This window comes from Aquincola agrisoli, assembly GCF_036621135.1.
Lineage (GTDB): Bacteria > Pseudomonadota > Gammaproteobacteria > Burkholderiales > Burkholderiaceae_C > Aquincola > Aquincola agrisoli.
In genome coordinates, this window is the sequence record NZ_JAZIBG010000051.1 from 1 (window position 1) to 55,073 (window position 55,073).

Genomic DNA, 55,073 nt, shown 5'->3' on the forward strand with positions numbered 1-55,073 from the left:
ACCGCGCGTTCACGGACCTCGGGGGAATACTTCGAACTTCTCATCTTGGCTCCATCATCTCAAACGAGGGAGCCTCCTGGAAATCCGGGGCGCTTCAGGGTGAGCGCGGGCTGGACTGATAGGCTGATTTGCAAAAGCGCGAACGGCAGCAGAGGGTCGGAAGCTGCCGGCGGCGGATGTCGGCCATCCGGTAGCTCAACTTGGGCGTCAGCTTCCCGGCAGTGAGCTCGCGCGGCCGACCGGCGCTGGGCGACCCTTAACAGCCGTTCGCAGTTCTACTGGCCTGCCCAACGGCCTGGCCTCCGCTCCACGCTCTCGGCTTCCACGAAGCAGCCGTTCGTGATCTCTTGGACCTGGCATCTGCATGTGCGCGCGCCTGGCCTCGGTCTCCCTTGGCCGCGGATCAGACAGCCGCAATCAAGTCACTGCACACCGTTCGACCCCGTTCGATGAGCACGACCCGGTAGACGCCTGCGCGCCCGAGCCTGAACGGCACATCAAAAGCCGTCTGCCCCACCCGTGGCGCGAGCGCGGTGTTCGAGATCTCGACATTGCTCGCCGCGTCGACCACGCTGACCGACGTCCCCTGCATCGGAACTGCCTGGAAGTCGAGCTTCGTCAAAAACTCCTGCCCGACCCGAACGACATCTTCGCTGCGCATCGACACGACCCGTCCAGATCGCCTGCTCGATGGCATCCCAGACTTGATCGTGCCGACAATGTGATCGATGGCCGCGTCGTAGTTCTGAATCGCACCGTGGAGCTGGTTGCAATGCATAACCGACGCAGGCTCATCACCGGTCAAGGGTTGCGCGAACTCGAAACCCGGGACTGTCCCATCACCGAGCGTCGGATTGCCCTGGACAGTCTCCACGGTCAGGAGCTTCTGCCCGTCCCACTGGCCTCGCGCACTGGTCCGATGGGTGCTCGCCTGAATCACATGAATCGGCACGCCCTTCGCGCCGAGCTCGCGTCGCTTCCTTGCCGCGCCATTGCATTCCTCGTGGAATGCGAGCCCGACCTCCTTGACGCGCTTCGGGTCCAGCATGCCCCCGCTCGGCAAGGCAGAGTCCCCGAGCGTCGCAAAACCCGATCCCGTCGCCAGACACGGGTAGGTCGGCATCAGCTGGTAGACACTGTCGAAGGAGGCGACGGTTTCAGTCAGGCCGGCGGTGAGCATGCCGTTGACGATGCGGCTGAGCGCTACGAAAGAGCCTTGGTAGGGTGTCCCGAGCGAGAAGATGCAGCGGAACATAGCGTGGGCGCCTAGCACCTCGGCCGCATATCGCGCCACGAGGCCGCCCATCGAGTGGCAGATGAGCACGACCCGCGCATCTGCGTTACCGGACTTCGCCTGCCAGGCGCTCAGCCACTCTCGGCAGCGGTCCCGCAGCAGTCGCGCCGAGATGCGGTTGTCCCGGCGCCAGTCGTAGGCGAACTCGAAGTAGTTCTCGCCGGGTTTCGCTCCGAGCTCCCGGGTCAGCCCGTCCCTCAGTTCGGTATAGCCATCGAGCTTCCAGAACCCGGGAATCAGCGTCGTGGAGTCGAACAGCTTACCCACAGTGACCGGCGCGGCTGCGTTGCTGTCGCGAAGATGCGCCAAATCCAGATTGCCGGCCTGCAGCAGGGGCGCGAACGCCTGCGGGCTCAGGCCCCAGATAAGCTTGCCATCGCGGTACAGCGTGCTCCCCATGATGCCGGGCACCACGATGAGCAGGTCGGTGAAAGGTTTGGCGGTCTGACCCCATGCAACGCCGGCTGCGCTCAACGCCGAGGCCACAAGCAGACTGCGGCGGCCGCACAACGGTGGTCGGGGATTGAAGTAGCGGGACGAACGCTCGGTCATTCGGTGCTTTCCAAGAGAACGGTTCAGTCCCGACCGAGCCGGGAGGCGGCGCCGGACCGCTCGACTGGCGGGTCCATATCATCGGTGTACCAATTCTGGACCGCCTCGTTGGTCCCCGACACGACGAACGCACCCCAGCGCCGCGGCGCGCGCCAATCGGGCCGGGTAGGGTGCGTGCGGAAGGCGGCCTGCGCCTGAGCTAATGCCTGCGCCGGTGCAGTGCCTCGCCGCACGGCATCGTAGAAGAAGGACATGAAGGCGGCGGTCGCCTCGTCGTCCACGTCCCACAGCGAGGCGACGACGGACTTGGCGCCCGCCTGATGCGCGGCCCATTGCAAACTTGGTGCGGCCAGGCCGATGCGGTCGCTGGCGATCGAGGTGCTGCACATTGACAGGGTGGCGAGCTGTGTGCCGTTCAGGTTGAGCACCGAGAACATCAGTGCGGAGATGCCGCCGCCATGCGCCAGGCCCTGGCCTGGGCGATTCGCGTTCGCCAGGGCGACGCGCGTGCCGGTGATCGCCAGCAGCACCCGCGCCGCGTCCTCGCCACCCGAGGTCAGGCGGTCGGTGACCACATCGCGCAGGGCCTTGGACATCTGCGATTGGCTGTGGGTGCTGAGGTGCAGGATCGCCGGTCGGCGCACGCGCAGCAGTTCCAGCGCCGTCGCCTGCTCGCCGCTGTAGAGCTTCCCGCTGATGCGCTGCGCCACGACGGTCCCCTCCTGGGCCGACCAATGCAGCGGGTCGAGGGGAACCGTCCCCGGCGCCGCAGGCCCGAACGCCGGTGCGGCCAGGACGATCGGCCGGCCGCGGGTCGGCTGGGCGCGGAGCAGGTCTTCGAGCATGGTGGCGGAGGGCAGCAGTCGCACCGGGACGGTGGTCGCTGGGGCCGGCGCGTACTGACTAAGCATCACCGACCACGGCAGGGCGGGCAGGTCGCTCTCCACGCGCAGGTTTAGCAACTCCTGCGCACCCAAGTCCCCCACGGCTTGCTTGAGCAGCATGTCGTAGAGCCTCGCGCCCGCGCTTGATTCGACGAACGGTTGCGATGAGCGGTCCAGCGCCGCCAGCCACTGGCCGGCCAGTCGCTCGATCTCGTCGACGGCGCCCACGCGCCGGACGGATACGACCCGTTGGTCGCGAACGACGATGGCGGCCACTTGGGGGTGTTTCAGGTTCTCGGGGCTGCATTGGCCATCCTGCAGCATCGGGGCGTAGCTCAGCAGGTGCACTAGCGATGTAGGCAGCTCGATCTTGCGGTCAGGGCGGCTCGGGATGGTCCTGCCCAGGGTTGGGCCGTAGACCGAACGGCGCTTCAGACTTCCGCCACGGCTGTCGTTGACCCAGGCACTGTCCAGCAACTGGCTGATGCGTTCGGGGCGGTTGGACATCAGCACCCGCTCAGCTGCGGCAGCGTCGAGCAACGCGAGCTGGCGGTCGGCGTAGCTCCTCGACACCGCGGGACGCGGCAACACGTCCTCGGACCGGTTCTCGAGGTCCTGGAGGGCGGCGTAGTGCAGCGATGCGGCTTCGGGCTTGCCCGCTTCGAAGGCCCGCACGACCCACTCGATCAACATGTCGCGTTCGCCCGACAGGCCGCGTGCCCGGTTCAGGCGATCTTGCCAGGTGTCGCGACGCAGTGCCGTGTCCAGTTGCAGCTTGGTCGTCGCGAGACCTGCATAGTGGTTGAGTGAGTCGTCCGGGTCGGCGGCGCAGAGCCTGTCGTCCAAGGCCACGAGGTCCGTCAGCAGTTGCTGCAGCACGCCGAGTTCGGCCGACGACACGGCGGCGGGTCGGTCGAGCGCGCGCAACACGGCGCGGCTAGCGGCGTTGCCACGAGGCGCGTCTGCGCCGGCGTAGGTCTGCAGAGTCGACACCATGTCGGCCCTAGCTGCCTCCGGCACACGCAGCGTCTTGACCCGTGCAGCCGTCACCGCAGCGATGAGCGCGTGAAGCGGCTGCAGATCTGCTGGCACCTGGAGCATCCGAACGCGCTCGTTCGTCGCCTGCAGGGCCTGCTCTCGCTCCAGGCCGCTCTGGATCCGGCTCATCTGCAGCAGCAAGGCCAGGGTGCGCGGTGGTGGGCTCGGCTGCCAGAATCCCCAGGCCTCCTCGTACCTGGCCAGTGCATCGTCGGTCTTGCCGAGCGCCTCGGCCAGGCTCGCGAGGGTTTCCAGCCACAGGGCCTGGTCGGGCCGAGTCCACTTTGTGCCGATGGGCGGTGGCGTCCATCGCTTGTCGGCGGCGATCTTCTCCGCAGCGCTTGGGTCACCGCCCGCGACCAAAAACTTGATCTGCGCTGCGGCGACACGGGAGCGGTCGTCCGGACCTAGCGGCACGTTCCCACGAGACACTTGGTCGAAGGCGTACGCCACGTGCGCCGGTTGGTAGTACCGATCCGTCGCCCCCAGTTCGTCGAGCCATTTCGAGACGTTCGTGCCGGGTCGGAACGGGGTCGAGGCGGACATCATGGGTTCAGCGACCGGTGCTGCGGGAGCCGACGGGTTGAAGGTCGCGACATCGTCGACCAGCGTGCGCAGAGCGCGTTCTAGGCGTGGGATGTCGCGTTGACGGAAGGGGCGGGTCCACGCGTCGTCGCGGGCCGCAGCCGAAGGCCTCGCCGTCAAGGTCTTCAGCGCATCGATGCTCGCCTGTGCCTCTGCGACTTCCGACGTCGCCAAGTGCAACGCAGCCTGCCGGACCAGCAGCTTGGCGCGCCACGGGGCCATCTCGGCCGAGGTGGCCGTGTAGGTCAGTGCTTCGCGTAGCGTGGTGCGCTGCTCGGGCAGCCGGTCGATGTCGCCGAGGTACTCGATGAGGTCTGCCCATTCGGTGACGAGTTCATCCCTGGTCTCCGCGTCGACCGTGGACTTAGCGGCGCGTGTGGCTTCCTCGAGCGAACGGCGCAACCAGTGAGCTCGCTCTTCGGCCAGCTCCAAGGTGTTGGCTCGGGCGAGCAGGCTGCTCGGGATGCTGATGTGAAGGGGAACGGCAGTGTGGTCCCGCGCTTCAACGGTGGCGATGGTTCGCAAGGCTTGCTCGCCCCAATCACGAGCCAGCTGCGGATCGTCCGCCATCACGTAGCGCGCAAGACGACCGCGCAACTGCGCCAGGTTCGCGGACTCTGCGCCATAGCGGATGTGAGACGCCTCGATGGCTGCGTTGGCGAGCAGGAGTCCTTGCGAACGGAGCCTTCGGTTGAAGGCAACCTTGGTCAAGTCGGACACGACCCAGTGGGCTCGCAGGCCTTGCACGGCGGCCGCACGATCGAGGCGGGTCCCATCGAGTTTGGACGCCGCGTCCAACGCGCCTTCGATGTCGGCTTTGGGAGCCTCGTCGTGGATCGCCCAGACGGCAGCGGACAGTGTGAGGGCATCCTGAACAGGTTCGGTCGTGCCCGTCACCGCCCGGGCATCTCGCAACAAGGCCGCTACCTGTTGTGGGTCCGTGGTGCTCAGTGTCGACCACGCTTGGAGGCGGCACAGCTGCGTGAGGACCCGAGCGTCCGGTGTGGTCAACGTGCGTCCCAGGCGCTGCAAAGCATCGGCGAGCCGCCTGACTTCGGTGGGGTTGTCCTCGCGCGCCTTGTCGATCAGTTTCGTGCAGGCCGATGCCGCTTCGTCCGAGTGGAACGCGCTGGTCCAATCGGCTGCACGCGCGTCGGAGACAGAAAGCGATGCCCCACATGCCAGAGCCGATGAGATCACCATGACTTGTAGGCACAACCGCGTAGCTCGCATGTACTTCGCTCCCGAGTCGACCCGGAAGGTATGTTAGGCCAAGGAGGGCTCCGGCGGGCCGCTTGGAGAGCGGTAGCGCGTCAAGCGAGACGGTGGAGGCAGCCTAACACCGTCCGCCTTACGCCCAGCCCCCGATCGCTCACTTCTGGCCGGGTCGAGCCGACGCCGAGCCTCGGTAGCTCGCCTGGAACCTGTCGTTCGCCTTGGTTTAGGGGCCCGGAAAGAGGTCGCGACCTGTGGGACCGCCCATGGGACCGCCCATGGCCAGGCTCGACCGCCGAGGCGACGCCAACGAGCGGTTCCGATGCGTCAGACAGCGGTCAGTGAAATACCTGGTTGACCGCTCCGTGCAAGTTTGCGGGCGTTCGCCATCGCTCGCCGAGCGGCGCTAGACGACCCTGAGCGGACCCTGGCGCGGCTCAAAAAGGCAGGAAAGTCTTATGAACTCAAAGCACTGCTTCTCACCTTGACGCCTCCTGGAACAGGTGACGGTTGCAGACCTGTCCGCGTCCGCAGGCTTTCCGCGTTCAACTCAGCGCCTGCCGGGCGAGACGCGCTACGGCCAGCTCATTGTTGGCCGCGTCACGCTCCCCGTCCTCCAAGAACCAAGCGGCCGACAGCGCTGCATGGGCCATTACCCACTGGAGCAGGCGATAGCGTTCCAGTCCGGCGGCGTCAACGACAATGTCAACCTGCTTAGCAAAACGCATCGGGTCGATGCAGGTCTTCAGATCGGGGTTGCAAAGCACGTTCACGTAGTCGTAGCAACGCTCGCCCGTCACGCGCTTGGGATCAATTGCCAGCCAGCCGCGTTCGCCGAAATCGAGGATGTTGTTATGGTGGGCATCACCGTGTAGCACCACGTGCTCGCGCTGCGAGCCCAGTAGCGCTTCCGCCACCACCGCGCACTCGGCCATCAAGCCGCCTTCGCGTTGAGCCATTGACGCCAGCGACTTGAAGAAATGCGTTAGCGGCAAGAGTTCACTCGGAGATGGCGATGGCCGATTCGCATGTAGCCTACCGATAGTGCGGCATACGATGCTTGTGGCTGCGTCGTCCTCACCTTCTAGAGCCATGTTCAGCAGGTTTCCCAAGCCGGTAGCACGCTCCATCAGCAGAACGCCTGCAACTTCGTCATAGGCATAAATGCGTGCCGCGCCGTCGCCATCCCACCAGCGCATCACTTGGCCGCCGATCCGCTCGTCGATGTGCCGCGCGATTTTGATCATCGCCGGGCGTCCGTCCGAATGCCCGGAAAGACGGACCGGAAGCAGGTGGCCGGCATGGGTGGCGAAGGGCTCGCCGTCCGGCTGCGCGCTCCAGCGTTCGAGGTAGGCCTCGAATAGGTTAAGGTTGGACATGCAGTTGAGTTGTTGGTTGGTCCAATGTAAGGATCATCGTTGGGCACATCGAATGTCATATTCTGGGCGACAGTACCCGCTGCAATGCGCCTATAGCAGCCCTCCCTGGACGCGGGCCTTATTATTTCGCCATGATGGAAATTTCGCGCGTCTCCAATGAAGACGCCCCAAGTTGGACCACAGCGGACCGAAGCCTTCTCGTTGAGCAAATCGGGAGCCCTCGCTTCGAAGGCAGCAAGCTGACATTGGAAGCAGCGCAAGTGGACCCATTCCTTAAGAGCTACACCCTCGATGCGCCTTCGGAAGCCGAATGCCATGTAGCCTTTTTTCGGGATCAACCTGCTGGTGAACTTCGATGTGGGCCGCATTGGAACGGCTATCTCTACGTACATGACTTGGTCGTCGGGGTTGCCTTCCGCGGTCAAGGAGTTGGCAAGGCGCTTGTTCGGCATGCCACTGAACGCGCCAAGAGCTTGGGGCTTTACGGCGTGACACTGGAGACGCAGAACACGAACATGCCTGCCTGCCGCCTGTACGAGCGCTGCGGCTTCGTGCTGGGCGGGTTCGACCGGCTTCTTTACCAAGCCCTGACGCCAACTTCTACCGAGGCCGCGCTGTTTTGGTACTGGACCCCGGACTAGCAGGTGACGAGGGCATGAACGCCCGCTTCTGGCCGGGTGTGTGAGTTCGCCGACCCATTGCCGAACGTCGGCTTCGCACTGCGAACGGGGCACCGAGCCCCTCGGCCCGGCGACCGAGACCCGCAAGCCCCGGTCATTCCGGCCTGCCAGAGGCAGGCGCTGACCGTCGATGCCGACAGCCTCGCCGAAGATGATGCCATCCAGTCGGCGCGTAGCGCGGTCCCGGCGGCGACTTGACGCTCGAAATCGTCGGTTCAATCGCAGGCACCGGCGGCTAAATTGCTCCCACGGTGAGCGCGTCCTCGTCAGAGCAACAGACCCGCAATGCTCGCCGCCCTTGGAGAGCGTCATGCACACGAAGTCCCTCGCGGTTCTCCCCGCGCATCCGGGATCGGCCCGCGGTCAAGGTGTGCTGCGGCAGGGTGTCGTCGCCTTGTTCGCGGTGCTCACGCTCCTGCCCACGCCGGCGCGCGCAGTCGATGGCTGCCTGGTGTTGCTGTGCCTGGCCGCGCCAAGCTGGCGTGCGATCCCTCAGTGCGTGCCGCCGGTCAAACAACTCTTCCGCGATCTCGCGCGCGGCAAGCCGTTCCCGACATGCAGCATGTCGGGCGCAGGCAACAACGCCAACCACACTTGGTCGAACGCGCCGACGTTCTGCCCGCCGCAGTACACCCGAGTGTTCGACAGCGAGAGCGCGCCGGTATACCAGTGCGACTACAGCGGCGCCATCTCGGTGTCGATCAACGGCGCCGCGTTCTCGCGCACTTGGTGGAGCTTCGGCGGCGACTCGGTGACCGAGTTCAGCCCGGCCGCCAAGACGCAGCTCGGCACCTGGGACACGCGCTTCGACGATGACTACGCCACGTGGCTTGCGTCGCTGCCGCCTCCTGCGCCGGACATGCCCTGAGCGAGGTCGACGTGGACGCCGCTGTCTTCTTCGCGCTCGCGCTGGCCTGCGCGCCGCAGGTCCATCCCGACACCGCCCGCGCTATCGCCAGCGTCGAGAGCGGCTTCAACCCGTACGCCATCGGCGTCGTCGGCGGTCGGCTCGAACGGCAGCCACGCACACGAGCGGAGGCTCTCGCGACCATCGCGGCGTTGCGGCAAGCCGGCTGGAACTACAGCGTCGGCATCGCGCAGATCAACGTCGCCAACTTCGGGCGCCTTGGCCTCACGCCGCGGACTGCCCTCGACCCGTGCACCAGCTTGACGGCACTGCAATCCGTGCTCGGCGAGTGCTACGCGCGGGCTTCATCGACCGGCGCGGCGCAGATCGCTCTGCGTCAGGCCTTGTCCTGCTACTACAGCGGCAATTTCACGACCGGCCTGCGTCACGGCTACGTGCACAAGGTCGTCCGCGCATCGGTTGCCGGTTCCGCTCTCTCCAACCGCAAGGAGCGTCTGTGAAAAGCCTGTCTCGCTTCAACCGCATGAGCGCGCGGGCACGCGGGGTCGCCGCGACGCTCGGAATGGCGCTCTGTGCGTGGGCGCCCCTGCTCACCCACGCCCAGGGCTTCGACAAGATCAACACGACGGTCACCAACGTCAACGCGATCCTGGTAACGATCTCGATCGCGGTGGTGACGATTGCGATCATCTGGGCCGGCTTCAAGATGATCTTCCAGGGTGCCCGCCTGGCCGACGTGGCGAACGTCTTGATCGGCGGCACGCTGGTCGGCGGGGCCGCGGCTTTCGCCAGCTACATCGTCACCTGAGGCACGGCATGACGATGCTCGGCGAAGCCATCTACAAGGGCGCGACCCGTCCGGCTATGAAGCTGGGCATCCCGCTCGTGCCGCTGGTGATTCTGTTCGGCACCGGCATGCTGCTCGTCATGTGGGGCGGCATCTTCCTGAGCTGGTGGGTCGCGTTAGCGGTGCTGCTAGCGGTCTTCCCGGCGCTGGGATGGATGCGCTACGTCACCGCGAAGGACGACCAGCGCTTCCGGCAGATGTTCATCGCGACCAGGCTGCGGCGGCACGACCGCAACCGGCGCTTCTGGAAGGCGCGCAGCTATGCGCCCACCTTGTTCTGTGGAGTCTGCGATGCTTGGCACGTCTAGAGCCTCCAACTCTGCTGCTGCGTCTCCCCGGCCCCGGTCGTCGCCGCGCTACTGGCAGCAAGCGCAGCGCGAGAACCCGCTCGCGCGCTTCGTCCCGTTCTCTTCGCTCGTCAGCCCGTACGACGTGATCACCCGCGGCGGCGATTACCTGCGGGTCTGGCGGCTCGACGGCGTGCCGTTCGAGTGCGCCGACGAGCACCTCATCGCCGAGCGTCACGAGGCGCTTTGCAGCCTACTGCGCAACCTCGCCGGCGGCCAGTGGGCCGTCTGGATGCATCGGCTGCACCGGGTGGTTCACGAGGAACTGGAGCATCCGCGCGAGCCGGGCTTTGCGCGCGACCTCTCGATGGCGTACCAAGCCCGCCCCGGCCGGCACCGGATGATGGCCAACGAGTTGTACCTGACGCTCGTCTACCGGCCAAACGTATCGCGCGTGAGCCGGGCACTGCAGTCGCGGCAGCGCTCGCGGGAGGCGATCGATGCGGCGCAGGCCGACGCGCTGCGCGTCATGGGAGAGCGCTCGGCGCTCGTCGCACGGGTGCTTCGAGGTTTCGGTCCCGAACTGCTGGGCGTGCGCGAGCAAGGCGGACGCCGGTACTCGGAAGTTGCCGAGTTCCTGGGCCATCTGGTCAACGGTTGCAGGCGCCCGATCCCGATGACCGCCGGCCCGCTGTACCGGATCCTCCCCACCGCGCGCCTGTCCTTCGGCGGCGACAAGCTCGAACTGCGGCACGGCGATGGCCGGCGCTACGCCGCTCTCGTCGACATCAAAGAGTACGCCGACGCGGTGCAGCCCGGCATCCTGAACGCGCTGCTGTACGAAGCCAGCGAGTTCATCGAAACGCAGAGTTTCTCGGTTCTGCCGCGGCGTGAGGCAATGCGCGCCCTCGAACTGCAGCGCGACCAGCTGATCGCCGGCGACGACGTGGTGGCGAGCCAGGTCGCCGAGATGGACGTGGCGCTCAACGAGCTCGGCGACGGCCAGTTCTGCATGGGCGAGTACCACTACAGCCTGGTCGTCTTCGGAGACGACGTTTTGGATGCCGGCCGACGTGCTGCGCAGGCCATCGGCGCGATCGGCGAAGCGTCGAGCCTGCAGATGTCGCCGGTGGACCTGGTCGCCGACGCGGCCTGGTTCGCGCAGATGCCGGGCAATTGGCAATGGCGACCGCGGGACGCGAAGCTGTCGTCGCGCGCCTTCGCGGCGCTGGCGGCCGGCCACAACTTTGCCCGCGGCAAGCGCGATGGCAACCCCTGGGGCGAGGCGCTCGCGCTGATGCGCACGCCCTCCGGGCAGCCCTTCTATCTGAACCTGCACGCCAGCCGGGAGGGCGAGGACTCGGCCGACAAGAAGCTGCCGGGTAACACGCTGATCATCGGCTCCACCGGCGTCGGCAAGACGACGCTCGAGATGTTCCTGCTGACGCTGACGCGCAAGTGGGACCCGGCTCCGCGGCTGGTGCTCTTCGACCTGGACCGCGGCTGCGAGATCGCGATGCGCGCGCTGGGCGGGCGCTACCTGGCGCTCGAAGCCGGCAAGCCCACTGGCTGCAACCCGCTGCAGCGCGAGCCGACTCCCGCGCGGCTGCAATTCTGGGAGCAGTTGATCCGGACGTGCATCGAGACACCGGCGCTGCCGTTGATGCCAGCCGACGAGCGGGCCATCGCCGATGCGGTCAGAGCGGTTGCGATGATGCCGACGGCCCTGCGCCGGTTCTCGACGGTGCGGCAGAACCTGCCGAAGGCGGGTGAGAACAGCCTCTACGAGCGGCTCGGCCGCTGGTGCCAGGGCGGCGCGCTCGGGTGGGTGTTCGACATGGCCGACGACCGGCTCGGCGCGCTGGCCCGGGCTTCGGTCATCGGCTTCGACACGACCGAGTTCCTCGACCTGCCCGAGGTGCGTACGCCGGTGATGCTCTACCTGCTGCAGGTGATGGAAGAGGTGGTCAACGGCGAGCGGCTCATTTACGTGATCTCCGAGTTCTGGAAGGCGCTCGACCATCCGATCTTCAGCGACTTTGCCAAGCAGAAGCAGAAGACGATCCGCAAGCAGAACGGCCTGGGCATCTTCGACACGCAGAGCCCATCGGATGTGCTGCGCCACCCGATCGGCCGCACGATGGTCGAGCAGAGCGTGACCAAGATCTTCCTGGCCAACCCTGAGGCGGTGCGCGAGGAGTACGTCGAAGGTTTCGGGCTCAGCGACGCCGAGTACGACATCGTGCGCAGCCTCGGTGCGCAGGGCGGCCGGCGCTTCCTGGTCAAGCAGGGGCATGCCAGCGCAATCTGCGAGTTTGACCTGTCCGGCCTCGACGACTTCGTCACCGTGCTGTCCGCGACGACCGACAACGTAGCGCTGCTCGACGACATCCGCGCACGGCACGGCAACGATCCGCAACAGTGGCTTCCCGTGCTGCTGCGCGAGGTTCAGGATCGAAAGTCCAGGAACTCGAGGAGAGTTGCATGAGGTTCGCGCGCTCAATGGTCGTCGCCGCCGGACTTGTCGTGGTAGCGGGCGCCGCATCGGCGCAAGTCGTCGAGGGCAATGAGGCCGTGCGCGTGATGCCCGATGGCACCAGGAAGGTCGAGACCCCGCCTTCGTCGGCGGCGGCAAGCAAGGCCAAGCCTTGCGCAGCGAACGTCGGATGCCACGCCGGGCCCTGGCACATGGTCGAAGCCGCCGGAGGTCTGCGCGAATGCACGGAACCGTTCGCGCGGCCGACGACGTGTCGCGAATCGACCTACGGGTCGCAGCAGCTGTCGCGGGTGTGGGTTGCGAAGCGCGGCGCGACCTGGCTCTGGTGTCAGTACCCGGACCTCAAGAAGAAGTGCGTCGACATGAACGTACGCCCACCGCTCAACCTTCCGGTCTCGGCCGTTCAGTAGCAAAGGAGATCAGCGGTGTTCACCTGGGTCGGATCGCAGCTTGATGCCGTGCTGAACACCTATGTGCTCGGCGTCGTGTCGGTGCTGATGACTGCGATCGCGCCCATCGCGCTCACCGCGCTGACCCTCTGGGTCGGCTTCTACGGCTGGGCCGTGCTTCGAAACGAAGTTTCGGAGTCCTTGCCCGTGTTCATGTGGAAGGTCTTCAAGATCGGTTTGGTCTTCGCGTTCGCGCTGCAGTCGGGCTTCTACATCAGCAACGTCGCCGACACCGCCAACGCGCTGGCGATGGGCGTGGCATCGACATTCCTGCCGGCGGCGGTCGACCCGAACACGGTGACGACGCCCTACGCGCTGCTGGACAAGTTCAACGACGACGCGAGCACGCAGGTCTCGGACATCATGAAGGAAGCCGGCATGTTCCGGCTCGACCTCGTCCTGGCGGCCGTCGTGTTCTCGATCGGCTCTGTGGTGTTCCTCTGCATCGCGCTCTTCGTCGTCACGCTGTCGAAGCTGCTGTTGACGTTCGTCATCGCCGTCGGCCCGCTGTTCGTCCTGTGCCTCGCCTGGAGGCCCACGGCACGCTTCTTTGACAGCTGGCTATCGATGGTCCTGAACGCCGTGGTCCTGACCTGGTTCGCGTTCTTTGCGCTGGGGCTCAGCACCTTCGTCGGGAACCAGATGTTCGCGGCGATTCAGGCCGGAGGCGGCTTTCTCGGTGCAACGTTCAACGTGCTTGGGGAAGCGACGCGCTACTGCGTGCTGATGTTCCTGATGGCGATCATCTGCTTCCAGGCCCCGAGCCTCGCCGCGGCCCTCACCGGCGGCGCCGTCGTGCAGCAGGGCATCCAGATGATCCAGAACGCGCTGATGGTGTCGGGCCTGCGTTCTGCATCAGCGGCACGCGCCGGAAGCGGAGCGAGCGCAGGCGGCGTCGTCCGCGCCGGGGTAGGCCTGCCCTACGCGGCCGGCCGCGCGACGGCCGCTGCTGCATCGAGCGGCAGCCGCTTCGCCGGAACGATGGCTGCCGGCGCCGGTGCCTTCGCCCGCCAGGGCTACACCGCGGCGCGCACCGCCGCCTACCGCCTTGCCGCGTTGCGCGGCCGGGCCTGATCCACCGCAAGGAGCATGCACATGCGCTTCCGCTTCAAGCTCACCGCCGCGGCCTGCCTCGTCACGGCCGCGCTCGGCACGACTCCGGCGCACGCCGGCGGCATCCCGGTGATCGACGTCGCCAACCTGATGCAGACCATTCAGCAGGTGCTCAACGACATCACCGAGATCCAGAACCAGGTTCAGCAAATCACCCAGCTGCAGGACCAGCTCAACAGCATCAACGGCTTCCGCAACCTCGGCCAGGTCTACAACAACCCGCTGCTGCGCAACTACGTGCCGGCCGAGGCCTACACGATCGTCAACGCCGTCAACACCGGCGGCTATTCGGGCCTGACCAGCACCGCGAGGGCGCTGCGCGACGCGGGCATGGTCTACAACTGCATGGACCTCGCCGGTGCCGAGCGCACGCGCTGCCAGGCCGCGCTGGCCGCCCCGTACCAGACCAAGGGCCTGCTGCAGGACGCGATGAAGTCCGCGGCCGGGCGCCTGGCGCAGATCAACTCGCTGATGGGCCAGATCAACGCCACCGCCGACCAGAAGGCGGTGCAGGAGATCCAGGCCCGCATCGGCGCCGAGAACGCATTGCTTGCCCACGAAGTCTCGCAGGTGCAGATGCTGCAAGGCATGGCCGACAGCGAAGAGCGCATCGCCCGCTCGCGCGACCGTGAGCGCCAGTACCAGATGCTCGGCCGCACCGGCAAGGTCGCCGACTACCTGCCGTAGCGGAGTAGCTTCATGAGTGCCGTCCTGACGGCCGGCGGCAAGCCGGCCGAAGCCGCTGCATTGCCCGATGCGCCGCCCCGCGCGGCCGAGGCTGACGACGAGTTCGCGACGAACCGCTCGTGGGAGCTGGATCGCGCGCTGATGCTCGAACGCTCCGAGCAACGGGCATGGCGCGTCGCGATCGCCGGGATGTTGCTCGGCCTGATCGGCCTCGCGGCTGTCTTCGTGCAGGGCCCGCTGCGGCGCGTCGTCGAGATCCCGATCGTCGTCGACCGAGTCACCGGCGAGGCGACGATCCAGCAACGCCTGTCGGTCGAGACCATCCCGCCGATGGAGGCGCTCGACAAGCACAACCTCGCCACCTTCGTGCGCGCCCGAGAGGGCTACAGCTGGATGTTCCTGCAGCGCGACTTCGACCAGGTGGCGCGCATGGCCGTTCCGGCCGTCTTCGGCGACTACAGCCGCCAGTTCGAGGGCGACGCGGCCTTGCAGAAGAAGCTCGGCGCCGGCGAGGACTGGCGGATCCACGTCGTCAGCGTGCGCCTCGCCGCCACCGGCCGGGCTGGCAACAAGGGCGAAGCTCAGGTCACCTACGACAAGGTCGTGCGCCTGACGGACCGCAACCTGCCCCAAGTGACGACGCGCCACGTGGCGAGCGTGGTCTACGAGTACCAGCCGAAGGTCCTCGCCAAGGAGAAGGACCGCCTCGAGAACCCGTTCGGCTTCGTCGTCGTCGCCTACCGCTCCGATCCCGAAATCAACACCGCGGTGCCGGGAGCGAAGCCGTGAAGTCCGCCGGCCTTCTGCTGATCTGCGCCTGCGCGATACCCGCCGCGGCGCAGGTACCGGCTGCGCCCCCAGCAGCCGACCCGCGCCTGCGAGAGGTCGTCTACGACCCGAGGGCCATCGTCACCGTGCCCGTCAAGCGCGGTGTCGTCACGCTGGTCATGCTCGCCGCCGACGAGGTCATTACCGACGTGGCGGCAGGCCTCGGCGGTGACTGCGCCAAGCCCGAATCGGCCTGGTGCGTCGCGGCCCAGCCGGGCGGCCGCAACCTCTTCGTCAAGCCCAAGAGCACGGCAAGCGCCGCGAACAACCTCGCGGTCGTCACCGACCGACGCACGCATGCGCTGCGCTTCGTCGTGCTGCCGGACGGCGACCCGAGGCAGCCCGTCTACCGGCTTATCGTCAAGGCGCCAGTGACGAAGGCAGTCACGCCGCCACCGAGTGCCGCTGCCGACGCGGAGCTGCTCCGGGCACTGACCACGCTACCGTCCGCGCACGAAGCGCCGAACGTGCAGCAGTTGATCGCCGAGCGCCTCCAGGCCAGAGCGCAGGTGCTGAACACGAACTACTCGATCGCCGAGGGCGAGCATTCCGAAGACATCGTGCCGACGCTGGTCTTCGACGACGGCCGCTTCACCTACCTCCGGTTCCCGGGCAACCGCGAAGTACCTGCGGTGTTTCACGTGCTCGGCGACGGCAGCGAGACGCTCGTCAACGCGCGAATGGAAGACGACCTGCTTGTCGTCGACCGGGTGAGCCGCCGTCTGATGCTGCGTGCCGGCTCAGCCGTCGTCGGGCTGTGGAACGAAGCCTTCGACCTTGACGGCGTGCCGCCAGCGGGAGGGACCACGGTGCCCGGCGTGCAGCGAACGATGAGACAGCCGGCGGTCACCGCTGGGTCGCGCAATGGCGAAGCAAGCGGAGCGAGGCCATGACCAAGCGAGACGATCGGACCGACGAATTCCCGGACGGCGCGGACTCGATCTCGCCGCTCCCCGGTGAAGCTGGCATCCCGAACGTCGCGCAGCGGCAGAACATCTCGATCTCCAAGAAGAGCCTACTGGCAGTAGCGCTCTTGATCCTGTCACTCGTGGTCGTCGCCGCCTTCACGATCCAGCGCTTCGCGTCGAGCGGTAGGAAGCCCGCAGAGGACGCCACGAAGCTGGTCAGCAATCGGCCAGCGGCGACATCGACCGAGTCGCGCCGGCTCGAAGTGCCGATCCCCGCGGCGGCGGCCAGCACGCCCGTGAGCCCACGCATCCCGGCCATCGTGCCGACCGCCGAGGAGCTGGCCGAGCCGATCGGTGTGCGGCGCACAAGTACAGCGGCACCCGCAGGCGGGAACACCAAGGTGGTCCCTCCGGAGGATGCACCCGTGCTGCTGGTCTCCACCCGACCCGGCACGCCCGGCGTGACGAAGTCCACCCCGGCGCCGAGTCGCGAGCCGACGACTTCCGCGCCGGCGGAAGCCGCGGCACCCGACCCGCGCGATCCGATCGCCAGCACCGCGCGCAATCTGCAGGCCTATCAGCACCAGCTACAGGGCCTGATGGATAGCCTGACGCGCACGACGGCCGCGGCGACGGGTCAGGCCACGGGCACCGCCCCGACGGGGGCACTCCTTGGCGGGCAGTCACTCGCGGGCGGACCGTTCACTGCGCAGCCGCCAGTGGCCGGCCTCTTCGGCGGCCAGCTCCAGGGCTCGGCCACGCCGCGCGCTGCCGCGTCGATGCTCGGCAACCGCAGCCTCACGCTGCCCAAGGGCACGGCCTTCACCTGTGCGCTGAAGACGAAGGTGATCAGCGCAGTGTCCGGCCTCGTCGGCTGCCAGGTGCAGCGAAACGTCTACAGCGACGACGGCCGCGTGCTGCTGATCGAGCGCGGCTCACACCTCGACGGCGAGTACCGCATCGCATCGGTCCGACCCGGCACCGTGCGCATCCCCGTGTTGTGGACGCGCATCCGCACGCCGCACGGCGTGACGGTGGACATCGACTCGCCGGGTACTGGCCAGTTCGGCGAGTCTGGGATCGACGGGCACGTCGACAACCGCTGGCCCGAGCGCATCGGCGCGGCGATGCTGCTGTCGCTGATCGACGACTCGGTCAAGTTGATCATCCAGAACCAGGCCAACGAGAGCAACGCCGACACGATCGTGCTGCCCTCGACGACGGCCAACACCAGCAAACTCGCCGAGAAGGTGCTGGAAAGCACCGTCAGCATCCCGCCGCTGATCTACCGCAACCAGGGCGGCATCGTCGGCATCTACGTCGCTCGCGACGTGGACTTCTCGTCGGTGTACGAGCTGCAGGCGGTGCAGCGATGAATGGCCGCTCGATGGAGCACGAGACGAGCGACGCCGATGCTTGGCGCGGCGACGCCACCTCGGTGATCGAGTTCCTGCGCCCCTTGCGCGAGCAGCTCGATGCCGACGGCGTGCTCGAGGTCTGCCTCAACCGGCCGGGCGAACTGCTCGTCGAAACGGTTCGGGGATGGCGCACCGTGGCCGCGCCCGAGATGACGCTGGAGCGCTGCCTGTCGCTCGCGACCGCGGTCGCCACGTACTGTGACCAGCAGGTCAACCAGGAGTGCCCGCTGCTGTCGGCGACGCTGCCAAGTGGCGAGCGCATCCAGTTCGTGATACCGCCGGCGGTGACGCGCGGGACCGTCTCGATCACGGTGCGCAAGCCTTCGCACCTGATCAAGCGGCTCGACGACTTCGAGCGCGACGGGCTGTTCGAGCGCACCGCGACCGTCACGCGCACCGCGTCGAGCGAGCTGCTGCCCTTCGAGCAGGAACTGGTCGCGCTCAAGGAAGCGGGCCGCTACGCCGAGTTCCTGCGCCTCGCGGTGCGCCGGCACCAGACCATCGTCGTCAGCGGCAAGACCGGCTCGGGCAAGACGACCTTCATGAAGGGCCTCGTCGAGGAGGTGCCGAAGCACGAGCGGCTGATCACGATCCAGGACACCGCCGAGCTGACGCTGCCGAACCACCCGAACGTGGTTCACCTCTTCTACAGCAAGGACGCGCAGGGCACGGCCAAGGTCACGGCGAAGTCGCTGCTCGAAGCGTGCCTGCGGATGAAGCCCGACCGCATCTTCCTGGCCGAGGTGCGCGGCGACGAGTGCTTCCACTTCGTCCGGCTCGCGGCCTCCGGCCACCCGGGCAGCATCACCAGCGTGCACGCTGGCAGCTGTGCGCTGTCGTTGGAACAGATGTCGCTGATGATCCGCGAGAGCGGTGGCGGCCACGGCCTGCGCATGAACGAGATCAAGGGGCTGCTCGGCATCGTCATCGACGTGATCGTGCAGTTCGATCGCGACGAGCGCGGGCGCTTCATCTCCGAGCTGTTCTACGAGCCGCGGCGGCAGCGGCTCGGACCTTGGCGTGATTCTGACGACGCGATGGGAGCGGCAGCGTGAGCAATGTCGCCGCGCTCTCGATGGCTTCGTGGCCGTTGCCGCGCAAGGTCGCCGCGGCGGCGTTCGGGGCCTTTTGCTTCGTCGGCCTGGCCTGCGCGGCGGTGTACGTCTCAGCAGTGCTGTTCCTCGTGCTGAATAAGGCCGACCCGAGGCAGGCGCAGTTCGCGAGCATTGCCCGGTACTGGCAGCTCTATGCCGACGACCCCCGCCTGCGAAAGCGCCTGGTCGCGTCGATGGCCGTCAGCGGTGTCGGGCTGCTCATCGTGCTGCCGGCGGCGCTCGTCGCGGCGGCACGGCCCCGGCGCGCGCTGCACGGCGATGCACGCTTCGCGAGCGCGGCCGAGTTCGAGCGTGCCGGGCTCACCCGCCGGACCGGCGCTCCGAGCATCCTGGTCGGCCGCCACGGCAAGCGCTTCCTGTCGCTGCCCGGACAGCTCTCTGTCATGCTCTCAGCACCGACTCGCAGCGGCAAGGGCGTCGGCGTCGTCATCCCGAACCTGCTGAACTGGCCCGACTCGGTGGTGGTGCTCGATATCAAAGGCGAGAACTTCGACGTGACGGCCGGCTACCGGGCCACGCACGGCCAGGCCGTGTATGCCTTCTCGCCGTTCGACGAAGGCGCGCGCAGCCACCGCTGGAATCCGCTCTCGACTGTGCGCACGAGCCCGCTGCACCGAGTCGGCGACCTGCTCGCGATCGGGCAGGTGTTCTTCCCCAACGACGGCGGCAGCACGTCGTCGGAAGCCTTCTTCAACGACCAGGCGCGCAACCTGTTCCTCGGCATCGGGCTGTACCTGCTGGAGACGCCGGCACTGCCGCGCACGATCGGCGAGATGCTGCGCCAGTCCTCCGGCAAGGGCCAGCCGCTGAAAGACCACTTGACGGCAGCGATCCGGCAGCGGCACGAGGACCCATCTTCGTCAATGCCGCCGCTGTCCGAGGAGTGCGTCGATGCGCTGCAGCGCCTGCTGTCGAACTCCGAAAGCACCTTGTCGAGCATCGTCTCAACCTTCAACGCGCCGCTGGTGATCTTTGCGGATGCGGTGGTCGATGCGGCGACGAGCGCCGACGACTTCCGGCTCGAGGACGTACGGCGCCGGCGCATGTCGGTCTATGTGCGCATCCCGCCGAACCGGCTGGCCAACGCCCGGCCGCTGCTGAACCTGTTCTTCTCGCAGCTTGTGAGCCTGAACACGCGCACGCTGCCGACGCAGGACAAGACGCTGTCGATGCAGTGCCTGCTCGTCAATGACGAGTTCGCGGCGATGGGCCGCGTCGGCATCATCAGTTCGGCCGCCGCCTTCCTCGCCGGCTACAACCTGCGCCTGCTCACCGTTGTGCAGGCGATGTCGCAGCTCGACGCCGTCTACGGCGAGAAGGAAGCCCGGACCTTCGCGACCAACCACGGGCTGCAGATCCTGTACGCGCCGCGCGAGCAGCGCGACGCCGACGAGTACAGCGCGATGCTAGGGCACTTCACCGAGCGCGCCACCTCGCGCGGCCGCAGCCGCTCCTTCAGCGGCCACGGGCACACGACGGTCAGCCGCAACGAGTCCGATCAGCGCCGCGCGCTGCTGCTGCCGCAGGAGTTCAAGGAACTCGGTTCGGAGCGGCTCGTGGTCGTGATGGAGAACTGCAAGCCGATCCTCGGCGAGAAGATCCGCTACCACCGAGAGAAGGTCTTCAAGGCCCGACTGCTGCCGCCGCCCGAGGTGCCGGCGATGGACATGGAGCTGCACTTCGCGCGCGTGCAACGGCGCTGGTCGTTGGCGCCGGATGAGATCGGCGACGACGAGAAGCTTCGGATGGAGCAGCTTGCGCTCGATCCGGCGAGGCTGCCGGACTTCGCGTCGGCCTTGACGGAGTTCGACATCCGGTCGAGCGTGAACCGATTCTTCGAGGCGACGCTGGTGTCGGGCGTCGTCGAGCGGGTGCCGGACGCCGAGGCCGGCGGCGCAACTGAGTCCGGCGAGACAGGCGAGCAGGACAGTGGCGCCGTGGACCGCGAGCCGCGGAACCCGAGCCGGCACGACACGACGAGGTGACGCCATGAAGAGAACGACCGCCCTTCTTCCCTGGCTGCCGTGGTTGCTGCTGATGTCCTCCTGCAGCACGCCGCCGAAGCCACCGACCGTCGACGAGTCGCGCAGGCGCCCCGCGAACACCGCGATGGCGGTGGAGCTGCAGTCATGCCGAAGCGACCTCGAGAACACGCGCATCCTCGCGGCCGAGAGCGTGCGCAGCACCGAGGCGAACAGCCAGGCGATGGCGCGCATGGTCGCTCAGCAGCATCTGCTGGCGCGCAGCATCGAAGCCCGGTCGGCACCGCCACGCAACCTGCTCGTGCCGGTGCTCTTCGCGTTCGGCAGCACGCAGGTCCATGTGCCCGAGGGCGACGTAGCGAAGATCGTCGACGAAGCGCGTAGCGCGCCGCTGGTGGTGCTGCGCGGTCGCACCGACGGCATCGTCGAGACGCCGGCGGAGAGTGCCATCGCGCGCCAACGTGCCCTCGCGGTCGAGGCCTGGCTGGTGAGCTCGGGCATCGAGCGCTCGCGCATCCGCACTACGTGGCAGCCGGTGGGCGACCACGCGGCCGACAACGCCGTCGCCAGCGGGCGCGCTCTCAACCGCCGGGTCGAGATCGAGATCTACCGCGCCGCGCCGGTCGTCGCTGCTGCGGGCAGGCTCGATGTGCCGCTCGCACGATCGGCGAGCGAGTGATCGGCGACCCCAACTGAACGGAGATGCAGCCATGGACCAGATCACCCGCTCCCGCTTCTGGACCGGCAAGGGTGGCATCGTCGAGCCCGGCGACCGGGCACAGGTTGCCGTGCAGACCTTCCAGGCGCCGGGCCCGAACGAAGGGCCGCGATTCGAGCTGCGCGATGCGACCACCGATCTGGTCTATCGCTCGAAGAGCTTCGACGACATGGTCGCCAAGGCCGATCACGTCGGCGCGCTTCGCTTCACCGCAATCGACGAACATGGGCAGCGCAGCTTCGTGCACAAGGCCGATGGGTCGTGGCAGCGTCCGGCCTGGCTCGAATCGGTACCCGCTCGCGAGCGAGAGGCCGCCGAGCGGCCGACCAGGTCAGCCGTACCGGAAGGCGCCAAGCGGGACCAAGGCGCCAAGGTCGTGCCGCTGACCCCGGCCCCCAGCGCCGAAGCCGCCGTCGCGCGTATCGACGCCGAGGCCGAACGGGACGCCCTGGTCGCCCGTCTCGAGGCCGCGCTGAACGAGCGCTACTTCATCAAGCGCGCAATGGTGACCGTCCACGATCGCCCGGTCGGCGAGACCGAGTACCGCTTCCGCGGCGACACCTCGCGCGTGGCGTTCACCGAGTCAACGTTCCGGCTCGCCACCGACACGAACAGCCCCTCGGTCGCGCGCTCGATGGTCGACGTCGCCCAGGCGCGCGACTGGAAGGCGCTGCGCGTCTCTGGTCACGAGGAGTTCCGGCGCATGGTGTGGTTCGAGGCGTCGCTGCGCGGCGTCAGGACGATCGGCTACGAGCCGATGCCGAGCGACATGGCGTGGCTGCGCAGTGAGCGCGAAGCGCGGCAGGTCAACCGGATCGAGCCGACGACGGGCGCGGAATCGGCGTCAACCACGGCCAAGACCTCGGCCCGAGGCAGCGGCAGCCGCAAGACCGTGCTCGCGGCCATCGAAGCCGTGCTCGTCGCCCAGAAGGTGTCGGAGAAGCGGTGCGAGGCGATCATGGCCGCGGCTGCCGAGAACCTCGCGAAACGCCTCGCGGCCGGCGAGGTGCACAAGGTCAAGGTGTACGACAAGGCGGCGCCGCAGCAGCAGCCGCTCGTGAAGGCACTGCGGCCGGGGCCGGAGCAGCAGCGGGCTCGCGAGCGCACGGCGCCCGTGCGTTGAGGCGGAGAGCAAGGAAGTCGCCGACCGATGGGCACCTACCTCTTCGGCGACCGTCGCTTGGACAGCGAAGACGAGGGCTTTGCCGAAGCACTTGCGACCGCGCACGCCGACCGACTGCGGCCGAAGTGCCTGTGCCTCGTGCGAGGCATCGAGATGTACGTGGCCCGGCTGGGTGAGGGTTTCATCGTCAAGCGCATGCCCTTCACGGGCAGCGAACACGCGCCCGACTGCCCCTCCTACGAGCCGCCGCCGGAGGCATCGGGTCTGGGCCAGGTGCTCGGAACGGCGATCAAGGAAGACCCGGCGACGGGGGAGACGGCGCTGCGGCTCGGGTTCTCGATGTCGAAGCTCGGCGGGCGGACGACGATGCCGGCGCCCGGCAGCCCGTCGGACAGCGTGGCTTCGGACGGCAGCAAGCTGTCGTTGCGCGGGCTGCTGCACTACCTCTGGGACCAGGCCGAGCTGACGCGCTGGCAGCCGGGTTTTGCGGGCAAGCGCAACTGGTCAACGGTGCGCAGGCACCTGCTGCTCGCGGCGGAGAACAAGGTCGCGCGGGGCGAAGCACTGCGCAGCCGGCTCTACATCCCCGAGCCGTTCTCGGTCGAGCAGCGCGACGCGCTCAACGCGCGCCGCGTCGCGCAGTGGAGCCACGCCGTCGCCGCACCAGGTAAGCCGCAGCACCTGATGCTGCTGATCGGCGAGGTGAAGGAGATCGTGCCGGCGCGCTACGGCTACAAAGCAGTCATCAAGCACGTGCCCGACCAGGCGTTCGCGCTCGACGAGCAACTTTACCGCCGCCTCGGACGGCGCTTCGACCCGGAGCTGGCGTTGTGGGCGTCGGCCGACAGCGTGCACATGGTCGTGATCGCGATGTTCGGTGTGAGCGAGGCCGGTATTCCGACGATCGGCGAGATGTCGCTCATGCCGGTGACGCTGCAGTGGCTGCCGATCGAGGACTCGTTCGAACGCCAGCTCGTCGAGCGGCTCGTCGCGGAGGGGCGGGCCTTCATCAAGGGGCTTCGCTACAACCTGCACCGCGACCAGTGCGTCGCGACCACTACGCTGACGGATGCGGGCGGCGCCGGGCCGCTGATGTTCATCGTGCCGCCGGGGATGGTGGACGACGCCACCGGCGACGGCATCCCCGGTGCCGGCCCTCGCGGCGAGACGCCCGTGTGGCGCTGGCGGCCAGCCTTGGAAGCCATGCCGCGGCTTCCTCCGGCAGCGTGGAAGCGGCAAGCCCCTGCGCCTCCGTCCTCGTCACCTACCGGCATTCAGGTTGAAACCGACACAGAGCCGACTTAGATTCGAGGCATCAAGACCATGCTGACTGCCGACATGGAAGCGGATGCCGGTTTCCAGGCCTTCGCGGACGAGCTGCGCAGCCCGGGTCAGCCGGTGATCGCGCCCGAGCGGTTTGCTGCCGCCATGCACCTGCGCCAGCAGGATCTGGCGCAACTGGCTCGCGTGCATCGAACGACCGTCGCGGAAGCGCCGACGAATGCCAAGCTGCAGGCCTTCATGCGCGACACGCTGCGGGTGCTGTCGGCGGCGATGGGCGTTGCCGGGGATCGTGACCGAGCGATCTACTGGTACCGCAACACGCCCATCCCCAAGTTCCAGCACCGGACCGCGGAGCACCTGGTCTCGACCGGCAAGACCGACGCCGTCGTCTCCTACCTGCTGTCGATCGAGTCCGGCTCGGCCGCATGATCCTCACGTCGATCGGACCGGACACGCCGTTCCATCGCGCGTTCACGCCGTGCTGGGCGCATGCGCCGGAGAGCGGTGCCGGGGCGGTACTGGCTTGCGGTCCACTCAATTGACGGGGTTTCGCGGCAGCACAGCCGGGTCGCGCAGGTCGTGGACTTCGCTCAGGTGTCGACAGCGGCCCTGTACCGAGTCCTCGCCATCTGCCCACCTCAGGCTGCCGGGAACCGCACTCGCCACACTGCCAGCATCGCCTCGCACAGTACAGAAAGCGACGGTCCTTCTACTCCGGTGCTACTCACTGTCTGTAGATTCATAGACATCATGCCCTGACACTGGTACGCGATTCGCCCTCAAGCATCGCGTGCCAAGTGAATGAGAAGAACAAGAGCGCTCCGCAAGCCTAGCTCCCCCCTCACGGCCATCCTGGCCGCCAACATCCGCGCCTTCCGCGAAGAGAAGAGTCTTTCGCAGGAAGAGTTCGCCGACATCTGCGGTCTGCACCGCACCTACGTTGGGTCGGTCGAGCGCGGCGAGCGCAATGTCACTCTCAGCACGTTGGAGGTGTTCGCCTCCGTCATGGGCGTCTTAGTTCCCCAGCTACTCACAGGGAAGACGCCCGAGAAATGACTACAGGCCCACTAGGCGGCGGCAAGCTCCCCGGTAAGACCCTCTACGCCGGCCGCCGCCGTGCGATGACGAGGACATCCGGCTTCAAGGTACACAAGGACACTACGGGCGGCGAGTTTCGCCGGCACCTTGAGAAAAGAATCCCGCTGCAGCCAGGCGAGGCGGTGACCGTCACCTTCTCGATAGCCGGACATGCCAAAGGCGACCTAATCGGGTACGGCGTCTGGTTCTGGCGCACCGCAGCGGTTACCTACACCCTGCAGGGCGGCTCGGACAAAAGAACGCTCACGGAGTACGGCGACGCATCGTGGAACAAGGCCGGCAGCATGTGGCCTGCGCCGGACACCTCGCCGGTAGAGGTCACCCTCACGCTTACAGCCAAGGCTAAGGGGGCAGTGGCCCTCTATGCGCCCATGTGCGGCCGGGTGCAGCACAAGTACTTGGACGACGCCCGCCCCGAGCTGATGCGCAACATGTACCAGTTCGCCCCGGAGGCGCTATTCATCAGCGAAGACGGGGCCGGAGAGGTGGTAATCGAGGCGGCCGAGGACGCTTCGAGCACCGACCTGCCTGTGATTCTGAAGTCCTGCAATCGTTGCGGGCGCTTTCTGCCCGTCAACGTACCGGTAGAGCGTGACCAGCTCAGTTTCAGTAACCACTGCGTCGCCGACCATCGTCGGCCTTGCAAGCACGCGACCTTCGGACGGCTCCGCAACGTCGAAGATGCCAAGGAAGTTCTCCAGCTCGACTACGGCTATCAGCTCGAATGCCGGTTCTGCAAGAAGTTCGAGGTCAACGCCGCGCACAATCCGCAGCGCACCTCGGCGCAGATGAAGGAAGACGGCGCGCGCCGTCGAGCGTTTGAGCTGTTGCTCGCCGAGCTGTACGGCGGCACGCCTCAACTCCGCTACCGGCACGAGAAGGGCACCGAGCTAGCCGATGATGTGTGGAAGCGCTTCGGCTGTGCCTGCTTCAACTGTGGTGCAAAGCTGCCGACACCCCGCGACATGCACCTAGACCACACGAGGCCGCTCGCGCTGCTGTGGCCTTTGGACGGCACGGCGACAGTCCTTTGCGGGTCATGCAACAGCGAGAAGCGCGACCGCGCGCCATCGGACTTCTACACACCGGCCAAGCTCGCAGCGCTGGCGAAGATCACCGGCATCCCGCCCGATGACCTCGCCAAGACCCACCCGAACGAGGAGGCGCTCGCCCTCCTGCTGCGTCGCCTCGATTGGTTCTTCGGCGAGTTTCTGCTCCGCGAGGAGATGACGAAAGAGCGGGACGGCAAGATAGCCGGCGAGCTGGTCGTCAAAGCGCTGCAGAAGGTGCTCGCGCGCAGCGGACAGCACAAGGGCATGAACCTGCAGGCGGAGTACGACCGCCGCCGCACACAGAAACGCTAGTTCGCTACAAGCACCAGGTAGGTATGGCCGTGTACGGTGCCCTTGTCGCGGATGCCGTGTGACTCGCAGTGCTCGACGCCTTCGGTGAACACGTCGGCAACCGAAAACCACGGCGCGACCCGCTTGCTCAGCTCAGCGCCCATGTCGCACTTGGCGCTGTTGCCGAGGTGCAGAACCAAGAGCCCACCGGCACGCAGGCGCTCCCGAGCGGCAGCGTAGAACGAGTGATAAACGTCGAGGTTTTGCTTCTGCCTGGTCTCCAGGAACTCGCTCGCTCGTGTGTCGAAGTCCCCCCGCTCCCATCCGACGAACCAGAACCGCATCCAGTTGGTCATGTAGAACCGCGTTGAGTCGAAGAACGGCGGCGACGTGATGATGACGTCGGCCGTTGGGATCGATGCCGGCCAAGTGACCGTGCAGTCACCTTGAGCCGAGCCGCCCCACTCACGGGCATCGTTCGTCAGCTCCTCGTGAAGCCGCGCGAGCTTGTCCCGGAGCCGTGGCATCAACTCCCGGTGCTCGAAGTTGCCAGTGGGCTTGAAGGGCGTCACGGGATGGCTTCGCCGGCTCAACGCGTAGGGCCTGTTCCCGTGCAGCAGATGCAACGTGCAGGAGAACAGCACAGCCCACTCCGGCCCGCTATCCCAGCGGGACAAGAAGAACGACCTGGCCGCGATGACCTCCTGCAAGGTCTCGGGGTGGAAGTAGTCAGGAATGGCGCTGTTGAAGCGCACCTCGGCGGCTTGCTCGACCTCGCTGGTCTTCAGCCGATATTTCTTGATGGAGGCTTCAAGCTCACGCAGCAGCTCCTCCATCTTGACCGGCGAGGTCTTTGCGACCTTTGCCAGCGTCAGCACATGCCCCAGGCGCGAGATGTCGATTCCATAGCCACGCCGCCCCATCCGGCATGCCTCAAGGGGGATGGTGCCCGCCCCGGAGAACGGGTCGAGCACAACATCACCGGGGGCCGAGAAGCACTTGACCAGGTGGTGTGCCAGAGCGGGCTTCATCTTGCCCTGATAGGAACACATCGAGTGCGCGGGGCCGCCCCACTCTCGCTTTGAGTAGGGCATGAGCTGATGCGGGAGGGTCTTCTTGAAGACCTCCCAGTCTGTCCGCCACTCAGGCCTCAGCTTCGTTTTCGGGGCGACCTCTTGCGTCGCCTTCGTTGCACTCTCAGGCTTGCCCGTGCGCAGCTTCTTGGGTCGCTCGAACACCAACAGTTGCTGCCGCACAGCTTCGCCACCCTTCGAGATGCGCTTCCTGAGGTGGACGCGCTCCACCGTCTTGTATCCCATGCTTTCGGCGACCTCTACGAGAAGGTCGTCTGTAGGCACATGGACGCGGTTGTAGATGCTGTCACCGATGTCGATGCAGAGTCGTCCACCCGGCCGCAGGCACTCCCCGAGGGAGGAAAACACCGCTGCCATGTCGTGGAAGTAGCCGCCGACCATCTTCGCGATGCGAGAGTCGTAGGCGTTCGCCTCGATAGCGCGCACAACGCGCTCAACGCCAAGCGTCACTGGCTCCCAGCGAGTTTGAGCATGCACGTCGTTGATGCCGGACGTGATGACACGATCCCGCAGGCGGCGAAGGTCGGCGTTCTCGCCCAGGTGGCGCAGATACCAGAGTTCTAGCCGCGCGTTGCGGATGTAGTTCGTCCCGTTGAGGTAGGGCGGGCTAGTAATCACACCGTCCCAGCCGTCGCCGAGGTGCTCATGCAGTGCCCCGGCCGTCGCACATGCGAAGCGGGCTTCGGCCTTCAGCGGCTCACTCTGTTCCAGGTCTTCGGCCTGAGCGATGAGCCGGCTAGAAGTCTGCTCGACCGGGTGCGGCAGTCCTGCCGCAAGCTCTTTGGGCGTCCGATAGCGGAGGTCGCCAGCGCGCTTGAGCCTGGATGATGGGATGAGGCTAGACAGCACCGCCACGGCGAAGCAGTCGCCGAGCAGGCGGTCTTTTGCTATCAGCTCGTCGTTTACGGTGCGGAGACGCAGCACGGCATCTAGCGCCGGCTCATCGAAGAAAACGCTCGCCCCGAACGTCGTCGCATAAGAGGCTCGCAGACCTTCGTCAGTTACCGATGCCGCCACGCGCTGCGGCAACTTAACCGCAAGTGCTGTGAGGCTCCGAGCCAGAGCTTTGCGCGCCGGCTCCTCCAGCCGAAGGACAGCGAGCTTGGTCTGAGCGATGAAGACCATCGCAGGGTTAGCCTCGGAAAAGGCGCACTCGATGCCCGACTGGCCCAGCACTATCGGGGTCGTGCCAGAGCCGGCGAAAGGCTCAATGATCCGCTGCGCGTCGCGCAGGTACTCATGGCGCACGCGCTCCACAAAGCGGGGCGAGTAGCCCTCCAGGTACGGGAACCACGAGTGCAGCGGAGCTTCGCTGCTGTCTCGGAAGGTTGCGTCTAGCGGTTCTAGGTCGAGCTCGACCCCATCGCGCACGTTTCCGGATGCCTCTGTGAACATCCTGAGCTGCTTCGCGCTGCTCCGGCCGGTGACCTTCTTCCGGCTGACCGGCTTACGGAGGGCGACTTGCTCGCCAGAGATTCCAAGGTCGTCAAAGAGCTCTGGGGTCTCGAAAGCATGGCTCATGTGCGCTGGCCCTCGAACAGCGGCCACTGCTCCGCGATGTACTTCTCGGCCGCATCTCGAATGACCCAGGCAACTGAGACCTTCTTCTGCTTCGCGATGTCTTGCAGCGTCGAGTAAATCTCGGGCGGCAAGCTCGCCGATGCCCGTGTCGGGCGTGGCTTCCCCGTGGGCTTCCGTCCTCGCTTGGCAACCATCGAGCGCCGTCCTCGTCGAATAACTTGCACCACTTTACATCACCTCGCATCACGACGTACTTCGTTCCCTTGTGGCGACCGAATCGGGCTGGACCGCTCGAGCCGAATGGCAGGGTCGAGGCGGTCACAGCGGGTCGGCTACTAACCCCGCCCTGCCACTGTACGTTCATCCAGCATTTTGCGCCATGGCTACCGCACGGGGCCTGTCTGCGTTGGCACCTTCGTGCCAGCGATTGGGCGTGCGGGTTCAGGCACGGCCCTATGCGAAGCCCCACCTGCGAATGCCTCGATCGCGCGCGCCAATTGTCTGTCTACCTCACGGCCTGTGGCGGCAAACGCGGCAGCGAGCCGCCGCCAGGCGGATCGGGCTGCATCCCGGCTGGCCTGCGTAACAGCGCCCTGCCTAGCGACCTGCCGAGGCTTTAGCAGTCGCCCATCGTCGCTCGCCTTCACTTGCCAAAGCGCCGGGTAGTACCGCGACGCACACCGCGTCGCCTGCCGCGTCGCTTCCGCCTCGATGCCTCGCTCGCGCAGCTTTGCGGCAAAGGTCTCTCGCCAACGCTGCAGGTCGGTCTTGCGCGGGTTCAGGCGGCGGCCATGCTTCGACTCGGCGCGCACGCTGATGTGCACGTGCGGGTTGGCCTGGTGGTCGTGCAGCACCATCACGTACTTGTGGTCAGCCAGCTCGGCCTTGGCGAACTCGCGTGCCGCCCACTCCACGCTCGCCGGGTCGGTGCCCCTGGGCATCGACAGCATGATGTTGAAGGCCTCGCGCCGGCTGCTCGTGTCTTCGATCAGGCTGCCGCCGTAGCGCCAATCGTCGGCCAGTTCGCGCAGCGCGTCCTTGCCGCGCATCGTCTGGCCACGTTCATCCTCGATCTCGAGCCGGCCGTTCTTGCTGATGTAGCGGAAGTGCGCGGCGATGGCCTTCATGCCGCGCCCGCCGCCCGTCACCTTAACCATTACCTGCGGCGCGCGACGTATGACCGTCGCTTCTATCCGCTTGCGTATTGCCGCCGCACGTTGCCGCGCTGCCAGCGCGCTCAGCTTCGGTTGCGGCTGACCCTTGACGATGCGGTTGCCGGGATAGAAGAGCCGGTCGCCCCAGGTGATCAGGACGCCGTCGATGTCTTGAGGCTGGGACATGGCCTTTCCTTCGCTTCACGCGGCCGTCGGGCGGCGCCGAGCATCGACCGCACTGCCCTTGTGCGACGGCCGCAGCTCGGCCAGCGTGCCGGCCGCCAACGCCAGGTGGCTGCGCACGTCGTCGCCGATCGTGTCGAGCGCGCGGCGGTACTCCATCGCAGCTTGCACGTCGCCGTGACGGAGCAACTGCGACAGGCGGTGCAGGTTCCGGCTCAAGGTCGAAAGCTCGGCACACGACGCGATCAGCGCGGCGATGCGGTCCGGACGACTCGATGAGCCATCGCCCGCCAGCGCGGGAATGCCTGCCACCAGGCCGGAGAGGAACGCGCCGCGCGAGAGGCCGGCGCTGCGCGCGGCGGCGGCCAGTTGCTCCGCTTCGGTGCGTGTCATGCGGATCGACAGCTTCACGGTCGAGCCGGCGAAGGCCGTCAGTTGAGGCTCGCCGGCGGGCTCGCGAGACGCATCGAGGCGCTCCAGCTCGAGTTCCACCGCGCGTCGAACCAGCGCGGAAACGCTGACCCGTTCGGCCCGCGCGCACGCCACCAGCGCGGCCTTGAGGCCGCGCATGTCCGCCGTGACGAACTCGTGAGTTGGAGTGTCCATGAGCCGAGTAGTGCGATGCGAAACGAGGCTTGGCGCAGTTCACAACTCGGCGGCACGCCGCCTATCCTGCACTCACCTTGAGTTCAGCTTAGGCCTCGATCGAGGTCGCAAGACCGACGATTTCGAGGCCCAAGTCGTCGAAGCCGAGGCCTGACACGGCGAGGCAGATGACGAAGAGGCGACGCAAAGCCGCCGCCACGTGACGCAAAGCCGTCGAAGAAGCGTCGAAGAGCCGACGCGGACGAAGTCGCGGCCGGCCGCCTCGACGCACGATGTCGCTCGGGTGACGCGAAGCCGTCGGCCAGGCGACGCTGCATGACGCAGAGCCGTCGTGCAGGCGCCGGACAGCCGACGATTCAGAAGCCGAAGTCGTCGCGCGCTTGCGTCGCGCAGTGGCCTAGATTGAACGCCTCGGCATCTCGAGGACAGCATGCAGCTCCAGCCCAGGCGCGAACGCGGACGCAGCGACCGAAAGGCGGCCGCGTACGCATCGGAGATCCTGCGCCTGCGCCGCGAGGGCTACACGTTCGAGGCAATCCGCGAGGCACTGATCGACATCGGCATCGAGCTCAGCGAGGCCACGCTACGGCGCGAGGTGCGAAGGCAGCCGCAGGCGGCAGACCCTGGGGGCTCGACCGTGTCGCCGGCATCGCGCGTCACCGTGCTCACCACAGCGCCACCATCAGGGACGCGGGCGGCGGCGCCAGCTGCGCCCGCCGGAACCAGCGGTCGCGAGATCGCCGAAGCCTTCTTCAACGCCAACCCCAGCAACCCGCTGCTCAGAGCAAAGGACCACCCATGAAGCTCGCCGTGATCAACTTCTCCGGCAACGTGGGCAAGACCACGGTGGTGCGCCATCTGCTCGCGCCGCGCATCCCGGGCTGCGAGGTCGTGTCGGTGGAGAGTATCAACGCGGACGAGGGGCAGCCGGTGACGATCCGCGGCCGGCAGTTCGCCCAGCTACAGGAGTTCCTGCAGAGCGTCGATGACGTGGTGGTGGATGTCGGCGCGAGCAACGTCGAAGACCTGCTCAGGCTGATGCGGCGCTACCGCGACAGCCAGGAAGACTTCGACGCGTTCGTGGTACCCACCGTGCCGGCGCGCAAGCAGCAGCAGGACACGGCGGCCACGCTGGCCGAACTCGCACGCATCGGCGTGCCCGCCGCTCGCCTGCGGCTGGTGTTCAACCAGGTCGAGGACGATCAACCCATCGAGCAGGCCTTCGAGACGCTGCTGGCGTACTGCGCGGCGTCGGGCGCGGTGCAGCCGCGGATCGAGGCCCGCATGAACTACAACGAGGTCTACGCACGGGTTCGCAGCACAAGCCAGTCGCTGGCCGAGCTGGCCGCCGACGCGACGGACTACAAGGCCGGGATCGCCAAGGCCGCGTCGGCTGCGGACAAGCTGGCGCTGGCCCAGCAGCTGGCAACGCGGCGTCTGGCCCGCGGCGTCGTTCCGGAGCTCGACGCCTGCTTCGCGGCGCTGGACTTGCCGGCGTGCCTGGTGCGGCATGCCGAGCCGGCGTTGCAGTCACCATGACCGAGCCGGGCACGGCGCGCGAGGCGCTGATCGTCGAAGCGATCGGCGATGTCGCGAAGCTGCTCGACCGCGTGGAGGCCGTGGCCGCCGCGATGCAGGACGCCGGCGGTGCATTCCAGCAGGCGCGCCTCGACCTGAGCGAGCAGGTTACCGACTTCGAGCGCCGGATGAAGGCGACGACCGAATTCGCGAAGACCGAGGTCGTCAAGCACCTCGCCGCACGCACCGAGGACGTGGCGCGACGGTCCATCGACCAGCAGAGCCGGGCGATGGCCGACGCGGTGCGGCTGGCGTTCGGTATCGAGGTCGGTGCCGCGATGCAGCGGTTGCAGGCGACGTTTCAGCCGCTGCTCGAACGCGGGCGCCGGCGCCGGGACACTTGGCTGACGCATGCTGCGGCCGCAGGCGCAGCGGCGGCGGCGACCTGGGTCCTGGCCGTGTACGTCGTGCCGTGCTCGTTGGGGTAGCGGGACGCGCGAGCCGGCCGAAGCGAAAGCGCAGGCCGGCGAGCGCGTCAGCTGTCCGACGGCCAGTGCAAGCCCCAGCGCCGGATGACGGCCTGCACGCGCCGGTCCCCATCGGGGACGAGCGTGTGCAGGTCGGCGCGGCCCCAGCGCAGCGCGTCGAGGGATTGCAGCATGTCGTCGCTGATCGCGACATCGACGGCGCGCAGTTCGAAGACGTCGAGCGGAAACGCCTGGCCGTTGTAGGTTGCGGCAAGGAAGCGCGCGACACGGCCGATCTGCCCGGAGTCGCGCTCTTCGGCCAGGTGCAGCAGGCGCGCGAAGGCCTGCGCGCCGGCGGCCGTGGCCGCGCGCGAACGGGTCTGGTACTCGTCGAGCGCGGCTTCGATCTCTTCGTGCGGTGTCATGGCGCGGCTCCGGGAGTCGAATCCCGCCTGATGGTCGGGCCTGCTGCGGGCGGAAGCGGCGACGACTTCGGGCTCGAAGTCGTCGCCGTGCCTCACGTCATCACGACGCGGCCTTGATCTGCCGCATCTCCTCGGCCAGCATCCACAGGGCGCGGTTCAGGCTCACGCCGCGGTCGATGCTGCCGACCGGGCGCGTCTGCAGTCGGCGGCCCTGCGCACTGCGGCCCGGCTGTCCTCCAAGCATCACGTTGGCCTGCACGCGCTGGAACGTGGTCCAAAGATCATGGCCGGTGTCCTCGATGCGGCGCGCTTCATTGAGCTGGTCGGCTGTGATCGGTGCCGGGCGGTGCCCGCCGGCCTCTTCGACAGGCCGCTCGCCGAAGCGCAGCGCCAGAGCAGCGGTCGCGAAGGCAATCTCTTCGCGCGGCTCCAACGGCAGCGCCTTCATCGCCTCGGCGTGCTCTTCGACTACTTCGAACTCGTCGAGCACGCGGAATGCGCCTTCGATCACCTCGCCCTGGATGTTGCCCTTGTGGGGGATGCGGATGTCCTCCACGATATCGCCGACGACGAGGCCGTTGCAGCAGACGAATCTCAGCATCCCGGCGAGCATCTGGTAGCTGCTCGCGCCGTCATGGCTGTTGATCAGGATGATCTCGTTCGCCTCGGGCTTGGTCTGCACCTGGCCCGCGTGGCGCATGCGGATCATGTGCTTGGTATAGGCGGCCTTGCCTTCGATCCGGCTCGCACCCTGGGCGACCATGAAGGGCTCGAAGCCCTCCTTGCGCAGGCCGCGCAGGACCTCGATGGTCGGGATGTAGGTGTAGCGCTCCGAGCGGCTCGCGTGCTTGCTCTCGGCGAAGACCGACGGCGCCGTGGCGCGCATCTGGTCCTCCGACAGCGGGACATCGGCACGCAAGACGTGGGTGTTGCGCGCGAAGCGCGTGGCAAGGGTTGGCGTTGAGTACATGATGGTTCCTTCAATCGTCGGAATGGATGAAGGACGAAGCCGAGCGGATCCCGGCTCGCCCGCCTCGGTCAGAACGGAATCGGGTCGCCGCGCTCGTCGAGCTCGGCTGCGGCACTCGCCCTGCGACCCTTCGTGCTCCTGGGTGCCCTGTCGGGCGCCGGCTTGACCTGCGTCGCGTGCTGTTCTTGGTCCGGCCCGGGCCGCGCGCGCAGCGCATCGCCCTCGGCCTTGGTGTCGAGGTAGTCGACCTCCTCGGCGGTGAAGGCCATCGAGTAGACGGTCAGGCCATCCTTTTCGTAGTTGTTGTTCTGCACGCGGCCTGTCAGGTTGACGTGGCTGCCCTTGGCCAGGTACTGCGCCGCGTTCTCCGCCTGTTTGCCCCATAGGGTCCACAGGATCACGGTCGCCTCCTCGCCGCGGTTGTCGCCCGAACCGCGCCGGGTGTTGCTGATCGCGGTCAGCGTCGCCTTGCTGACGGGGCCGTCGCGCCCGGCCACAGAAACCAGCCGCACCGCCGAAGCCAGGTGTGCATTGCGTTGCTCGACTCGAACGAAAGCCATGATGAACTCCTTGTCGAATGACCAGCCGCCTCCCGTCACGGGTTGCTGAAAACTGATCCTTCGCTCGGACTCCTCGCTCCCGCCTTGGGGCGGGCGGGGGGTGGGGTGGCTGTTCAGGCGGTCGCCAACACGAGAAACGGTGAGCCGGTTACCCGGCCCACCGCATTGAAGATCCCCCAGCAAGTCCCCCTCGCTGCGGACGGGGGCGCTGTCTGGGGGATCGCGGTGGGCTCAACCGGCTCGTCCGGCAGCGACCGCGCACCGAGAGGGCCCGAGCTGAAGCAGCAGGCGTGACAGCTCCGCTGGCGCGACGGCTGCCGCGTGCGGCCCGCCCATGTTCACGAGGGTCGGCGGCTCTGCGACCGACGTGCCACCAAGCGCAGCGACTGGCGCGGCGGTCGAGCCGGCTCGAGCACGCCTCGCATTCAGGCGGCCCGGCTTCGGGCGTGGCGGGCGGCCGGGGCGACGATCCGGCACGTGCGCAGCAAACGAAGCGAAGCGCAACGCAGTGCAGCGCAGCGCCGTTCGCGAGCAGCGGGCCGGTTCGTCGAGCGGGCCCGTCGGTCGCGTACCCGCGACGGACATCACGGCCCGCGATCGCCGGCTACGGGAAGGGCCGCCTTCGTGATGACGCCGGCGCAGCCGGCCTAATCGTGTTGCGAAAGGGATGGAAGCCCGGCGGGTTCGAGACGCTGCGCCTTTGGCAGCGGTTCGATGTGAAGCACGACAGCCCGGCGCGCGCAGCGGGTTCGCCCGGGTCTACTGGCGCAGAGTATCTGATGACGGGCGCAGCGTTGTTGATGTCTGAACGGTCCAGTGACTCAGCCGCGTAGTGTGAGGATCGCGCTTCGCAGCATCGCAGGGACCTCCTCGGGCCTATCGATCAGCTGGCCGGTACCGGCCAGTGGACTAAACCGATCTCGCGGTAGGTACGAGTGGCGAGGCCGCGCCGGTTCGCCGCGCCGCCAGATCTGCGAAGTTGGGAGACGAGGCAATCCGCCTCGCCTCCCGGACGGAGCAGCACTATGGAGACGAACCCCTCAGCGGTCCACCGGCTGCGTCAACGCATGCTCGACGACATGCGCATGCGCAAGTTTGCGGCTTGACGGCCATTCCCAGCGACGCGCTGCTGCAGGTGCTGGGCGGTGTCTACCAAGGCCACCACGTCGATGTCGAGCCTGCCGTGCCGGTGCTGCGCGCGGCGCTACAGGCGCCGGAGGAGGGCTACTTCTCCCAACGGCTGGACGTCCAGGTGTTCCCGCTGGCGCGCGCCGACAACGGCAGCGGGCTGCTGGCGGTGAGCTTCAGCTATGACGTGCCCTGTGCGCAGGCCATGCGCAGCCTTGGCGCGAAGTACCACCCGAAGGCGCGGGCCTGGCAGGTCAACCGCCCTCGCTCGGCCGTCGACCAGTTACTCCAGGTGCTGTGGGCCGTCGCAGGCGTGGACCCTGACTATGTCTTCGTGCATGAGAAGCCTGTACTGCTCGAAGACCTGGCCGAGGGCGGCCGCTCGGCTTCGCCGCTGATCGTGCCCGCAGCGTCGCCTGACCGATCGGAAGGCGGTGCCGGCGACACAGAACAAGGCGGTGGCTTCATCACGGCCGAGTTGGACGACGCCCAGCAGTTCGAGATTGACGAGGGCGCGCTGGCCAGCCTGGCTGTCAGCGAAGACCTGCGCGACTACCAAGTGCAAGGCGTGCGTCACCTGGCGGGCCAGTCGGGTGCCTGCCTCGGCGATGACATGGGGCTGGGCAAGACGCGGCAGTGCGTCGTGGCGGCACGGCTGATCGCGGGACAGGGCAGGGTGCTCGTGTTGTGCCCGGCCAGCCTGCGCATCAACTGGATGCGCGAGATCCAGGCGGTGTTTCCCCACTGCGGCGGTGGGACTGGTGGGCGAAACGCCGCATGAAGGCCTGATCCACTGCGATTGGGTGGTGGCGAACTACGAGCGGCTCGGAGGCCTGGTGCGTGATTCCGCGCTGGCGTTCGCCGCGCTGTTCATCGACGAGGCCCACTACCTGAACGAGCACCAGGCCGGCCGGACCCGTAACGTCTTTGTGATGGCCACGCGGATCCCGCGGCGCTTTGTGGTGACCGGCACGCCGCTGCTGAATCGCGAAGTGGAACTGCACACGCTGCTGCGGATGACGGGGCACCCAATGGGCGGGCTGTCGCTGCGCGAGTTCACCAAACAGTTTGCCGGCGACAAGGCCCGCCGCGCGGTGCTCGCGGACAGCCTGCGCGGTTGGATGCTCCGGCGCAGCAAGTCGGTGCTGAAAGATCTGGGAATGAAGACCCGCCAGGTGCGGTACATCTCTCCGGCCGAGGGCCTCGGCACCTACCAGCAGATCTACGACGACATGACGCTTCAGGCCATGCCGAAGATCGTCAAGCTGCGCCAGGCGCTGGAGCGGTTGAAGACGCCGTTTCTGATCGAGACCGTGGAAGGCTTGTCCGAAGGCGACAAGATCATCATTTTTTGCGAGTACATGGCCACTGTGCAGCTAATGCAGGCCGCCTTCTCGGCTCAAGGGATTCAGAGCGTGTCGCTGGTTGGGTCAGATTCGCCGACCAAGCGCCAGAAGGCGATCGATAGCTTCCAAACGACCCGACGGTAGCCGTGTTCATCGGCACGACCTCGGCCGCCGGCGTGGGTATCACTTTGACCGCTGCCAACTACGTCGCCTTCGCTTCGCTGCCGTGGACGCCAGCCCTGATGCGACAGGCCGAGGACCGCGCATACCGGTTAGGGCAGCAGCGCAACGTGATGGTGATCGTCCCGCTGATCGAGCGGACGATCGACATGGGGGTCTGGCACCTGCTGAGCACCAAGCAGGAAACGGAGCACGATGTCATTGATACTGTGCGAGCAGCGCTGCCGGGACAGCTTGGCGGACCGGCGCTGGGCGATATTCGCGACGTGGCAGGGCAGTTCCTTCCAAGTCGTTGAACGAATGATTGCTCTGAATCGACTCTGGGTGAGGCGCCAACATTGTCGCCTGATCATCATGGCTCGGCCTACCTGCCGACACGTCAACCAAATGACACGATCGCTGCATTTTTGGGGCTCTCATGCCATCGTCCACCGCCCGTGAAGCATCGACACACCGGTGAAGGCGGGGGCGGGACGAGCCGAGCGATCGACTGACGTCCTGAACCCGATTTCAAGTCGTCACGGACAACCGCAGAGGCTTCCGAAACTAGATCGATTGGAGACAAGAAATCATGGAACGTCGTAGCTTTTTGTCGGGCGCTGCGGCGTCTGCCGTCGCGGGACTCGCCGCCAAGGAAGCGGTCTTCCCAGGCCAGGCACATGCGCAAGCTACATCGGAACAGGTGCTTGTGACCTCGGTCTGGTCTCGACACGTGCAGTGGGTGCGCACCGAAGAGCAAACCTATTCGGATCCGTACGGCACCGGCGTGGCGATCGGCGAGGCGCTTCGGGCCGGGGGATATGCGGCGGTCAATCTCACTGTTCGCGACGGCGGCCACGTGCGCCCGGCACAAGTGTCGACGCACCTTCCGCTGATGTTGAACGGCATCCGCAGCACCGGCACGATCTGCGACCACATCGGCGTCAACGTCACACCGCCGGCCGACCCGGCGAACACGGCGTGGATAGCGAGCCAGTTCGTGCATGAGATCCTCTCGGTGGCCAGTGCCCATGGCATCAAGAAGTACCGGTTCAGCGGCGTGAGTTTCCCGGCCAACACCTTCGGCCAGCAAATGACCAGCTATCTCGATGGCCTGCGCTTGAACCTTCGGCGCCTGGCTGCCATCAACGCGCAGTACGGAAAGCTCTGCGGCGTGGCCCATACGCACGGCAACAACGTCGGCACGACCGTTGAGCCGTATGCCTACGCGATGCAAGGCATTGACCCGAACCTGATCGGCATCAACCTCGCCATCGGCCATGTCGCAACGGCGGCGCCGGGCACGGCCTGGCAGATTGCCATGAGGCGCTGGATGCCGCACATCAAATGCGTCTGCCCCGAGGACGTGGCGGCGACGATCAACGCCACGACGGGCGCCTTGAGCGTCGGTCGCACCAAGCCCGGGGGCGCGACGGGCAATGGCGGCGGTGTGATCAACTGGGCTACCTTCTACTCGCTGCTGCGAATTGGGGGCTACAGCGGCGCCGCCGAGAATCAGCTCGAATACACCATCGTCGGTGGAACGGGTACGAACGTCAGCCTGAACAACGGCGCGTTCGCCAACAGCAGCCAGTTCACGAGCGGACAACTGACGCCGGAAATCATGATCGCGGAGTTCAAGCAGAACTCCGATTTCATTCGGTCCCGCGCGCTGCTGGGGGGCTGGGCCGCCTCACAGATCATTTGAGGGCCTTCGGCGATCAACTGGTTTGGTCAGCTCGCTACGTGAGTCGACCAGCCGCGCCCTACTTATGCCCGCGGCCGCCGCCGAGGTAGAGGTTACACAAGGATTCGTGCGCGAATCAGCCTCGGCTCGCAGAGCTGTCCAGATCGCAGCGGCTGGAAAACCAGCCCCGCAAAAGCCCTCCATCCGCTGCGGCGAGCGCCTGGCCGAAGCCGGCATCGAGCCCTCGGTGGGCAGCACCGGTGACAGCTACGACGCGCATTAGCCTAGACCCTCAACGAGCTCTACAGGGCCGAGGTCATCCACAGGCGCGGTCCGCGGACGACGCGCGAAGCGGTCGAACTGGCGACGCTGGAGTGGGTCTCGTGGTTCAACAACCATCGTCTGCTCGAACCCCTCGGCTACATCCCGCCGGCCCAGGCCGAGGCGAACTACTGGCGTCAGCAGCGGGCGTCGAACACGAACCAGCCTGCGCCGACCGCAGCGTCCCAGGAGGGTTGAACCCTGAATACTTGGCCCAACCGGCGGGTCTCCGACGGCCCCTGCGGGGGGCTGAAAGAGTGAGAGCCAGAGCCTCAAGTACGTTAGACCAATGCGGTCTGACTCGGGTCAAAAGGCCTCATTGATTTCCGGTGCGGTTCAGTAGTTCCTGAAGTCAGTGTTCCGGCGAGAGCGGGTTCCGAGCATCAAGGCAAGCAGACCGAGGGCGAACATCACTGTTGTGGACGCCTCAGGTACCGCCGGGGTCACAGCATCGAGCGCCAGTTGCCCATAGTTGGGGGTCATGATGTCACGCAGCGTGAGCCCGCTGAATTCTGCCAAATCCAGACTTTCCAGCTCCGCTAGCAGAGCTTGTAGATTTTCAACGGTAGGTTCCGTGTCGCTGCCTGACGAGCGAAGACTGGCCCCTTGCAACTGCATCGTGGCGATCGCCGCCCGAAGCGACGCCTTCGCCGCGTGTAGCTCGTCGATTGTGAGCGTTGGCATTTGCATGGCGCCTAGGGACTCATCCGCGGCGAGCCAGAGATTGGCCATCGTTGTAAAGTAGAAGTTCAGTCGACTCTCATACAAGCGGTAGCTTTGATAGTGGGAGTTGGCGAGCTCCAAATCTCCTGACAAGAAAGCACCGCTGTACCTTTCATATGCTGTTCCCATCGCAGTCATTTCTGCTAGGTAGAGATTCGTAACATTAATCATACCCTCAAACGAACCTACTCCGTCAAGCACAAGCCCCTTGCTGAAGGCCTCGCTCAGGGTTTGTGCGAAGTCGCTGCGCCCGGTGCCGAGCCCATATTGATCGAGGTTGAGATAGTCATAATCTGGTGGGTCCTCACGCAGCCATTGTCCTAACGCCGACGCTGCCACGCCCGTGCCCATACCCATCAAGTTGCCGGCCCTGATCATTTGGGCTAAACCGGTTTTCCCCCCGGTTAATCGCGTTTGCACAATCTCCTTAAGAAAATTTACGTTGGACATAAATGTCTCCTTCGAATAATCCTGACTGGACTTTTCGGGGCGTGCAGCCACGAAATCCGAGAAGTCTTGGGATAGTGTGCGGAGATTCTGTTCTGTGGAGACTGAGCTTTTGAGGGAAGCCAGGTCCTCGAGGCTCAGGGTGCCGTCGGGGCGAACCGGTACGGGCTGAGCGAGGGACTTCGCGAGATCCAGTTTTGAGAGTGCCGAGTCCAGAGCCAACGCACGCTGCACTTGACTACGGCCGGCCATGTCCAACGACAAACCAGCGGACTTTGTGAAGTCGCTCATGGTTTTCGTGGCCAACTCCCCATTATATTCATAATTCAGAGACAGTTCCACCGAATTTATTCTATTCAAATAATATTGAGTATTCCCGTATGAAATTGAGTCGATCGCGACACTGAAATCGTATGGGTAGTAAGGTACGGTCGGGCTTGCGTTGAGGTCGATGAACTTCACGGAAGCAATGGGAGGGGCACTCCACGACGCTTCCGGCGCAGTTGTTTTGCAATAGTCAGTGCAGAATGCGGCAACTTTGAATTCGTATGGCAGCGGAGCGTAGTTTGCAACCTTGCCATCTTTCGAGAAGTTGAGATGTCCCTGCACTGAGAACTCAAGATTTAGCGGATTGATCCCCGCAATGGGCCGAGGAATGTTCATCGCAAAGCCTGTAAAGTCGACCGTCAAGTCCAGACTCTTGAATACGATCGGGCTGAGCGCTGCGTTGAGGGAATGCCTTAGCGGTGACGCATACGTGATGTTGCTAAGGACCATCCACGGATCGTTTTGGCTCACCTTCGCTGACCCGCTCGAAAGTTCTCCATATTGCCTTGCATAAGACTCAGCAGCTGGAGAGACGGATGGGACCACAGAAAACATAAGGGCCGTTATGACGAATCGCATGGTGGTATTTGATTGCGCTAAATCGTTGCCGGAAGATAGACATCAGTTGGCGTCAACGCGGATCGCTTCTGGTGGCGCCAAACTATGCCGTCCGGTTGAGACTCTGTCTTGTTTTGTGAGGGCAATTTTTTGCCTGCTACTTCGACACCCTTCAAATGAAGGGGGGCATCTAGCTAGACCGCGGTACGTGTGTCTGCGCATGTCGGGGTCGACGCGATCCTAGATGGTTGTAGACGCACGACTATTGGTGTCCTTGCCTCGCGTCAAGTGGCCGTAGTCGTGTACGTTGAATGGAGCCGACCTGGGTTGAGCAGGCCACCCTCTGTGGGTAAGCGGTACTCCAAGCCTGGTGAGCAGCGTTCGGCGCCTGCTGTCGGAAGTGACCATGGGCGCCGCGGAAAACACACGGCCGGCCGGGAATTGTCTTCACGTTGGTGTATGCGAAGACGAACCAAATTCGGCGATGATCCGCTGATTACCCCAGCAACCAGAAAATCATCGCGGACAGGGCCAATGCGCTGCGGCCCTGGCTCGCAGCCTCAGAATAATTCAGGGGCCTTCCGGCGGATGCGGCGGGCAGTTTCGTTATGGAGCCGCTATCGGCAACCGCGGTGCGGGACATCGTCATGAAACGGTATGCGGCGGCCGTAGTGGATGAGAAGGGGTGCTCGGCGCACTCGGGCATTTGTCGGTTTCCTGGCGCTCGTGGGCAGAGTTTTATACGAGCATGACGTGCTGTGATGGAAACCTCGTGTGCGACTTCCTGAAGCACTGCGGGCAGCGAACCGCTTCACCTCCACTCATTGAGCAGGGCCTTGTACTTCAGATGACGCGTCCGATCATAGGTGTGGATGTTGACATCGCGGCTGGCTTCCCTTGACTCGGCGTCCCGCAGATATTTCAGGGCTTCGGGACGACGGTTCATCGCCCGGCAGACCATAGCGACCGCATAGTAGCTGAACGGCTCATCCGGCTGGTTGCTGATGGACAGTAGGCCCGCGTTCAGCGCATTCTCCAACTCCGCCAAGCTTGAGTTCGCCTTGGCAGCCGCTTCCGCATATCCGGCGCCGATGAAAGCAGCCGCCCTTTTGTCTGGCGATCTCTCGTATAACAAAGCATAGGCATCCCGGCCTTCTTGCGGTCTCCCCATCTCGACCAAAAGGGCGGCAATGTCTTCGTGGAAGCGCTGAAAGTCCGGAAAGGCTTTGATCGCCTCCTGGTAGGCTGCATATGCGACGTCGTATTTCTTCCACTCCCAATAGAGAGTAGCCTTCGCGAGCATCGACTGCTGCTTTTGCTTTTCGGTACCGGCTACCACCAGCATCTGATCTGCCAGCTCAGCACCCCTGCTGAACTTAATGTCCGCAATTTTGGGGTGGTCGCCGACGCGGAACTCGACACGCCCCGGCGGCGCAGGCGGCTCCGGTGGAGGATCGTAGGGCTTGGGCTGCTCCCCTGGCCCGTTCAGCGCCGGTTCGATCGCCACGTACGGGATCTTCCAGGTCCGGCGCACGCTGTCTTCCAGCACGGTCGCCTGCACGTCATGCTGGGCGATGAGCTTGCCGAGCCGGACCTGACCCGTGCGGTGATCGATGAACCGAACTGGCTGGCCCAGGTGCAGGGCCGAGCGCGCCGCGATCATGCGCTTCGTATCGGCGAGCATCCCCTCGATGAGCGCCTGCATCTGGGAGAGCTGCAGGCTCGATGCGCCTTGCAGCGCCTCCACCATCCGCGCAGCGTTGTCGTCGTCGGCCATGCCCCGGATCTTGCCAGCGGCTCAGGCCGCCGCCCGGCGCTGCTGCGGGTTCGTCGCGATCGCCCAGGGCAGGAGCTCGTCGATCCGGTTGATCGGATGCTCGGCGATGCGCTCCAGCACCTCGCGCAGGTAGGCCTGCGGATCCAGCCCGTTGAGCTTGGCTGTCTCGACCAGGCTGTACAAGCTGGCCGCCCGGTGCCCGCCTTCGTCGGACCCCATGAACAGGAAGTTGTTGCGTCCGAGCGCGACCCCGCGCAGCGCCCGTTCGGCCGCAGAGTTGTCGATCTCGATGCCGCCGTCGTCGACGTAGCGGGTCAGCGCCTGCCAGCGGCCCAGGCTGTAGCGCGCCGCCTTCGCGAGCGCCGACTTGCCGGAGACCTTCGTGAGCACGCCCTGCAGCCAGTCGTGGAACTCGTCGAGCAGCGGACCGGCGCGTGCCTGGCGCTGCGCCCGCCGCACGGCCGGCGGCTGCCCTCGGATCTCGGCTTCGACGGCGTACAGCGCCTGGATCCGGCGCAAGGCCTGCGTCGCCAGCCCGGTCTCGTCCGCGTGCTGCGCGTGCAGGTCCCACCACGGTCGGCGGGCATGGGCCCAGCAGGCGGCTTCGGTCACTTCGCCCCCGCCGTAGAGCCCGCCCCAGCCGCCATAGGCATCGGCCTGCAGGATTCCGCGGAAGCCGGCCAAGTGGCGCTGCGGATGTTCGCCCTTGCGGTCGGGGCTGTAGCGGTACCAGGCCGCGGGCGGCATCGGGTTGCCGGCCGGGCGATCGTCCCGGACGTAGACCCACAGCCGACCCGTTCTCGTCTTGCCCCGGCCTGGTGCCAGCACCTTCACCGGCGTGTCGTCGGCGTGCAGCTTCGCAGCCTGCCGGACGTAGCGGCCGAGCGCCGCGACGAGCGGATCCAGCAGGTCGTGCACGTGCTCGATCCAGCCCGCCATCGTCGAGCGGTCGATCTCGACGCCTTCGCGCCCGTAGATCCGGCTCTGGCGGTACAGCGGCGTGTGGTCGCAGTACTTCGACACCGCCACGTGCGCGAGCAGCCCCGGGCCGGCCACGCCGCGGGCGATCGGCCGGCTCGGTGCCGCGGCCTGGAAGATGGCCTGGCACTTCGTGCAGGCGAGCTTCGGACGGACCGTGCGGATGACCTTGAAGCGGGCCGGCACGTACTCGAGCTGCTCGGAGATGTCGGCGCCGAGCCTGCGCAACCGGCCGCCGCAGGTGGTGCAGCCGCACGGTTGGCCTTGCGCGTCGCGGTGCGCCGCTGTCGCCTCGGGACGGACTTCGCGTTGCTCGCGCGGCAGGTGTGCAGGCAGGCTGCGATCGACCTGGCCCGCGTTGGCCGCAGGCGGGGCCGGCTTGCGCGCGGGCCATTCGCGCAGCGACACGGGTTCGATGAGGCTGCCCTGTGTGTCCTCGAAGCGCTCGCACGAAGCGCCGAACTGGTCGCGTTTCCTGCGCGCCAGCTGCAGCTTGAGCTTGTCGACCATCAGCGTGAGCAACGCGACTTCGTCGTGCTTGACACGAAGGTGCCGCTTCAGCACCTGCGCGTCGTCGGGCAGTTCGCTGATGGGGTCGCGGGTCGGGATCGGCACAACGTGTCTGTCCGGTCTACCCCGTCTCATTGACGCGGCGCTGATGGCGAGTTCAGACGTCGAGCACGCGCCGCAGGGCGTCGTAGGGGACACTCCAGGTGGCCTCGCCGGTGTCGACGCTGGCAGTCTTGGGGTTGCTGCGGGTGATGACGCCGACGTGTGTCTGGAGATGGCGGTCGGTGAAGGAGACCTTGTCGCCTCGGGTGAAGTCTGCCCGCGTGGGCTTCGGCGGCACCGGTGGAGACGGCGCGGCCTGTGAGTGCGTAGCCGGCCGCGACCCCGGCTGCGGCGGCTCGATCGCCGCATAGGGCAGCTTCCAGTGCACGTGCTGCTGCGTATCGTGCAGCGTCAACTGTGCATCGCGCATCTCAATGATTCTGCCCTCTCGCATCGTGTCGCGCCGGGCGTCGTAGAAGCGAACGACCTGCCCGAGATGGAGGTCCTTGCGGGTCGCGACGACGCGCCGCGGGTCGGTCATCAGCCGCTCCACCAGCGCGCTCAGCTGGTACAGCTCCAGGCTCGTGGCATGGTTGAGCGCCTCGATCAGCGTCGCGTCCTGCATCGGTGGGGTGCGTGTGCTCATGCCGGGCTCCAGTGCATCGGCAGCAGTTCGGCCAGCCGGTCTTGCCGGTGGCCATTGATGCGCTGGAGCACATCGCGCAGGTACGCGTAGGGCTCCACGCTGTTCAGGCGCGCCGTCTCGATGAGGCTGAAGGCGGTGGCGGCAGCCCGCCCCCCGCGCTCGGAGCCTGCGAAGAGCCAGTTCTTGCGCGACAGGGCCACCGGGGTCATTGCGCGCTCGCTGAAGTTGTTGTCCGCCTCCAGGATGCCGTGCTCGACGAAGGTGTTGAGCGCGCGCCAGTTGCTCAAGGTGTACCCGAAGGCCTCGCCCAGGGGCGACTTCGGCAGCACCGTCGGCGCATGTGCGGCCAGCCAGCGCTGGAACTGGGCCATCAGCGGCCGGGTCTGCACCTGCCGCACGCGCAGCCGCTCGTCGGGATCGGCCCCGCGGATCTCGCCCTCGATGCGGTAGATCTCGGCGAAGTACCGCATCGCCTCGTGCGCGAGCCCCGGCGGTGATGCCTTAGGGGCATCCTTGACGATCCTAGCGAAGCGTCGGCGCGCGTGCACCAGGCAGGCCGCATGCACGACGCCCGAGCGGAACGACTCGGCGTAGCCGGAGAAGTCATCGGCCTGCAGGAAGCCGCGCCAGGCGCCCAGCATGTTGCGGGCGTGGACGCCGGCTCGATCGGTCGTGAAGTCGTACAGCGCTGCGGGCGCGACGCGACGCCAGCGCTGGAGCCCGCCAGGCTCCTGCGGCAGCCAGCCGCCGGCCAGGTACACCCACAGACGCGCCGTCACCGTCTTGCCCCGGGACTCGCCGCGCGCAGCCTTCAGCGCCAGCGTCGTGTCGTCGGTAAAGATGACCGCGCTGCCCAGCACGTGGCGCTTCAGCGGCACCAGCAGCGGGGCGAGCAACTCGGCCGCCCCCAACGTCCAGTCGCACAGCGTCTGCCGCGAGCGCCGCACGCCGTGTCGCGCGAGTTGGCGCTCCTGCCGGGCCAGCGGGTTGTGGTCGGCGTACTTCGACACCATCACATGAGCCAGGAGCCCGGCGCCGGCGTTGCTGCGCACCAGGGGTGACGCCTGGGCCGTCGCCGTGCGGATCGTCGAGCGGCCGGCCTCGTCCTCGCACCGGTACTTCAGCCGCGCGTGCTGCAGCACTTCCAGCTTCGCGGGCGTGTACTCCAGCGTCTCGCTGAGCTCCTCGCCGATGCGCTCCACGCGGGCGAACGCGGCCTTGTCGGCCTCGCTCAGGTCGTGCTCGATGCGCCGGCGCGGCAAGCTCGCATCGAGGGCCGGTCGGCCCAGGCGCCGCCGCCGGTGGCCCTTGACCTCGTCGAGCTGCTCGGGCGGTACCGGCAGCTCGACCACGTCCTGCCACAGCTCGGGCTGCAGCACCGCCAGCACCTCGCTGCGACCACCGAAGGCCCGGCGCTTGAACTCCGCCAGCTGCGCGGCCAGCGACGCCATCTGCTGGTTCGCTTGGGCTCGCAACGCATGGAAGGCCTGCGCGGCCTGCACCAGCAGGTCCTTCAGCGCCTCGACCTCGTCGGGCAAGCTCGCGCGATCGACGGGGGCAGCCAGCAGTTGCATGAGGCGCCATGATCGCAGCCGCAGGCCACCCGGGGCAGTCGGAGAACTTCGAATTGCCCGCCGCTGCCTCGGCCACCGTGGATCAGACGACGGCGCTGACCTCCACGGACTGCAGCCGCTGGGTGCGGCTGAGGTCGATGCCGTCGAGCCAGGCGACGAGCTCGCTCATCGCGATGCCGCCGCCGGCCAGCCGCGCGGGGTCGGTGAAGCGGCCGCGCTCCAGGCGCTTGTACAGCACCCAGAAGCCGTGCCGGTCCCACACCAGCAGCTTGGCGCGATCGCGGCGCCGCCCAATGAAGACGAAGACCTGGCCCGACAGGGGGTTCATGCCCATCGCCGTGACCACCATCTGCGACAGCCCGTCGATGGACTTCCTCATGTCCACGGCCTCGCTGTAGACGTGGGCACGGATCGCCGAGGACAGGATCATGCGAGGCGCTTGAGCACGCCTGCGATCACGTGCTCGAGCACGCGCTCGGCCGCCGGGCCTCGCAAGCGCAGCGTCACGCCTTGCAGCTCGATCTCCACGGCCTCCTTCGACGCCACCTGCGGCATCGGTACCGCGACGAAGCCGGGTGAGCGCGACGCCATCGATGGCGCCACTGGCGGCGTTGACGCCCGCGCACTCGGCGATCCGCGCGCCTTGCCCCCTACCCGATGTCGGTACGTCGACAGCGCCAGCGCATTGGCAGCACAGTACTGCGGCACGCTCAGCTCCTGTTCCAGCCGGCGTCGTTCATGCGCGGCCCAGAACGCCGCATCGCGCTGAATCATCGGCCGACCCGTTCGCCAGTCAACCCGCACTCGCGGCTCGCCGCCGTCTTCGCCCACAGCTGCATCTTCCGTCATCGATCTCAAGCAACGACGATCGACGATCCGCTACAGCGACGCAATGACGGGGCTCTTCGGACACTCACGGACCAACAACCAAACTAACAGCAGGACCAGCAGTCGCGTAGCGACCTGCAGCGCGGCCAAGGCACTGCTCAGGCCGAACAGCAGGGCGGAAACACCGAGCGCAGCCCACGCAAACAAGACGAGCGCCCAGACGACGAGCCCGGCAAGAACCGCTGACATTGGTAGGGCCCAGCTGGTGGGTCGCAGGCAATAAGCTGAGACGAGGCGAATGTGGCTACCGGTGATGCAACTGCGGAGCTCCACGCTCCACCACCTGAAGTTACCGGAAGTCCCTGCTTCTCTGTGCGTCAGCCAGTCGACCTAGCAGCGGTGTCCAGTTCTCCAACCGCTCAGCGATGAGGTTGCAGACCTGACCTTCCCGCTGCCAGGTCCCGCGCACCGCGAGCAGGCGCGATCCCAGCAGCTCGGCCCGCTGCTCATCCCGCACGCGCTTCCAGACGATGACCTGTACCACGCCGGTCTCGTCTTCCAGGCTCACAAAGATCGTCCCCTTGGCCGTCGAAGGCTGCTGCCGCAGGGTGACGATGCCGCAGGTCGTAACCTCGCGGCCGTTCGGCAGCCGCATGAGCTGCTCGGCCGACAGCGCGTGCCGCTGGGCCAAGCGCTCGCGCAGCAGCGCCAGCGGATGCCGGCGCAGCGTCAGGCCGGTCGTCTGGTAGTCGAACACGATCTCCTCGCCTTCCGGCGCATGGGGCAGCTCGAGCAGGTCTTCCTCGACCGGTGCATCCCGCAGCAGTTGGGGCGGTCGGCGCAGCGCCGACGCTTCCCACACCTGCTGCCGCCGATGCCCCGCCAGGCTCTGGAGCGCGTCGGCGCCGGCCAGCAGCCGCATGTCGTGCTGATCCAGCGCCGCGCGGCGCGCCAGGTCGTCCGCGCTCTCAAAAGGCCGTTCGGCGCGGGCGGCCTCGATGTTCTGCGCACAGGCCTGCTTCAAGCCCGCGATGCGCCGCAACCCCAGCCGCACGGCCGGCGGCCCCGGCAGTCCTTCGAGCGTGCAGTCCCAGCTGCTGTGCATCACGTCCACCGGTAGCACGTCCACCTGGTGCCGCCGCGCATCCTGCACCAGCTGGCTGGCGCTGTAAAAGCCCAGCGGCTGGCTGTTCAGCATCGCCGCCAAAAACTCCGCCGGGTGGTGGCACTTGATCCAGCAGCTGGCGTAGACCAGCAGGGCGAAGCTGGCGGCGTGGCTTTCTGGGAAGCCGTATTCGCTGAATCCTTTGATCTGCTCGAAGATGGCTTTGGCGAAGTCTTCGTCGTAGCCGTTCGCCTGCATACCGTCGACGATCTTGCTGTAGTACTGCTCCAGCCCCCCCTTGCGGCGCCAGGCCGCCATCGAACGCCGGAGCTTGTCGGCCTCGCCGGGCGTGAACCCCGCAGCCAGGATGGCCACCTGCATGACCTGCTCCTGGAAGATGGGCACCCCGAGCGTGCGCCCCAGCGCTTCCTTCAAGGCCTCGCTCGGATAGTGGACCGGTTCCTTGCCTTGCCGTCGGTTCAGGTACGGATGCACCATCTGCCCCTGGATCGGCCCCGGCCGCACGATCGCCACCTCGATCACCAGGTCGTAGAAGGTGCGGGGCCGCATCCGCGGCAGCATCGACATCTGCGCACGAGACTCGATCTGGAACACGCCCACGGTCTCGGCCTGGCAGATCATGTCGTAGGTCGCGGCATCTTCGTCCGGAATGTCCTGCAGCTCGAAGCTGTGCCCCTTGCGCTGCTCGATGAACGTGAGCGCCTTTCGGATGGCTGTCAGCATCCCCAGCGCCAGCACGTCAACCTTCAGCAAGCCGAGGGCGTCGATGTCGTCCTTGTCCCACTGGATGACGGTGCGCTCGGCCATGGCCGCGTTCTCGACAGGCACCAGGCGTGTCACCGGCCCCTGCGTCAGCACAAAGCCCCCGGGGTGCTGCGAGAGGTGGCGCGGGAAGTTGATCAGCTGGGCCGTGAGCTGCATCAGCTGCTGCACGGCCAGGTCGTCGGCCTGCAGTCCGGCTTCTGCAAGGCGGTCCACGCTCACCTCCCGGCCGTCCCACCACTGGTGGCCTTTGGCCAGGACGTCGAGCGTGCCGGCATCGAAGCCCAAGGCCTTGCCCACGTCCCGGATGGCCGAGCGCGGCCGGTAGCTGATCACCACGGCGGTCAGCGCCGCGCGGTCCCGGCCATAGCGCTCGTAGAGGTATTGGATGACCTCTTCGCGCCGCTCGTGTTCGAAGTCCACGTCGATGTCGGGCGGCTCGTTGCGCTCCTTCGAGATGAACCGCTCGAACAGTGTGGCCATGCGCGCCGGGTCAACCTCGGTCACGCCCAGGCAGTAGCACACGACCGAGTTGGCGGCCGAGCCGCGGCCCTGGCAGAGGATGTGCCGCGAGCGCGCGAACATGACGATGTCGGCGACGGTCAGGAAGTAGTGCTCGTAATGCAGCTCCTCGATCAGCTGCAGCTCGTGCTCGATCTGCGTCTGGACGGTGGCCGACATGCCCTGCGGCCACCGGCGTCCCGCGCCTTCGTAGGTCAGCTGCCGCAGGTAGGACGATGCGGTGTGACCGTCCGGGATCACTTCGTTGGGGTACTGGTACTTCAGCTCGTCCAGCGAGAACTCGCAGCGTGCGGCCACGCGGAGGGTCTCTGCGAGCAGGTCGTCGGGGTACGTCTGGGCAAGGCGCAGCCGGGTGCGCAGGTGGCGCTCCGCGTTGGGCTGCAGCGCCCATCCGCACTGCGTCAGCGGGCGGCCCACGCGCACGGCGGTCATCACGTCCTGCAGGGGTTTGCGCGAGCGGACATGCAGGTGCACGTCGCCCGCGGCCACCAGCGGCACGGCGGTCGCCTCACTCACCTGGCGCAGCCGGTGCAACCACATCTCGTCGCTGATCTCGCGCAGCAGCGCCACGGCGAGCCAGCAGCGCCCGCTGAAGTGCTGCAGGAGCCATTGGCCGATCGTCGCCAACTGCGTCGGCGTCGAGGCACGCGCCGGTGCGGCGAGCACCAGGCAGTCCTGCAGCGCAAGGGCATGGATCTCGTCTCGGTTAAGCCGGTAGGTGCCCTTGGGTGCCGAGCGGCGCAAACGGGTGATGAACTGGCACAGGTTGCCGTACCCGTGCATGTTGGTGGCCAGCACGATCATCGTGAAGGGCGCGTCGCCCTGCACCTCGAACTGCGACCCGATGATGATCGGCAGGCCGTGCTCCTTGGCGGCGACGTGGGCCCGCACCACGCCTGCCACGGAGCATTCGTCCGTCAGGGCGAGGGCGGTGTAGCCCAACTGCCTCGCGCGTTCGACCAGTTCCTCGGGCGAACTGCCGCCGCGCAGGAACGAGAAGTTCGACAGGCACCACAGCTCCGCATAGCGGGGCACCTGCAGCGGATCATGCGAACGTGCCATGGAGGTACCACGCCCATTCGTCATCGAGCCGCGTCTGGAACACCCACAGCGCGCCGGCGTGCGGGCTCAGCGCGAGCCAGTAGTCGCGCTGCAGCTGCAGCGCGCAAGGTCCATCCTCACCTTCGACGCGGTGCCACCAGCCGCCTTCAATGCGGTGGGGCCCGGTCAGCAGTTGCAGCACGCCCTGGTACATCGGCCGCGGCCCGCTCATCGCCAGGCGGATGGGCTCGGGGAACAGGCGGGTCGGCTGCGGCAGATCGGTGGCCGGCAGCGGTCGGCGGGGCAGGGGCTGCGATGCCGGTTGCCAGTGCTGCATCCATTCCACGCGATGATCGGCATTCAGCACCGGCCGCAGCACCTTGTCCGGCCCCAGACGCGCTGCGATGCGCTCCAGAACCAACGCCAGCGTCTCGCCCTCATGGACGACGTCCGGCAGCAGCGATGCGCTGCGCTCATCGAGCGGCTGCACGTCGAGGGCTTCGAGCACCAGGTCCCCGGCCGGCGCCTGCAAGGTGATCTTGGCCAGGTTCTCGGCCAGTAGCCGGCACAGGTGCTCCAGGTCCCGAGTCGCCGTGGCGGTGCGCACGATCAGTTCGTCGCCCGGGTCCGCGCTGCGGGGCCGCATCGCATCGTGCATCCACCGCAGTCGGATCGCGGTCGTCCCGGCATGGCGCGCAGCCAGCCAGCCGCAGAGCTGCAACAGCAGGCGCCGGGCACCGTACAACAGGGCCGGCGCCACCTCGACGCGGAACGGCAGTTCCAGGCGCGCCTCGAAGGTGTCGGGCAGCGACAGCCACTCATGCGCCTCGGGCCGCAGGCCGTAGGCCTGGTCCAAGGCCGACAGCAAGCTGCTGTCGAAGCGCCGCACCAGGCCGCCGCGCGGCAGGCGCCGGAGGTCGCCGAGCGTTTGGCAACCCAGCTGCGATAGCGTCACCAGGTGCGACCGTCCGGCGGTCAGCGTCTGCATCGGCAGCCGGTCGAGCACTTCGGTCAATCCCGGCCGAAACCCGCTCTCCACCCCGGCACGTGCCAGCGCCAGGCCTGCGATGCTGTTGGGCGCCCAGGCCACGGCAACCACCCCCAGCTCCTTCGATTCGGCCGTGATGCGATCACGCAGCGCGCGCTTGCCGCCGAACAGGCGGACGGAGCTGGCCAGCTCCATCACCACCGCCTCGTCGCGCAGCGCCACCCGCGGCGTGAACTGCAGCGCCCACAGCGAGAGCCCCCTCAGTGCGTCAGTGGGCGGTGCTGTGGCTTCGGCGGGCAGGCGCAGGGCGGCCCACAGCATCAACGTTCCTTTCCACGCGCTCAATGAGGCGGCTGGGCTGCAGCAGGCGCGGCGTCAACACGGCGGCCAGGCCGCCCGGGATCGATGGCACCGTCAGGACACCATCGTGCGTGCCACCGCGGCGTTTGAGGATCTGCAGGTGCAGTTCCCAATCCAATCCGACCGTGGCCAGCACACGCAGCGGTGCGGCCGACGGTTCATGGCGTGCGGCCAGCGGGCGCAGCAGGAAGGTCGGCGCATCGCAGGACTGGGCGCAGACCTGCAGCCGGCGCACCTGTTCGGGCCGCGCCTGGGGCAGCCAGGCCACCACCGCACCGCAAGCGCCGGACTTCACCAGCAGTTCTGTGCACCACAACCGTTCGGACGGCGCGTCCGCTCGAATCCACACCACATGGCGTTCGTCCAGGCCCGCATGGCGCAGCCCCGGCAGGTGCGGTGTGCCAGGCGGGCCGATCAGCACGACGGTGCGACCTGCGGCCACGGCATGGCGCAGGGCGCCGCCCAACAAGCGGTACTCCAAGACGCCGGGCTGCGGCGCCAGGATCTCGGAGACTGCACGACAAGGCCAGCCGCCACCGGGCAGTTCGGCGTCGAGCGCTGTGAAACCCGATGGCACAACGTCGCCCGTCGCGCTGCCCAACTCCGACGCGCGCCACATGGCCGTCGCGACGTGGGCCGGCAGCGGGCTGGCAGAGAGAGCAGGGGTGGTCGCAGGAGCGGCGGCAAGGACGGCGGCGGACATGGCGCAGGAGGCTGTTGTTTTATACAGTACCTCAACCGGTGCCGCCCTGTCGAATCGGCACTCCGGCCACGGCTGTCAAATCTGCCGTTTGATGCTTTGTGCAGCAGGCTTGCCGCAGGCCCGCATTTGCTGCGTTGCCTGAGATCGGTCCACCGGTCACCCACACGGTTGTCCACACCATCTGTGGATAACTGAAATTGTTACGGCAGCGATTCAGAACGATGCCTTGGGAGCGTCGGTGCAGATCGGCAGCCCTGCCGCGAGTTGAACCCGCGCCTTAGACTCGTATGAGGAGGCCCCTATGTGTTACAGCGCCCAGGTCGAAGCCGATTTCCGCCGCTACACGCGCGAATGGGGCGCCTCGTTGAGCATCGACGAGTTCGTCAAGCTCTTCTGGTGGAAGTGGGACCCGGACGAGATCCGTCGGCACGGCAAGCCGAAGATCCCCAAAGCCCTGGAGCGTGCTTTTCTCAAAGCGCCCCGCACCGACGATGAGGTCCGGATCGCGCGCTACATCACGCTGGCCAACGGCCGGCAGGCGACTGAGTGGCAGCAGGAACTGTTTGCCCAGCGCGCTCGGCTGGTAAACGCCGAGCACCAGCTCGCGGTCAAACCCACCAAAAAGGCGGCAGACGACCAGCGCATCGCGACGAAGAAGATGGCCAGTCTCAAAGGTTGGCTCGACGATCTCCAGCGCACGGAGGCCCTGGACAGGGATTCGCGCATCTTCCCCGGTTGGTACGCACCGGTCATGGTGGTCGAGGGCGGACGCCGCGTCGTGAAGCCGATGCGCTACCAATGCAGGCCGCCAGGCGCACCCGCCGCCTACGATCAGCGCTACCCGGGCACCTACAACGCCAGGCGCGACAACCTTCAGGGTCCGTTCTGGCGGTCGGTTTTTGGCTATACGCACGGCGTGATGCTGGTCGACCGCTTTTATGAGAACGTCGACCGGGACGGCAGCAACGTGGTGCTGGAGTTCGTGCCTGCTGACCGCCGGCCGATGCTCGTGGCGTGTCTCTGGTCGAAGTGGGTAGGCGCGGACGGCGACAAGCTGCTCTCGTTCGCGGCGATCACCGATGAGCCACCACCGGAGGTGGCGGCGGCAGGGCACGATCGGTGCATCGTGCCGATCAAGGCCGAGTACCTGGACCTCTGGCTCAACCCGCAGGGCACCGACCCAGCCACCCTCGACGCGATCCTCGAGGACCGCGAGCGGCCGTACTACGAGCACCGCCTTGCGGCGTAGCCAAACCTTGGACGCACTGGGCTGCGCGACTCCCAGCGCACCCGTGCGTGCCGCTTGCCAGCACGAGACGCCCTGCGTGAGAATTTTGGAGCAAGCTGCTGATGGGCGACGACTTGCTCGATAAGCGACGCCGTGTGCCGGCTCAATGGGCGACCCTGATCGGCCTCATCATCGCCGCGGCCTCCCTCGTGCTGACAACCCTCTTTGCTTGGCTGGCCCTTCGTGAAACGCGATTGACCCGGCAGGAGCAGTCGCAATACTTCGCCGCCGAAAAGCCGCCGCGCATCACGCTCAAGAGCGTTGAATATGACGGACGCACGATGAAGCTCATCCTGCAGAACCAAGGCGAGTCCGCTGCCTTCGGCGTGCACATGACGCTCTTCATTCACGGGAAGCTGGACCCCCGCCGAGGGCCGGATGCCACCGCATTGGCAGGCGTGAAGATCATCGACAACGTCCCGCAAGGGCAGCGGATGGTGCACTCAAGCGCCCCGGATTTCCAGGAGGCTCCCTCGTTTGAGATGATGGAGCCAAGATGAGAAGTTCGAAGTATTCCCCCGAGGTCCGTGAACGCGCGGTGC

General features: G+C 66.7%; 49 protein-coding genes and 1 pseudogene. 30 read left to right on the forward strand and 20 right to left on the reverse strand.

The window, feature by feature from the left end; translation table 11 throughout:
- Positions 1-403: 403 nt before the first annotated feature.
- From V4F39_RS23590 to V4F39_RS23600, 3 genes are all read right to left on the reverse strand, one after another.
- Positions 404-1,846: an esterase/lipase family protein gene (locus tag V4F39_RS23590; protein ID WP_332292537.1), complete on the reverse strand. Its 1,443-nt coding sequence runs from the start codon at positions 1,844-1,846 to the stop codon at positions 404-406.
- A gap of 23 nt (positions 1,847-1,869) precedes the next feature.
- Positions 1,870-5,556 carry a CHAT domain-containing protein gene (locus tag V4F39_RS23595; protein WP_332292538.1) on the reverse strand — a complete coding sequence of 1,229 codons (3,687 nt, stop codon included), beginning with the start codon at positions 5,554-5,556 and terminating at the stop codon, positions 1,870-1,872.
- 557 nt (positions 5,557-6,113) lie between these two features.
- A complete protein-coding gene (locus tag V4F39_RS23600) occupies positions 6,114-6,947 on the reverse strand; it encodes an aminoglycoside phosphotransferase family protein (RefSeq protein ID WP_332292539.1) in 834 nt (277 codons plus the stop codon).
- 134 nt (positions 6,948-7,081) lie between these two features.
- Between V4F39_RS23600 and V4F39_RS23605 the strand changes: the two genes are divergently transcribed.
- The 20 genes from V4F39_RS23605 (at position 7,082) to V4F39_RS23700 (ending at position 26,213) form a co-directional block, all read left to right on the forward strand.
- Complete coding sequence (locus tag V4F39_RS23605; RefSeq protein ID WP_332292540.1) at positions 7,082-7,588, forward strand: GNAT family N-acetyltransferase; 507 nt, start codon at positions 7,082-7,084, stop codon at positions 7,586-7,588.
- A 349-nt stretch (positions 7,589-7,937) separates the two neighbouring features.
- The gene (locus V4F39_RS23610) at positions 7,938-8,495 is read left to right on the forward strand and encodes a hypothetical protein (protein ID WP_332292541.1); all 558 of its coding nucleotides are present in this window, start codon (positions 7,938-7,940) and stop codon (positions 8,493-8,495) included.
- Between the two features lie 11 nt (positions 8,496-8,506).
- Positions 8,507-8,995, forward strand: a complete 489-nt coding sequence (locus V4F39_RS23615; RefSeq protein WP_332292542.1) for a lytic transglycosylase domain-containing protein — start codon at positions 8,507-8,509, stop codon at positions 8,993-8,995.
- The gene (locus V4F39_RS23620) at positions 8,992-9,303 is read left to right on the forward strand and encodes a TrbC/VirB2 family protein (RefSeq protein WP_332292544.1); all 312 of its coding nucleotides are present in this window, start codon (positions 8,992-8,994) and stop codon (positions 9,301-9,303) included. The genes V4F39_RS23615 and V4F39_RS23620 overlap by 4 nt, the downstream gene beginning before the upstream one ends.
- An 8-nt stretch (positions 9,304-9,311) precedes the next feature.
- On the forward strand, positions 9,312-9,650 hold the full coding sequence (locus tag V4F39_RS23625) for a VirB3 family type IV secretion system protein (protein WP_332292546.1): 339 nt from the start codon (positions 9,312-9,314) through the stop codon (positions 9,648-9,650).
- The gene (locus tag V4F39_RS23630; protein WP_332292548.1) at positions 9,634-12,117 is read left to right on the forward strand and encodes a VirB4 family type IV secretion/conjugal transfer ATPase; all 2,484 of its coding nucleotides are present in this window, start codon (positions 9,634-9,636) and stop codon (positions 12,115-12,117) included. The genes V4F39_RS23625 and V4F39_RS23630 overlap by 17 nt, the downstream gene beginning before the upstream one ends.
- Positions 12,114-12,536: a hypothetical protein gene (locus tag V4F39_RS23635; protein WP_332292549.1), complete on the forward strand. Its 423-nt coding sequence runs from the start codon at positions 12,114-12,116 to the stop codon at positions 12,534-12,536. The genes V4F39_RS23630 and V4F39_RS23635 overlap by 4 nt, the downstream gene beginning before the upstream one ends.
- Before the next feature lie 15 nt (positions 12,537-12,551).
- A complete protein-coding gene (locus V4F39_RS23640; protein ID WP_332292551.1) occupies positions 12,552-13,649 on the forward strand; it encodes a TrbL/VirB6 family protein in 1,098 nt (365 codons plus the stop codon).
- 21 nt (positions 13,650-13,670) lie between these two features.
- A complete protein-coding gene (locus V4F39_RS23645) occupies positions 13,671-14,375 on the forward strand; it encodes a TrbJ/VirB5 family protein (RefSeq protein WP_332292552.1) in 705 nt (234 codons plus the stop codon).
- Between the two features lie 12 nt (positions 14,376-14,387).
- The gene (locus V4F39_RS23650) at positions 14,388-15,164 is read left to right on the forward strand and encodes a VirB8 family type IV secretion system protein (RefSeq protein WP_332292553.1); all 777 of its coding nucleotides are present in this window, start codon (positions 14,388-14,390) and stop codon (positions 15,162-15,164) included.
- Positions 15,161-16,096, forward strand: a complete 936-nt coding sequence (locus V4F39_RS23655; RefSeq protein WP_332292555.1) for a TrbG/VirB9 family P-type conjugative transfer protein — start codon at positions 15,161-15,163, stop codon at positions 16,094-16,096. Before V4F39_RS23650 ends, V4F39_RS23655 begins: the two co-directional genes overlap by 4 nt.
- Positions 16,093-17,487, forward strand: a complete 1,395-nt coding sequence (gene virB10 / locus V4F39_RS23660) for a type IV secretion system protein VirB10 (RefSeq protein ID WP_332292557.1) — start codon at positions 16,093-16,095, stop codon at positions 17,485-17,487. The genes V4F39_RS23655 and virB10 overlap by 4 nt, the downstream gene beginning before the upstream one ends.
- The gene (gene virB11, locus V4F39_RS23665) at positions 17,484-18,584 is read left to right on the forward strand and encodes a P-type DNA transfer ATPase VirB11 (RefSeq protein WP_332292558.1); all 1,101 of its coding nucleotides are present in this window, start codon (positions 17,484-17,486) and stop codon (positions 18,582-18,584) included. The genes virB10 and virB11 overlap by 4 nt, the downstream gene beginning before the upstream one ends.
- Complete coding sequence (locus V4F39_RS23670) at positions 18,581-20,629, forward strand: type IV secretory system conjugative DNA transfer family protein (RefSeq protein WP_332292559.1); 2,049 nt, start codon at positions 18,581-18,583, stop codon at positions 20,627-20,629. The genes virB11 and V4F39_RS23670 overlap by 4 nt, the downstream gene beginning before the upstream one ends.
- 4 nt (positions 20,630-20,633) lie before the next feature.
- Entirely contained in the window at positions 20,634-21,305 is a 672-nt protein-coding gene (locus V4F39_RS23675) for an OmpA family protein (protein WP_332292560.1), read from the forward strand.
- 31 nt (positions 21,306-21,336) lie between these two features.
- Positions 21,337-22,467, forward strand: coding sequence for an LPD7 domain-containing protein (locus tag V4F39_RS23680; RefSeq protein ID WP_332292561.1), 1,131 nt, complete (start codon positions 21,337-21,339; stop codon positions 22,465-22,467).
- A 27-nt stretch (positions 22,468-22,494) separates the two neighbouring features.
- Complete coding sequence (locus V4F39_RS23685; RefSeq protein ID WP_332292562.1) at positions 22,495-23,772, forward strand: DUF1173 domain-containing protein; 1,278 nt, start codon at positions 22,495-22,497, stop codon at positions 23,770-23,772.
- Positions 23,773-23,790: 18 nt separating this feature from the next.
- A complete protein-coding gene (locus V4F39_RS23690) occupies positions 23,791-24,180 on the forward strand; it encodes an antitoxin Xre/MbcA/ParS toxin-binding domain-containing protein (protein WP_332292563.1) in 390 nt (129 codons plus the stop codon).
- Positions 24,181-24,552: 372 nt separating this feature from the next.
- Positions 24,553-24,807, forward strand: coding sequence for a helix-turn-helix domain-containing protein (locus V4F39_RS23695; RefSeq protein WP_332292564.1), 255 nt, complete (start codon positions 24,553-24,555; stop codon positions 24,805-24,807).
- Positions 24,808-24,872: 65 nt separating this feature from the next.
- Positions 24,873-26,213, forward strand: a complete 1,341-nt coding sequence (locus V4F39_RS23700) for a hypothetical protein (protein WP_332292566.1) — start codon at positions 24,873-24,875, stop codon at positions 26,211-26,213.
- Here V4F39_RS23700 and V4F39_RS23705 read toward each other — a convergent pair.
- From V4F39_RS23705 to V4F39_RS23720, 4 genes are all read right to left on the reverse strand, one after another.
- A complete protein-coding gene (locus tag V4F39_RS23705; RefSeq protein ID WP_332292567.1) occupies positions 26,210-28,807 on the reverse strand; it encodes a DNA methyltransferase in 2,598 nt (865 codons plus the stop codon). The genes V4F39_RS23700 and V4F39_RS23705 overlap by 4 nt on opposite strands.
- Entirely contained in the window at positions 28,804-28,938 is a 135-nt protein-coding gene (locus V4F39_RS23710; RefSeq protein ID WP_332292568.1) for a ribbon-helix-helix protein, CopG family, read from the reverse strand. Before V4F39_RS23710 ends, V4F39_RS23705 begins: the two co-directional genes overlap by 4 nt.
- A gap of 252 nt (positions 28,939-29,190) precedes the next feature.
- Positions 29,191-30,147, reverse strand: a complete 957-nt coding sequence (locus V4F39_RS23715) for a relaxase/mobilization nuclease domain-containing protein (RefSeq protein WP_332292569.1) — start codon at positions 30,145-30,147, stop codon at positions 29,191-29,193.
- A 15-nt stretch (positions 30,148-30,162) separates the two neighbouring features.
- Complete coding sequence (locus tag V4F39_RS23720; protein ID WP_332292570.1) at positions 30,163-30,714, reverse strand: hypothetical protein; 552 nt, start codon at positions 30,712-30,714, stop codon at positions 30,163-30,165.
- A 466-nt stretch (positions 30,715-31,180) separates the two neighbouring features.
- Here V4F39_RS23720 and V4F39_RS23725 point away from each other — a divergent pair, with 466 nt between their 5' ends.
- From V4F39_RS23725 to V4F39_RS23735, 3 genes are read left to right on the forward strand one after another with little or no spacing between them, the layout of a single operon-like run.
- The gene (locus V4F39_RS23725; RefSeq protein ID WP_332292571.1) at positions 31,181-31,552 is read left to right on the forward strand and encodes a hypothetical protein; all 372 of its coding nucleotides are present in this window, start codon (positions 31,181-31,183) and stop codon (positions 31,550-31,552) included.
- A complete protein-coding gene (gene stbB, locus V4F39_RS23730) occupies positions 31,549-32,289 on the forward strand; it encodes a StbB family protein (protein WP_332292572.1) in 741 nt (246 codons plus the stop codon). The genes V4F39_RS23725 and stbB overlap by 4 nt, the downstream gene beginning before the upstream one ends.
- Positions 32,286-32,756, forward strand: a complete 471-nt coding sequence (locus tag V4F39_RS23735) for a hypothetical protein (protein WP_332292573.1) — start codon at positions 32,286-32,288, stop codon at positions 32,754-32,756. Before stbB ends, V4F39_RS23735 begins: the two co-directional genes overlap by 4 nt.
- 47 nt (positions 32,757-32,803) lie before the next feature.
- On the opposite strand, the gene V4F39_RS23740 is transcribed toward V4F39_RS23735, so the two are convergent.
- The 3 genes from V4F39_RS23740 to V4F39_RS23750 form a co-directional block, all read right to left on the reverse strand.
- Positions 32,804-33,160 carry a DUF7673 family protein gene (locus V4F39_RS23740; RefSeq protein ID WP_332292574.1) on the reverse strand — a complete coding sequence of 119 codons (357 nt, stop codon included), beginning with the start codon at positions 33,158-33,160 and terminating at the stop codon, positions 32,804-32,806.
- A 100-nt stretch (positions 33,161-33,260) separates the two neighbouring features.
- Positions 33,261-34,130 (reverse strand): DUF932 domain-containing protein, encoded by an 870-nt coding sequence (locus V4F39_RS23745; RefSeq protein ID WP_332292575.1) that lies wholly within the window; start codon positions 34,128-34,130, stop codon positions 33,261-33,263.
- Between the two features lie 68 nt (positions 34,131-34,198).
- Positions 34,199-34,690 carry a single-stranded DNA-binding protein gene (locus V4F39_RS23750; protein ID WP_332292576.1) on the reverse strand — a complete coding sequence of 164 codons (492 nt, stop codon included), beginning with the start codon at positions 34,688-34,690 and terminating at the stop codon, positions 34,199-34,201.
- 1,102 nt (positions 34,691-35,792) lie between these two features.
- Between V4F39_RS23750 and V4F39_RS23755 the strand changes: the two genes are divergently transcribed.
- From V4F39_RS23755 to V4F39_RS23775, 5 genes and pseudogenes are all read left to right on the forward strand, one after another.
- Positions 35,793-36,599, forward strand: coding sequence for an SNF2-related protein (locus tag V4F39_RS23755; RefSeq protein ID WP_332292577.1), 807 nt, complete (start codon positions 35,793-35,795; stop codon positions 36,597-36,599).
- On the forward strand, positions 36,580-37,308 hold the full coding sequence (locus tag V4F39_RS23760; RefSeq protein WP_332292578.1) for an SNF2-related protein: 729 nt from the start codon (positions 36,580-36,582) through the stop codon (positions 37,306-37,308). The genes V4F39_RS23755 and V4F39_RS23760 overlap by 20 nt, the downstream gene beginning before the upstream one ends.
- A 2-nt stretch (positions 37,309-37,310) precedes the next feature.
- Positions 37,311-37,640 (forward strand): C-terminal helicase domain-containing protein, encoded by a 330-nt coding sequence (locus tag V4F39_RS23765; protein WP_332292580.1) that lies wholly within the window; start codon positions 37,311-37,313, stop codon positions 37,638-37,640.
- Between the two features lie 275 nt (positions 37,641-37,915).
- Entirely contained in the window at positions 37,916-39,031 is a 1,116-nt protein-coding gene (locus tag V4F39_RS23770; protein WP_332292581.1) for a twin-arginine translocation signal domain-containing protein, read from the forward strand.
- A 169-nt stretch (positions 39,032-39,200) separates the two neighbouring features.
- Positions 39,201-39,529: pseudogene (locus V4F39_RS23775) on the forward strand (integrase core domain-containing protein); the annotation flags it as partial.
- Positions 39,530-39,667: 138 nt separating this feature from the next.
- Here V4F39_RS23775 and V4F39_RS23780 read toward each other — a convergent pair.
- The 10 genes from V4F39_RS23780 to imuA form a co-directional block, all read right to left on the reverse strand.
- Positions 39,668-41,191 carry a hypothetical protein gene (locus V4F39_RS23780; protein ID WP_332292582.1) on the reverse strand — a complete coding sequence of 508 codons (1,524 nt, stop codon included), beginning with the start codon at positions 41,189-41,191 and terminating at the stop codon, positions 39,668-39,670.
- Between the two features lie 1,006 nt (positions 41,192-42,197).
- Positions 42,198-43,163: a hypothetical protein gene (locus V4F39_RS23785; protein WP_332292583.1), complete on the reverse strand. Its 966-nt coding sequence runs from the start codon at positions 43,161-43,163 to the stop codon at positions 42,198-42,200.
- A gap of 21 nt (positions 43,164-43,184) precedes the next feature.
- On the reverse strand, positions 43,185-44,756 hold the full coding sequence (gene tnpC / locus V4F39_RS23790) for an IS66 family transposase (RefSeq protein ID WP_417281691.1): 1,572 nt from the start codon (positions 44,754-44,756) through the stop codon (positions 43,185-43,187).
- A gap of 52 nt (positions 44,757-44,808) precedes the next feature.
- Entirely contained in the window at positions 44,809-45,339 is a 531-nt protein-coding gene (locus V4F39_RS23795; protein ID WP_332292585.1) for a hypothetical protein, read from the reverse strand.
- Positions 45,336-46,913 (reverse strand): IS66 family transposase, encoded by a 1,578-nt coding sequence (gene tnpC / locus V4F39_RS23800; protein WP_332292587.1) that lies wholly within the window; start codon positions 46,911-46,913, stop codon positions 45,336-45,338. The genes V4F39_RS23795 and tnpC (V4F39_RS23800) overlap by 4 nt, the downstream gene beginning before the upstream one ends.
- 82 nt (positions 46,914-46,995) lie before the next feature.
- Complete coding sequence (tnpB, locus tag V4F39_RS23805; protein WP_332292589.1) at positions 46,996-47,343, reverse strand: IS66 family insertion sequence element accessory protein TnpB; 348 nt, start codon at positions 47,341-47,343, stop codon at positions 46,996-46,998.
- Positions 47,340-47,687, reverse strand: a complete 348-nt coding sequence (locus V4F39_RS23810; RefSeq protein WP_332292590.1) for a hypothetical protein — start codon at positions 47,685-47,687, stop codon at positions 47,340-47,342. Before V4F39_RS23810 ends, tnpB begins: the two co-directional genes overlap by 4 nt.
- Positions 47,688-48,090: 403 nt before the next feature.
- The gene (locus tag V4F39_RS23815) at positions 48,091-51,213 is read right to left on the reverse strand and encodes an error-prone DNA polymerase (protein ID WP_332292591.1); all 3,123 of its coding nucleotides are present in this window, start codon (positions 51,211-51,213) and stop codon (positions 48,091-48,093) included.
- The gene (locus V4F39_RS23820; protein WP_332292592.1) at positions 51,197-52,501 is read right to left on the reverse strand and encodes a Y-family DNA polymerase; all 1,305 of its coding nucleotides are present in this window, start codon (positions 52,499-52,501) and stop codon (positions 51,197-51,199) included. The genes V4F39_RS23815 and V4F39_RS23820 overlap by 17 nt, the downstream gene beginning before the upstream one ends.
- Positions 52,449-53,243 (reverse strand): translesion DNA synthesis-associated protein ImuA, encoded by a 795-nt coding sequence (gene imuA, locus V4F39_RS23825; protein ID WP_332292594.1) that lies wholly within the window; start codon positions 53,241-53,243, stop codon positions 52,449-52,451. The genes V4F39_RS23820 and imuA overlap by 53 nt, the downstream gene beginning before the upstream one ends.
- A gap of 301 nt (positions 53,244-53,544) precedes the next feature.
- Between imuA and V4F39_RS23830 the strand changes: the two genes are divergently transcribed.
- Entirely contained in the window at positions 53,545-54,492 is a 948-nt protein-coding gene (locus V4F39_RS23830; protein ID WP_332292596.1) for an SOS response-associated peptidase family protein, read from the forward strand.
- Between the two features lie 101 nt (positions 54,493-54,593).
- A complete protein-coding gene (locus V4F39_RS23835; protein ID WP_332292597.1) occupies positions 54,594-55,031 on the forward strand; it encodes a hypothetical protein in 438 nt (145 codons plus the stop codon).
- The last annotated feature ends 42 nt before the right edge of the window (positions 55,032-55,073 follow it).

Bases quoted from the DNA above. Each gene is read 5' to 3' on its own strand.
- V4F39_RS23590 (WP_332292537.1), bottom strand. From the start codon at position 1,846: ATGACCGAGCGTTCGTCCCGCTACTTCAATCCCCGACCACCGTTGTGC.
- V4F39_RS23595 (WP_332292538.1), bottom strand. From the start codon at position 5,556: ATGGTGATCTCATCGGCTCTGGCATGTGGGGCATCGCTTTCTGTCTCC.
- V4F39_RS23600 (WP_332292539.1), bottom strand. From the start codon at position 6,947: ATGTCCAACCTTAACCTATTCGAGGCCTACCTCGAACGCTGGAGCGCG.
- V4F39_RS23605 (WP_332292540.1), top strand. From the start codon at position 7,082: ATGGAAATTTCGCGCGTCTCCAATGAAGACGCCCCAAGTTGGACCACA.
- V4F39_RS23610 (WP_332292541.1), top strand. From the start codon at position 7,938: ATGCACACGAAGTCCCTCGCGGTTCTCCCCGCGCATCCGGGATCGGCC.
- V4F39_RS23625 (WP_332292546.1), top strand. From the start codon at position 9,312: ATGACGATGCTCGGCGAAGCCATCTACAAGGGCGCGACCCGTCCGGCT.
- V4F39_RS23630 (WP_332292548.1), top strand. From the start codon at position 9,634: ATGCTTGGCACGTCTAGAGCCTCCAACTCTGCTGCTGCGTCTCCCCGG.
- V4F39_RS23635 (WP_332292549.1), top strand. From the start codon at position 12,114: ATGAGGTTCGCGCGCTCAATGGTCGTCGCCGCCGGACTTGTCGTGGTA.
- V4F39_RS23645 (WP_332292552.1), top strand. From the start codon at position 13,671: ATGCGCTTCCGCTTCAAGCTCACCGCCGCGGCCTGCCTCGTCACGGCC.
- V4F39_RS23650 (WP_332292553.1), top strand. From the start codon at position 14,388: ATGAGTGCCGTCCTGACGGCCGGCGGCAAGCCGGCCGAAGCCGCTGCA.
- virB10 (WP_332292557.1), top strand. From the start codon at position 16,093: ATGACCAAGCGAGACGATCGGACCGACGAATTCCCGGACGGCGCGGAC.
- virB11 (WP_332292558.1), top strand. From the start codon at position 17,484: ATGAATGGCCGCTCGATGGAGCACGAGACGAGCGACGCCGATGCTTGG.
- V4F39_RS23675 (WP_332292560.1), top strand. From the start codon at position 20,634: ATGAAGAGAACGACCGCCCTTCTTCCCTGGCTGCCGTGGTTGCTGCTG.
- V4F39_RS23680 (WP_332292561.1), top strand. From the start codon at position 21,337: ATGGACCAGATCACCCGCTCCCGCTTCTGGACCGGCAAGGGTGGCATC.
- V4F39_RS23685 (WP_332292562.1), top strand. From the start codon at position 22,495: ATGGGCACCTACCTCTTCGGCGACCGTCGCTTGGACAGCGAAGACGAG.
- V4F39_RS23690 (WP_332292563.1), top strand. From the start codon at position 23,791: ATGCTGACTGCCGACATGGAAGCGGATGCCGGTTTCCAGGCCTTCGCG.
- V4F39_RS23695 (WP_332292564.1), top strand. From the start codon at position 24,553: ATGAGAAGAACAAGAGCGCTCCGCAAGCCTAGCTCCCCCCTCACGGCC.
- V4F39_RS23700 (WP_332292566.1), top strand. From the start codon at position 24,873: ATGACGAGGACATCCGGCTTCAAGGTACACAAGGACACTACGGGCGGC.
- V4F39_RS23705 (WP_332292567.1), bottom strand. From the start codon at position 28,807: ATGAGCCATGCTTTCGAGACCCCAGAGCTCTTTGACGACCTTGGAATC.
- V4F39_RS23715 (WP_332292569.1), bottom strand. From the start codon at position 30,147: ATGTCCCAGCCTCAAGACATCGACGGCGTCCTGATCACCTGGGGCGAC.
- V4F39_RS23720 (WP_332292570.1), bottom strand. From the start codon at position 30,714: ATGCGCGGCCTCAAGGCCGCGCTGGTGGCGTGCGCGCGGGCCGAACGG.
- V4F39_RS23725 (WP_332292571.1), top strand. From the start codon at position 31,181: ATGCAGCTCCAGCCCAGGCGCGAACGCGGACGCAGCGACCGAAAGGCG.
- stbB (WP_332292572.1), top strand. From the start codon at position 31,549: ATGAAGCTCGCCGTGATCAACTTCTCCGGCAACGTGGGCAAGACCACG.
- V4F39_RS23735 (WP_332292573.1), top strand. From the start codon at position 32,286: ATGACCGAGCCGGGCACGGCGCGCGAGGCGCTGATCGTCGAAGCGATC.
- V4F39_RS23740 (WP_332292574.1), bottom strand. From the start codon at position 33,160: ATGACACCGCACGAAGAGATCGAAGCCGCGCTCGACGAGTACCAGACC.
- V4F39_RS23745 (WP_332292575.1), bottom strand. From the start codon at position 34,130: ATGTACTCAACGCCAACCCTTGCCACGCGCTTCGCGCGCAACACCCAC.
- V4F39_RS23750 (WP_332292576.1), bottom strand. From the start codon at position 34,690: ATGGCTTTCGTTCGAGTCGAGCAACGCAATGCACACCTGGCTTCGGCG.
- V4F39_RS23770 (WP_332292581.1), top strand. From the start codon at position 37,916: ATGGAACGTCGTAGCTTTTTGTCGGGCGCTGCGGCGTCTGCCGTCGCG.
- V4F39_RS23785 (WP_332292583.1), bottom strand. From the start codon at position 43,163: ATGGCCGACGACGACAACGCTGCGCGGATGGTGGAGGCGCTGCAAGGC.
- V4F39_RS23795 (WP_332292585.1), bottom strand. From the start codon at position 45,339: ATGAGCACACGCACCCCACCGATGCAGGACGCGACGCTGATCGAGGCG.
- tnpC (WP_332292587.1), bottom strand. From the start codon at position 46,913: ATGCAACTGCTGGCTGCCCCCGTCGATCGCGCGAGCTTGCCCGACGAG.
- tnpB (WP_332292589.1), bottom strand. From the start codon at position 47,343: ATGATCCTGTCCTCGGCGATCCGTGCCCACGTCTACAGCGAGGCCGTG.
- V4F39_RS23810 (WP_332292590.1), bottom strand. From the start codon at position 47,687: ATGATTCAGCGCGATGCGGCGTTCTGGGCCGCGCATGAACGACGCCGG.
- V4F39_RS23815 (WP_332292591.1), bottom strand. From the start codon at position 51,213: ATGGCACGTTCGCATGATCCGCTGCAGGTGCCCCGCTATGCGGAGCTG.
- V4F39_RS23820 (WP_332292592.1), bottom strand. From the start codon at position 52,501: ATGCTGTGGGCCGCCCTGCGCCTGCCCGCCGAAGCCACAGCACCGCCC.
- imuA (WP_332292594.1), bottom strand. From the start codon at position 53,243: ATGTCCGCCGCCGTCCTTGCCGCCGCTCCTGCGACCACCCCTGCTCTC.
- V4F39_RS23830 (WP_332292596.1), top strand. From the start codon at position 53,545: ATGTGTTACAGCGCCCAGGTCGAAGCCGATTTCCGCCGCTACACGCGC.
- V4F39_RS23835 (WP_332292597.1), top strand. From the start codon at position 54,594: ATGGGCGACGACTTGCTCGATAAGCGACGCCGTGTGCCGGCTCAATGG.